This window comes from Lysobacterales bacterium (genome assembly GCA_014946745.1).
GTDB lineage: Bacteria > Pseudomonadota > Gammaproteobacteria > Xanthomonadales > Xanthomonadaceae > Aquimonas.
On the sequence record JADCRD010000001.1, the window covers coordinates 1,318,969 to 1,376,639 of the forward strand.

The 57,671-nt window shown below is 66.7% G+C and carries 43 protein-coding genes, 1 tRNA gene and 1 pseudogene (1 of these 45 running past the window's edge); 25 read left to right on the forward strand and 20 right to left on the reverse strand.

From position 1 onward, the window contains the following. Window positions 1-117: 117 nt before the first annotated feature. The 6 genes and pseudogenes from H4O13_05295 to H4O13_05320 form a co-directional block, all read right to left on the reverse strand. Window positions 118-2,787, reverse strand: coding sequence for a TonB-dependent receptor (locus tag H4O13_05295; GenBank protein ID MBE5314803.1), 2,670 nt, complete (start codon window positions 2,785-2,787; stop codon window positions 118-120). Between the two features lie 156 nt (window positions 2,788-2,943). Then, on the reverse strand, window positions 2,944-5,283 hold the full coding sequence (locus H4O13_05300) for an exo 1,3/1,4-beta-D-glucan glucohydrolase (GenBank protein ID MBE5314804.1): 2,340 nt from the start codon (window positions 5,281-5,283) through the stop codon (window positions 2,944-2,946). Between the two features lie 485 nt (window positions 5,284-5,768). Beyond that, window positions 5,769-6,539, reverse strand: coding sequence for a TatD family hydrolase (locus H4O13_05305; GenBank protein ID MBE5314805.1), 771 nt, complete (start codon window positions 6,537-6,539; stop codon window positions 5,769-5,771). 98 nt (window positions 6,540-6,637) lie between these two features. Beyond that, window positions 6,638-6,829, reverse strand: a pseudogene (locus H4O13_05310) (hypothetical protein). Window positions 6,830-7,050: 221 nt separating this feature from the next. Beyond that, window positions 7,051-8,385, reverse strand: a complete 1,335-nt coding sequence (locus H4O13_05315) for a DEAD/DEAH box helicase (protein ID MBE5314806.1) — start codon at window positions 8,383-8,385, stop codon at window positions 7,051-7,053. Between the two features lie 291 nt (window positions 8,386-8,676). Next, window positions 8,677-9,189: a C40 family peptidase gene (locus tag H4O13_05320; protein ID MBE5314807.1), complete on the reverse strand. Its 513-nt coding sequence runs from the start codon at window positions 9,187-9,189 to the stop codon at window positions 8,677-8,679. 62 nt (window positions 9,190-9,251) lie between these two features. On the opposite strand from H4O13_05320, the gene H4O13_05325 reads away from it, so the two are divergent. Continuing rightward, the gene (locus H4O13_05325; GenBank protein ID MBE5314808.1) at window positions 9,252-9,731 is read left to right on the forward strand and encodes a peptidylprolyl isomerase; all 480 of its coding nucleotides are present in this window, start codon (window positions 9,252-9,254) and stop codon (window positions 9,729-9,731) included. A 158-nt stretch (window positions 9,732-9,889) separates the two neighbouring features. Here the strand turns inward: H4O13_05325 and H4O13_05330 are convergent. Further along, a tRNA-Leu gene (locus H4O13_05330) sits at window positions 9,890-9,974 on the reverse strand. 120 nt (window positions 9,975-10,094) lie between these two features. Here H4O13_05330 and rnr point away from each other — a divergent pair. After that, the gene (gene rnr, locus H4O13_05335; GenBank protein MBE5314809.1) at window positions 10,095-12,503 is read left to right on the forward strand and encodes a ribonuclease R; all 2,409 of its coding nucleotides are present in this window, start codon (window positions 10,095-10,097) and stop codon (window positions 12,501-12,503) included. After that, the gene (gene rlmB / locus H4O13_05340; protein ID MBE5314810.1) at window positions 12,500-13,228 is read left to right on the forward strand and encodes a 23S rRNA (guanosine(2251)-2'-O)-methyltransferase RlmB; all 729 of its coding nucleotides are present in this window, start codon (window positions 12,500-12,502) and stop codon (window positions 13,226-13,228) included. The genes rnr and rlmB overlap by 4 nt, the downstream gene beginning before the upstream one ends. Window positions 13,229-13,442: 214 nt before the next feature. Here the strand turns inward: rlmB and acnA are convergent, their stop codons facing one another. Beyond that, window positions 13,443-16,184, reverse strand: a complete 2,742-nt coding sequence (gene acnA / locus H4O13_05345) for an aconitate hydratase AcnA (protein MBE5314811.1) — start codon at window positions 16,182-16,184, stop codon at window positions 13,443-13,445. Between the two features lie 523 nt (window positions 16,185-16,707). Further along, window positions 16,708-17,271 (reverse strand): Smr/MutS family protein, encoded by a 564-nt coding sequence (locus H4O13_05350; protein ID MBE5314812.1) that lies wholly within the window; start codon window positions 17,269-17,271, stop codon window positions 16,708-16,710. Window positions 17,272-17,357: 86 nt separating this feature from the next. Here H4O13_05350 and surE point away from each other — a divergent pair, with 86 nt between their 5' ends. The 3 genes from surE to H4O13_05365 are packed head-to-tail and all read left to right on the forward strand — an operon-like array spanning window position 17,358 to window position 19,874. Continuing rightward, window positions 17,358-18,134 (forward strand): 5'/3'-nucleotidase SurE, encoded by a 777-nt coding sequence (gene surE / locus H4O13_05355; GenBank protein ID MBE5314813.1) that lies wholly within the window; start codon window positions 17,358-17,360, stop codon window positions 18,132-18,134. Window positions 18,135-18,162: 28 nt separating this feature from the next. Continuing rightward, complete coding sequence (locus H4O13_05360) at window positions 18,163-18,840, forward strand: protein-L-isoaspartate(D-aspartate) O-methyltransferase (GenBank protein ID MBE5314814.1); 678 nt, start codon at window positions 18,163-18,165, stop codon at window positions 18,838-18,840. Then, window positions 18,837-19,874 (forward strand): peptidoglycan DD-metalloendopeptidase family protein, encoded by a 1,038-nt coding sequence (locus tag H4O13_05365; protein MBE5314815.1) that lies wholly within the window; start codon window positions 18,837-18,839, stop codon window positions 19,872-19,874. Before H4O13_05360 ends, H4O13_05365 begins: the two co-directional genes overlap by 4 nt. Before the next feature lie 414 nt (window positions 19,875-20,288). Here H4O13_05365 and H4O13_05370 read toward each other — a convergent pair whose 3' ends face one another. Beyond that, on the reverse strand, window positions 20,289-20,672 hold the full coding sequence (locus H4O13_05370) for a response regulator (GenBank protein ID MBE5314816.1): 384 nt from the start codon (window positions 20,670-20,672) through the stop codon (window positions 20,289-20,291). Window positions 20,673-20,771: 99 nt separating this feature from the next. Then, window positions 20,772-21,890, reverse strand: a complete 1,119-nt coding sequence (locus H4O13_05375) for an oxidoreductase (GenBank protein MBE5314817.1) — start codon at window positions 21,888-21,890, stop codon at window positions 20,772-20,774. A 259-nt stretch (window positions 21,891-22,149) separates the two neighbouring features. Here H4O13_05375 and H4O13_05380 point away from each other — a divergent pair, with 259 nt between their 5' ends. Then, the gene (locus H4O13_05380; protein ID MBE5314818.1) at window positions 22,150-22,464 is read left to right on the forward strand and encodes a hypothetical protein; all 315 of its coding nucleotides are present in this window, start codon (window positions 22,150-22,152) and stop codon (window positions 22,462-22,464) included. A 179-nt stretch (window positions 22,465-22,643) separates the two neighbouring features. Further along, window positions 22,644-23,758, forward strand: a protein-coding gene (locus tag H4O13_05385; GenBank protein MBE5314819.1) for an IS3 family transposase whose coding sequence is annotated in 2 segments (ribosomal slippage) — window positions 22,644-22,896 and window positions 22,896-23,758 — 1,116 coding nt in all. Because the reading frame shifts where the segments join, the coding sequence is not laid out codon by codon here. Here H4O13_05385 and H4O13_05390 read toward each other — a convergent pair. Beyond that, window positions 23,659-25,842: an RHS repeat protein gene (locus tag H4O13_05390; protein ID MBE5314820.1), complete on the reverse strand. Its 2,184-nt coding sequence runs from the start codon at window positions 25,840-25,842 to the stop codon at window positions 23,659-23,661. The genes H4O13_05385 and H4O13_05390 overlap by 100 nt on opposite strands. Before the next feature lie 214 nt (window positions 25,843-26,056). On the opposite strand from H4O13_05390, the gene H4O13_05395 reads away from it, so the two are divergent. Continuing rightward, complete coding sequence (locus H4O13_05395) at window positions 26,057-26,827, forward strand: hypothetical protein (GenBank protein MBE5314821.1); 771 nt, start codon at window positions 26,057-26,059, stop codon at window positions 26,825-26,827. A gap of 565 nt (window positions 26,828-27,392) precedes the next feature. On the opposite strand, the gene H4O13_05400 is transcribed toward H4O13_05395, so the two are convergent. The 8 genes from H4O13_05400 to H4O13_05435 form a co-directional block, all read right to left on the reverse strand. Further along, window positions 27,393-27,920, reverse strand: coding sequence for a hypothetical protein (locus tag H4O13_05400; protein MBE5314822.1), 528 nt, complete (start codon window positions 27,918-27,920; stop codon window positions 27,393-27,395). Further along, complete coding sequence (locus H4O13_05405; GenBank protein MBE5314823.1) at window positions 27,917-32,617, reverse strand: RHS domain-containing protein; 4,701 nt, start codon at window positions 32,615-32,617, stop codon at window positions 27,917-27,919. The genes H4O13_05400 and H4O13_05405 overlap by 4 nt, the downstream gene beginning before the upstream one ends. Then, window positions 32,602-33,837 (reverse strand): hypothetical protein, encoded by a 1,236-nt coding sequence (locus tag H4O13_05410; GenBank protein ID MBE5314824.1) that lies wholly within the window; start codon window positions 33,835-33,837, stop codon window positions 32,602-32,604. The genes H4O13_05405 and H4O13_05410 overlap by 16 nt, the downstream gene beginning before the upstream one ends. After that, entirely contained in the window at window positions 33,830-34,879 is a 1,050-nt protein-coding gene (locus tag H4O13_05415) for a DUF2169 domain-containing protein (protein MBE5314825.1), read from the reverse strand. The genes H4O13_05410 and H4O13_05415 overlap by 8 nt, the downstream gene beginning before the upstream one ends. Window positions 34,880-34,889: 10 nt before the next feature. Then, window positions 34,890-37,121: a type VI secretion system tip protein VgrG gene (tssI, locus tag H4O13_05420; GenBank protein MBE5314826.1), complete on the reverse strand. Its 2,232-nt coding sequence runs from the start codon at window positions 37,119-37,121 to the stop codon at window positions 34,890-34,892. Between the two features lie 562 nt (window positions 37,122-37,683). Continuing rightward, on the reverse strand, window positions 37,684-38,883 hold the full coding sequence (locus tag H4O13_05425) for an acetyl-CoA C-acyltransferase (GenBank protein MBE5314827.1): 1,200 nt from the start codon (window positions 38,881-38,883) through the stop codon (window positions 37,684-37,686). A gap of 304 nt (window positions 38,884-39,187) precedes the next feature. After that, window positions 39,188-41,548, reverse strand: a complete 2,361-nt coding sequence (locus H4O13_05430; GenBank protein MBE5314828.1) for a 3-hydroxyacyl-CoA dehydrogenase/enoyl-CoA hydratase family protein — start codon at window positions 41,546-41,548, stop codon at window positions 39,188-39,190. 34 nt (window positions 41,549-41,582) lie between these two features. Next, window positions 41,583-42,212, reverse strand: coding sequence for a TetR family transcriptional regulator (locus tag H4O13_05435; protein ID MBE5314829.1), 630 nt, complete (start codon window positions 42,210-42,212; stop codon window positions 41,583-41,585). A gap of 291 nt (window positions 42,213-42,503) precedes the next feature. On the opposite strand from H4O13_05435, the gene ndk reads away from it, so the two are divergent. The 16 genes from ndk to guaA form a co-directional block, all read left to right on the forward strand. After that, a complete protein-coding gene (ndk, locus tag H4O13_05440; protein MBE5314830.1) occupies window positions 42,504-42,929 on the forward strand; it encodes a nucleoside-diphosphate kinase in 426 nt (141 codons plus the stop codon). Between the two features lie 28 nt (window positions 42,930-42,957). Then, the gene (gene rlmN, locus H4O13_05445; GenBank protein ID MBE5314831.1) at window positions 42,958-44,160 is read left to right on the forward strand and encodes a 23S rRNA (adenine(2503)-C(2))-methyltransferase RlmN; all 1,203 of its coding nucleotides are present in this window, start codon (window positions 42,958-42,960) and stop codon (window positions 44,158-44,160) included. Then, window positions 44,147-44,914, forward strand: a complete 768-nt coding sequence (gene pilW, locus H4O13_05450) for a type IV pilus biogenesis/stability protein PilW (protein ID MBE5314832.1) — start codon at window positions 44,147-44,149, stop codon at window positions 44,912-44,914. The genes rlmN and pilW overlap by 14 nt, the downstream gene beginning before the upstream one ends. A gap of 8 nt (window positions 44,915-44,922) precedes the next feature. Continuing rightward, window positions 44,923-45,846, forward strand: coding sequence for a helix-turn-helix domain-containing protein (locus tag H4O13_05455; protein MBE5314833.1), 924 nt, complete (start codon window positions 44,923-44,925; stop codon window positions 45,844-45,846). A gap of 56 nt (window positions 45,847-45,902) precedes the next feature. Then, window positions 45,903-46,550, forward strand: a complete 648-nt coding sequence (locus tag H4O13_05460) for a tetratricopeptide repeat protein (protein ID MBE5314834.1) — start codon at window positions 45,903-45,905, stop codon at window positions 46,548-46,550. 2 nt (window positions 46,551-46,552) lie between these two features. After that, a complete protein-coding gene (gene bamB / locus H4O13_05465; GenBank protein MBE5314835.1) occupies window positions 46,553-47,713 on the forward strand; it encodes an outer membrane protein assembly factor BamB in 1,161 nt (386 codons plus the stop codon). Between the two features lie 135 nt (window positions 47,714-47,848). Next, window positions 47,849-49,258, forward strand: coding sequence for a ribosome biogenesis GTPase Der (der, locus tag H4O13_05470; GenBank protein MBE5314836.1), 1,410 nt, complete (start codon window positions 47,849-47,851; stop codon window positions 49,256-49,258). A gap of 13 nt (window positions 49,259-49,271) precedes the next feature. Beyond that, a complete protein-coding gene (locus tag H4O13_05475) occupies window positions 49,272-49,898 on the forward strand; it encodes a hypothetical protein (protein MBE5314837.1) in 627 nt (208 codons plus the stop codon). Continuing rightward, window positions 49,880-51,013, forward strand: a complete 1,134-nt coding sequence (gene moeB, locus H4O13_05480) for a molybdopterin-synthase adenylyltransferase MoeB (protein ID MBE5314838.1) — start codon at window positions 49,880-49,882, stop codon at window positions 51,011-51,013. The genes H4O13_05475 and moeB overlap by 19 nt, the downstream gene beginning before the upstream one ends. Before the next feature lie 159 nt (window positions 51,014-51,172). Continuing rightward, window positions 51,173-52,042 carry a bifunctional methylenetetrahydrofolate dehydrogenase/methenyltetrahydrofolate cyclohydrolase FolD gene (folD, locus tag H4O13_05485; protein MBE5314839.1) on the forward strand — a complete coding sequence of 290 codons (870 nt, stop codon included), beginning with the start codon at window positions 51,173-51,175 and terminating at the stop codon, window positions 52,040-52,042. A 69-nt stretch (window positions 52,043-52,111) separates the two neighbouring features. Continuing rightward, on the forward strand, window positions 52,112-52,987 hold the full coding sequence (locus H4O13_05490) for a hypothetical protein (GenBank protein MBE5314840.1): 876 nt from the start codon (window positions 52,112-52,114) through the stop codon (window positions 52,985-52,987). A gap of 13 nt (window positions 52,988-53,000) precedes the next feature. After that, the gene (gene dctP, locus H4O13_05495; GenBank protein MBE5314841.1) at window positions 53,001-53,981 is read left to right on the forward strand and encodes a TRAP transporter substrate-binding protein DctP; all 981 of its coding nucleotides are present in this window, start codon (window positions 53,001-53,003) and stop codon (window positions 53,979-53,981) included. 10 nt (window positions 53,982-53,991) lie between these two features. Further along, on the forward strand, window positions 53,992-54,486 hold the full coding sequence (locus H4O13_05500; GenBank protein MBE5314842.1) for a TRAP transporter small permease: 495 nt from the start codon (window positions 53,992-53,994) through the stop codon (window positions 54,484-54,486). Continuing rightward, window positions 54,483-55,757 (forward strand): TRAP transporter large permease subunit, encoded by a 1,275-nt coding sequence (locus H4O13_05505; protein ID MBE5314843.1) that lies wholly within the window; start codon window positions 54,483-54,485, stop codon window positions 55,755-55,757. Before H4O13_05500 ends, H4O13_05505 begins: the two co-directional genes overlap by 4 nt. A 162-nt stretch (window positions 55,758-55,919) precedes the next feature. Further along, the gene (guaB, locus tag H4O13_05510) at window positions 55,920-57,374 is read left to right on the forward strand and encodes an IMP dehydrogenase (protein ID MBE5314844.1); all 1,455 of its coding nucleotides are present in this window, start codon (window positions 55,920-55,922) and stop codon (window positions 57,372-57,374) included. Between the two features lie 177 nt (window positions 57,375-57,551). Continuing rightward, a protein-coding gene (gene guaA / locus H4O13_05515) for a glutamine-hydrolyzing GMP synthase (protein ID MBE5314845.1) crosses the window boundary here: on the forward strand, window positions 57,552-57,671 show its 5' portion. 1,467 nt of this gene lie beyond the right edge of the window; 120 of the gene's 1,587 nt are visible here — the first part of the coding sequence; its start codon is at window positions 57,552-57,554; the stop codon falls past the right edge of the window.

Consider the following 57,671-nt stretch of genomic DNA (forward strand, 5'->3'; position numbering starts at 1 on the left):
AACGCGAAGGGCCGCGCGGCGGCGGCTTGCCAGAACCGGCGCGCGGCGGCAGGAACGCCGCGCGCCGCTAGTCGCATCAAAGCGACGCGACCAGACTCGGAGCCTGCAAGCAGGCGCTTAGAACTGGTAGCGCACGCGCAGGCCGTAGGTGCGCGGATCGTTCAGGAAGCGGATGTTCAGCTGCGAACCGACCAGCGCTTTCTGCGAGACGTCATCGCCCAGCAGGTTCGAGCCCCACAGCTCGAAGCGCCAGCTGCTGCCGCCCGGGCTGAAACCCAGGCCCGCATTGATGGTCGTGTAGGCGCTCTGTCGATCCGGGAAGCCGGCTGCCGCCGCGGTTTCGGTGCGGGCAATGGCACCAGAGGTGTTCGACACGAATCGGACGTCGCGGTTGTTGAACTGGGTCAGGTAGTAGGCCGAGCGATAGCTGGCGAGAATCTGCCAGTCGAACAGGCCGTTGCCCAGCTCGAACACATGCTGCAGTCGAGCGTTCAAGGTCAGCTTCGAGGACAGCGGCAGCTCGTTGCCGGAGAGATCGATCTCGGAGGTGATGCCGCCCAGGCCGAAGTCGATGCTGCGTACGTCGGCCACGACGCCGCTCTTGATCTCGGTGTCGAGCAGCAGGGCGTTCAGGCTGAGGGTCCAGTCCTGCGAAAGACTGAGAATGCTCTCGGCTTCAAGTCCCATGATCTCGGACTTGCCGACGTTGCGGTTGGCCAGTGCGAAGCCCGTGGCCTCTCCGGTTTCGGGGTTGAAGGCGATGGCGGTCAGATCCTGGAAGACCTGGTCGCGGTAGTCGTAGTAGAAGCCGGCCAGGTTGAAGGTCGAGCGCCGTCCGAGGAAATCGAAGCTCTGCTTGGAGCCCAGCTCGAACGCGGTGATCTTCTCGGGCTTGTAGGTTTCCGGGATGACGTTGATGTCGAAGCTGTCGTTGAAACCGCCGGACTTGTGGCCGGTGCTGATCGTGCCGTATAGCAGGTGATCGTCCGAGAGGTCCTTCTCGAAGCCGATGCGCCAGTCGTTGAAGTTGAACTCGCTGCTGCCCTCCTGCTGCGCAGGGATGCCGAGCGCGATCCACGGGTGCGAGCCGTTCGGTGTGCAGCTGAGGTTGGTGCCGCCGGTGTCGGGCCGGTCAACGCAGCCGCCGTTGGGGTTGGTGCCGTTCGCGATCGGGCCGATCTGCTGGAAGATCGTGTCGTTTCGGCCCGCTGCCAGAATGCCCTGCAGCAGGAAGCGCGCGCGATCCGCGTTGGTCGTGATGTTGCGAACATCGAAGTTGGGCCGACGGGTCAAGGCCGGCAGGAAGCCCGGCGTGCCGAGTCGCACCGAGAAGCAGCAGCCGTCCGCGGCACCAAGGCCGATCGTCCAGTTGCCGCCGATGCCATAGCGGTACTTGGACTCGTCGGTGTAGCGCAGGCCGCCCTTCAGGCGGAAGGTGTCGGTGACGTCGAAGGTGCCATCGCCGAACACGGCCCAGGATTTGCCGTTGACGTCCGGCATCGTGAATTCGGTGCCGGAGTAGAACACTCCCTTGTCAGCCAGCGAGAACAGGCCGACTTTCTGGTCTTCGTTGAAGTAGAAGCCGCCGGCAGTCCAGCGGAAGCGCGCGGAGTCCGGCGAGAACACCAGCAGCTCATGGGTCTGCGACTTCGACAGGGTCTCCCAGTAGTTGGTCGAGAACAGGTCGTAGTCCGGACGCGAGCCGTCGCTGCTGCCGGGCGGGCGCTGGGTCAGGTTGCGGCCCGGCCAGTTGACGCCCGCGCTGTTGGCGTTCGTCTGGGTGTAGTCCACGTCGCGGTACGACGTGTTGTACTCCACCCGCAGGCCACCGAAGTCGTAGCCGATGCTCGCCATCACGCCCTTGTTGGTCGAGTCCAGCGTGCCCTGGTTGCCGAAGTACACAACCTCGCGCAGGTCGATGTCGTCAGGGTTGAAGCCTTGCAGCGCGGCGCCGTAGATGTTCGCGCCGGGGTAGCCGGTGCCGCCTTCCTGTCCGTAGTCACCCATCACGAAAACACGCAGCGCCTCATTCGGCTCCCACAGGAAGGACACGCGCGCGGCGTCCTCGTTCTGATAGCCGGCGGGCTTCAGCGAACGGTCGCCCACGTTCGTGTACGAGGTTTCCTTCTCGACGTGATAGCCGGAAACGCGCAACGCAGCCGTCTGCCCGAGCGGCAGGTTCAAGCCGAACTCGCCGCCGACGTGGTCGCGGCTGCCGAACTCGCCCAGTGCATAGCCACTGGTCTCGCCCAGCTGCGGCTTGACGGTGACGATGTTGAGGGTGCCGCCGAGCGCATTGCGGCCGCGCACGGTGCCCTGCGGACCCTTGTTCACCTCAACGCGCTCGACGTCGAAGAACATCGCGCCGAGGCCGCGCGGGCGCGCGATGTAGGCGCCGTTGATATGCGGCGCTGCACCCGGGTCGCCCAGCTCGGTGTTGTTCGATGAGCCGACGCCGCGAATGAAGATTTCGACGTTGCCTTCCTGGTTCGCGATGCTGAGGCCAGGAACGGCGACCTGCACATTGCGCAGCTCGTTGTTGATGCCGAGCGCCTTCAGTTCCTCACCGCTGAAGGCCTGGGCGGTGCCCGCGTACTTCTGCAGGTCCTGCTCGCGCCGGTCTACCGTAACGGTAATCGTGTCTAGCTCCTTGGCGCGATCCTCTTCGGTGGGCTCCTGCGCAAGTACAGGTGCGGCAAGCACCACGGCGGTGAGTGCCACGGCTGTCGCGACGGCCAGACGGTGACGGCGCGGCGTCGGCCGGCCCAGGTTGTTGGTGCTGCGCATTGTCGAACCCCTCCCGGCGCCTGCGGCTGTCTACGCCCGTACGCCCGTTGTCTTTACCAATCTCACCCGACGCGGCGCGGCGGGCGTTCTCAACGCATCGGCTTGCGACGCCGATGCGGTGCTGCTACCGCAACCTCGATAACCCCTCTCAGGGGGTTATCGGGTGGCGGGACACTCCACGACTGCGTCCGCGTCGGTGCCCAGTTCGACGCCGGCGATGCGCACATCGGTCCCCTTGTCTGCAGACAGCCGCAGAACGGTGTCTACCCGCTGCGTGGCCAACCCCGCGTTGCGCAGACATTTCAGGGGCAAAGCAAGCCTCTGCCACTCTCCGAGGCGCGCGCCCAGCGCTGCACCCACGTCCAATGTCGCGCCGCAGTCTTGACCGCAGCCCATGCCAAGCTTCACGCCCTGTTCGCCGAGTGTGTCAACCCGCAGACGCACCACCAGACGCACGTCGCCGTTGGTTTCGCGTTCGATGTCCACGGCATCCGCGAGGCTGAGGCGAAGTTCTGCCGGGCCGGACCACTGCAGCCGCCGCGCGTCCTCCTGAGCCTGATGGTCGACGGCTCGAATCGCGAGCTGGTCCGAGCGGCTGCGGGCCGGCCCGTTGCCCTCGACCTGCTGCACGCCACCGGCATCGACCAGTTCGAAACGTGCGCCCGGCGCCAGGCTTCCGCGTGCGAACCACTGGCCTGCACGCGTGGTGCTTGCCAGTTGGATCTCCTCGGGCAGCGCCGCCACTTCGCCTGCCTCGCCGTAGCGCAGACCGTGGCCGAACGCGAACAGCGGCGCGTAACCTTCATCGCCGACGTTCAGCCGGTACTGGTCGGGGCGGGCGGGCCAGGAGAAGGGCAGCTTGCCGTGGAAGTCGTGCTGAACCGAGCCGTCGCCAGCGCGCAGCAGGACGTCCGCGACGCCGCCGCCTTCGCTGCCCGGCAGCCAGGCCGCGACAAAGGCGTTCGACGCATTGATCTCACGGTTGACCCATAGCGGACGGCCGGACAGGAAGACCGCGACCACGGGAATGTTCTCGCTGCGCAGACGCCGCAGCAGCTGCAGGTCGCGCTCGTCGTCGGGCCGGTACACCAGGGTGTCGATATCGCCCTGGAACTCGGCGTAAGGGTCTTCACCGAACACCACGACCGCGACGTCGGGGCGCGTTGCAAAGCGGCCATCCAGCGCCAGTTCCGCTGTGCCACCGGCGGCTTCGATCTGCGTGCTCAAGCCCTTCCAGATCGAGGTGGCGCCCGGAAAGTCGGAGGGCTGGGTGCCGGTGCCTTGCCAGGTCAAGGTCCAGCCGCCGCTTTGCTTGGCGACGCTGTCGGCGCCATCGCCGGCTACGCCGATGCGAGCACGCGGGTTCAAAGGCAGCAGTTGCGCTTCGTTCTTCAGCAGCACCAGCGAGCGCCGCACGGCGTCACGGGCGACGGCGCGATGGGCGTCGGCGCCGATCAGCTCGAAGCGGCCGCCAAGCGCGCGCTCTGAAGGCTTGGGCGCTTCCATCAGGCCTGCAGCAAGCTTGACGCGCAGGATTCGCGACACCGCTTCGTCCAGCCGCTCGGGGCTGAGCCGCTTGGCGCGAGCGGCAACGAGTGTGTTGTCGTATAGGCCGCGCCAGCTGTCGGGCGCCATGAACATGTCGACGCCGGCCTCGATCGACGCCGGGCAGTCCGTCGGCGTGCAGCCGGGGATCTGGCCGTGGCCGTTCCAGTCGCCGACCACGAAACCGTCGAACCCCATGCGTCCGCGCAGCACATCGGTCAGCAGGCCGCGGTGACCGTGCAGCTTGATCCCGTTCCAGCTGGAGAAGCTGGCCATGACGCTCTGCAGACCCGCTGCGATGGCAGGCGGATAGCCGGGCGCGTGAATGTCGCGCAGCTCCGCTTCACTGACCCGCGTGTCACCCTGGTCGCGTCCATCCATGGTGCCGCCGTCGCCGACAAAGTGCTTGGCCGACGAGAGGACCTTGTCCTCGCCAAGGAAGCCTGGCGTGCCCGGCACGCCCTGCAAACCGTGCACGACGGCGGCGGCATAGCTGGCGACAACGGCGGGGTCTTCCGAGAACCCTTCGTAGGTGCGCCCCCAGCGGTCATCCCGCGGCACGGTCAGGGTGGGTGCGAAGGTCCATTCGGCGCCGGTGACGCGCAGCTCGCGCGCTGTGATTTCAGCGATGCGCTGCACCAGCGCGGGGTCGCGTACTGCACCCAAACCGATGTTGTGCGGGAACAGGGTCGCGCCAACGACGTTGTTGTGGCCGTGCACGGCATCGATGCCGAACAGCAGGGGAATCGCGGTGCCGCCGCGGCTGGCGTTGGCAGCATGAAACGCATCGGCCAGAGCCAGCCATTCCGGCGCGGTGGCAAAGGCTTTGCCACCCGGCGCTGAGTTCCCGCCGGCAAGGATCGAACCGAGCGGGTAGCGGCGCAGATCATCGGGCTGGATGCTGGCGATGTCGGCCTGGATGATCTGGCCGACCTTTTCTTCAAGCGTCATCCGCTCCAGCAGCTCGCGGACGCGGGCTTCAATCGCATCTTCGCGCTTCACGCTGGATTGGCCTTGCGGCCATTGCTGGGGGTCGACGACTGAAGACAAGGCGGCGGACTCCGTCGCCGCAGCGCTTGCGCCCAGCGCGAGCGAGACGGCGACCGTAACGTAGCGCAGCGTGTGCGCCCCAAACCTCTTTTGCGGAGCCGCAGTTGCTCGCGACGCGGGCTGATCGAGGCAGCCGGCCGTATTGAGTGAACTCACGTTGTCCCTCCCACCGCTTGGATTGCGCTCGCATCGCGCGAGCCTCGGGCGTCTTTATGCGCCGTGGACGCTAACTTTGCGCAATTTGACATCGCTGTCAATCACTTTCGGAGCGCGATTGCGAATTGTCCATTGCCTGCCCGGACGTGCGCGCCCGCGGAAGCCGTGGGCTCACTTTCGATGCTGCATCGCGCTATCGGGAGAGGCGGGGGCAGACGTGAGCGATGGGGTCAGTGCGGCAGCGCGAAGAGACTTCTCGCGTTGGCGCTGGACTGTTCTGCCACCTCCTCAACCGACGCGCCGCGGAGGCTGGCGATGCAGGCAGCAACTTCGACCACACGCGAGGGCAGATTGCGCTGTCCTCGATACGGCATCAGCGGCTGGTCGGGCGCGTCGGACTCGAGCAAAAGGAACTCGATCGGCATGCGTGCCACCAGATCGCGCAGGCGCTGGGCGCGCGGGTAGGTCACCGGCCCGCCGACGCCGAGCGAGAAGCCAAGCTCGAACAGCTGCCGCGCCTGCTCGCTGCTGCCGGCATAGCTGTGCACCACGCCGCGAAGATGGCCGCGGTAGCGCCTCAGGGCGATCAGCGTGGCCTCCACCGCGCGGCGCGCGTGCAGGATCACCGGCAGGCCAGCTTCGGCAGCGATTGCCAACTGCGCCTCGAAGTAGTGATGTTGTTCGGCCGGTTCCAGCGATTCGACGAAGAAATCGAGGCCGAACTCGCCCACCGCGACCGGCCGCTCGCGCTGAACCCATTGGTGGAGCAGGTCGAGATGCTCGCGTCGATGCTCTGCAAGGAACATCGGGTGCAGGCCGTAGGCGGGAAACAGGTCGGGCTCGCGTGCACAGAGCGCACGAAGCCCCCGCCAGCTTGCGGCAGTGACCGCGGGAATCACTTGCGCGACAACCCCGGCCGCGCGTGCCTGGGCCAGCACCGCGTCGCGGTCGGCGTCGAACTCGGGCGCGTCGAGATGGCAGTGGCTGTCGATCAGCGGCATGCCGGAATCGACCTTCAGGGCCTGTCGACGCGCCGCGCTTCGCCCTCGATGGGCGGGCGCTGCGGCGACTGTGCGGCCCCGTCCTGGCCTGCATCGCGACGCTGCTTCCAGCTGGCCAGCAGCAGGCCGCCGGCGAGCAGCAGCAGCTCATCGACGAAGGGCAGGGGGTCCGGCACCAACAGAGTGACCAGGAACAAGGCGCCGGTGACCAGCGCCAGCTGCGGAAACCGCAGGCGCTGCAGGTGACGGCGCAGAAAGTTCGGCAGCAGGGCGAGCAGGAAGCGCGGCATTGGGAACCCGGGAGTGGGGAGGGTGGATTCGTGATTCGCAGGGCGGGCTGACGCGAGCGGTGAGTCTGCGCCGGTGCCTTGGCCGAGGTTAGCGCGTGTTGAGCGTTCGCGCGTTCACACGTGCTGATCCCTGCGGCGAGCGCACACGGTGTTTCCGGGCCCGAAAACGTGACAGGCCCGCGCGTGGCGGGCCTGTCTTGTGTCCAGCGATGTGGCAGCGCTTAGCGACTGCGCTCGCCGCCCTGGGCGCGACGCGGCTGGCCCGAAGGCTGGCCCTGCGGCTTGGGCGTGGCGTTGCCGCCGCCTGCACCCTGAGCGCCGGAGCGACCGCCGCCGCCGCTGCGACGTGCGCCGCCGCCGCGCCGCGCCTGCGGCTTCGGCGCGCCGCTCGGACGCGGAGCCGGGCGGTTCACCTGCAGTGGCTGCGTGGGCTCGAAGCCCGGCACCACTTCCTGCGGAATCTCGCGGCCGATCAGCTTGTGGATGTCGCGCAGCTGGCCGACTTCCTCGTGGCAGACCAGCGAAATCGCATGACCCGTGCTGCCGTTGCGGCCGGTGCGGCCGATGCGGTGCACGTAGTCCTCGGCCACCATCGGCAGGTCGAAGTTGATCACGGCGGGGAGCTGGTCGATATCGATGCCGCGCGCGGCGATGTCGGTGGCCACCAGGGTGCTGATGCGGCCGGACTTGAAGTCGCCCAGCGCCTTGGTGCGCGCGCCCTGGCTCTTGTTGCCATGGATCGCCGCCGCGCGAAGGCCGGCGGCTTCCAGCTGGCGGACCAGACGGTCCGCGCCGTGCTTGGTGCGACTGAAGACCAGCGTCTGCCGACGGCTGTCCTGGCTCAGCACGTGCAGCAGCAGGTCGCGCTTCTTGGCGGTGTCGACCGGATAGACCACGTGCTCGATCATCGCCACCGTGCTGTTGCGCGGGGTGACCTGCACTTCCGACGGGTTCTTCAGGAACTGCTGGGCCAGCTCGCGGATCGGGTCAGCGAAAGTGGCCGAGAACAGCAGGGTCTGGCGGGTGTGCGGAACGCGGGCGACGATGCGCTTGATCGCCGGCAGGAAGCCCATGTCGAGCATGCGGTCGGCTTCGTCCAGCACCAGCACCTCGATGTGCGACAGATCGATAGTGCCCTGGCCCATGTGGTCGATCAGGCGGCCGGGCGTGGCGACGAGGATGTCGACGCCGCGGCGCAGCGCGTCGATCTGCGGGCTCATGCCCACGCCGCCGAACACGGTGGTCGAGCGGATGCGCAGCTGCTTGCCGTAGTCGCGGATGCTTTCCTGCACCTGGGCGGCCAGCTCGCGGGTGGGCGTCAGCACGAGTGCACGCGGGCGTTTGCCCTGGGCCGGCTGGCCACCGGCGAGGCGCTGCAGCAGCGGCAGCGCGAAGGCGGCGGTCTTGCCGGTACCGGTCTGGGCGCCGGCCAATACGTCGCGACCTTCCAGCACCAGCGGAATGGCCTGCTGCTGGATTTCAGTGGGCTGCGTGTAGCCGAGATCGGACAATGCGCGCAGCAGCGGGCTCGCAAGCCCGAGGGATTCAAACGACATTGGGAGTTCCGTGAAGGTCCCGAGCGCTCCCTGCAACCGCGCTCAAGGGATACATCGACTGGCGAGGATTCGCCTGCGACCGTCGACGCGAACACCGCGTCGAGGACAGCTCCGAGAATGGGAAAGGGCGGCGGCTGGACCCGGCGGTTTCCGTGCGGCCTGCGGCCGGTCATGGAAACTTGAGGCCCTGGGGAGAGCGCACGGCACCTCGGGGCAGCGCGGAGACTACAGCACGCGGCGCTCGCGGTCACTTCAATTCGTGTGAACTCAGCGTATTGCGAACGCTGGCGTTCACAGAATGCGTTTGGCGCCGAGGTAGTGATCGCGCCAGTAGTGCCCGTCCAGCGCGTCCAGGCGCACGGTGCCGCCGCTGCTCGGCGCATGCACGAAGCGGCCTTCGCCGACGTAGATGCCGGCATGGTTGACCCGGCCTTGCGCGCCGAAAAACACCAGATCCCCCGAGGCGAGGTCCGGGCGTCGCACTTCGCGGCCGCGCAGGGCCTGCAGCTCGCGCGTGGTCCGCGGCAGGCTGAGCGCTGCGGCCTGGCGGAACACGTAGCCGATCAACCCACTGCAGTCGAAGCCGCCCTCGGGCGTGTTGCCGCCGAAGCGATACGGCGTGCCGACCAGCGAGATGGCCAGAAACAGCACATCCTGCGCGACATGGCCGATGACGCCTGCGCGGCCGTGATCGGCAGTCGGTGCAGGCTGCGAAGGCGCTTGCGGACGCTTGGGCGCGGAGCCGCAGGCCGCCAGCGCGAGCAGGCTGAGCCCGAGGGCCCATCGTGGCGCGCCGTGACGCAGACGCGGGCGCCCGCTATCCTTGCGCGTTTCGTCCAAACCGTTCACCAGCGAAGACCCCCAGCATGAAAGTCGAAGAAAACCGCGTCGTCCGTTTCCATTACACCGTGTCCGAAGGCGGCCGCGAAGTCGAGAGCTCGCGCGGCGTCGGTGAACCCTTGGCCGTGTTGTTCGGTAAGGGCGGACTGATCCCCGGCGTCGAGAAGGCGCTTGCAGGCCGCGATTCCGGCGACACGGTCCAGGCCGAAGTGAGCCCGGAAGAAGGCTACGGCCCCTACCGCCCGGAGCTGACTCAGCGTGTGCCGAAGAAGCACTTCAAGAACATGCCGCTGGCGGTGGGCCAGACCGTGGTGATGCAGACACAGCAGGGCCCGCGTCCGATCACCATCAAGAAGGTCGGCATGAGCGTGGTCGACATCGACCTGAACCATCCCATGGCCGGCAAGCAGCTCAGCTTCGACATCGAGATCGTGGAAGTGCGTGAAGCCACGCCCGAAGAGATCGAGCACGGCCACGTCCACGGCGAGGGCGGCGTGCAGCATTGATCCGGCGCGCGTAGGGCGTCGGGGCATACAGCCCGGCGCCTTGCGCGGGCTCCGCCGACACCGCCTTGGCGCGCGGCGATTCGCCCATCAAGTCGCGCGCGTCAGGCCCCTTAAAGGCAGAAGGCCCGCTCTTCCGAGCGGGCCTTCTGGCGTTTGTCTGGTGCCCAAGAGAGGACTCGAACCTCCACGGGTTGCCCCGCTAGTACCTGAAACTAGTGCGTCTACCAATTCCGCCACCTGGGCAGGTGTCTTGCGGTGCGCGTCTTGCGTTGCAGCCCCGAAGAGCCGCGCACTTTACGGATCGAGACTTCGACTGTCAACGGGCAGGCGAGGAATATTTTGGTCGGGGTGTACCATGCGCAAATGAGCAAACGCCCAAGCAAACCCGGTCCGCGTCGCGCGACCGGCACCAAGTCCTCCGGCGGTACGTCCGCCTCCTCTTCCAGGCCGCGCGGCAAGGCCTCCAAGCCGGCGCCCTGGCTGCCCGATCTGCCTCCCGCGCCCCTGCCGCCGCCACCTTCGCGCACCGCCTCGCCTGACGACGTGCTGCCCCGACCCCGTGGTCGCCTGCCGAAGCCGGCGGTGATCGACCCCTATGCCGAGCGCGAGGCCAGCAAGTACGAGAACCCCATTCCGAGCCGCGAGGCCATCCTCAGCCACCTGGAGTCCAAGGGCGAGCCGGTGACCGCCGAGGAACTCGCTGCGGACCTGCAGCTGACGGCACCGGAGCGCTTCGATGCGCTCGGCAATCGCCTGCGCGCAATGCTGCGCGACGGGCAACTGCTGGTGAATCGGCGCGGCGGCTACGCGCCAGCCAAGAAACTCGATCTGATTGCCGGCGTGGTGCTGGCGAACGCCGACGGCTTCGGGTTCCTGCGCCGCGATGCGGGCGGCGACGACGTGTTCCTGCCGCCCATGCAGATGCGCCAGGTGCTGCACGGCGATCGCGTGCTGGTCAGCATCACCGGGCTGGATCGGCGCGGTCGCCCTGAAGGTGCAATCGTCGAAGTCCTGGAACGACGCACGCAGCGTGTGGTCGGCCGCTTCCAGGAAGCCGACGGCATCGCCAGCGTGGTGCCCGACGATCGCCGCATCCATCAGGAAATCCTGATTCCGCTGAACGCGCGCGGTGAGGCGCGCAGCGGCCAGATCGTCGTCTGCGAGATCACCCAGGCGCCGTCCTCGCACCGCCTGCCGATCGGCCGCATTCTGACCACGCTCGGTGAGGCGCTGACGGCCTCGCTGGCGGTCGAGATGGCGATCCACGGTCACAACATTCCGAACGTCTGGCCCCAGACCGTGCTGGAGCAGGCGGCTGGCGTCAGCCTGGAGGTCGGCGCACACGAGATCGGCGAGCGCGTGGACCTGCGCGATCTGCCGCTGGTCACCATCGACGGCGAGACCGCGCGTGATTTCGATGACGCCGTGTATTGCGAAACCACCCGCAACGGCTATCGCCTGATCGTCGCCATCGCCGATGTCTCGCACTACGTGCGTCCGGGCACGTCACTGGACGACGAAGCGCAAAAGCGCGCGACCTCGGTCTATTTCCCCGGCTACGTCGTGCCCATGCTGCCGGAGACGCTGTCCAACGGCATCTGCTCGCTGAATCCGAAAGTGGACCGCATGTGCTTCGTCTGCGATATGCGCATCAATGCGGACGGCGAGGTCACCAAGGCGAGCTTCTACGAAGCGGTGATGCGTTCGCATGCGCGTCTGACCTACACCCAGGTGTGGGCCGCCGTTGGCGAACAGGACGAGGGCGCGCGCGCGCAGCTGGGCGCGGTGCTGCCCCATGTCGAGAACCTGTACGCGCTCTACCACGTGCTGGCCGCGCAGCGGCAGCGCCGCGGCGCGATCGAGTTCGAAAGCACCGAGGTCGATTTCCGTCTCGGCCCGGCGGGTGAAGTCATCCAGGCCGCGCCGCAGCCGCGCAACGACGCGCACAAGCTCATTGAGGAATGCATGATCGCGGCCAACGTGCAGGCCGCGCTGTACCTCCTGAAGAAAAAGATCCCCGCGCCGTACCGTGTGCACGATCGGCCGCCCGAATCGAAGTACGGTGAGCTGCTGGAGTTCCTGAAGGGCTTCGGTTTGAAGCTTCCGGAGTGGTCGAAAGTGGTGCCGGCCGACTACACCGCTCTGCTGCGCAAAATCCGCAAGCGCGAGGACTGCGAACTGCTGGAGACGGTGCTGCTGCGCTCGCAGGCCTTGGCGGTCTACCAGCCCGAGAACATCGGCCACTTCGGCCTCGCGCTGGAGGCCTACGCGCATTTCACCAGCCCGATCCGCCGCTACCCCGACCTGCTTGTGCACCGCGCGATCAAGCACGCACTGAGCGGCGGTCGCGCCACCAGCTACCTCTACGCCGCGCACGACATGGCCGCGCTCAGCCTGCAGTGCAGCGAGCGCAGCCGGCGCGCGGAGGAGGCCGAGCGCGAGGTCGACGAGCGCTACCGCTGCGCCTTCATGGAGCGCCACGTCGGCGCCGAGTTCGACGGCACCATCGCCGGCGTCACCAGCTTTGGACTGTTCGTCGAACTGGATGAGTCGAAGATCAGCGGCCTGGTGCACGTCACCCAGCTGCCCAATGACTACTACCACTTCGATCCGGCTCAGCGCCTGCTGCGCGGCGAGCGTCAGGGCCGCGTGCACCAGCTCGGCGACAAAGTGCGGGTGCTGGTGCTTCGCGCTTCGATCGAGGATCGCAAGATCGACTTCCGTCTGGTCGAGGGCGGCAAGAAGTCGAAGAAGGCCGGAGTCAGCCGATGAGCGACTGGATCGCCGGCATCAATGCCGTATCAGCCGCGCTGGAAGCCGGTCAGGACCTCGCCGAGGTGCTGATCGACGGCAAGGCCAAGAACCCACGTCTGGCCGAGATCGGCAGCACCGCCAAGGCCGCGGGCATCGCCCTGCGCTTCGTGCCCTTGGATCAGATCGAACGCCAGGCCGCTGGCGCGCGGCATCAGGGCGTGATCGCGCGCGTGCAGTCGACCCGGATCTACGACGAGCGCGACCTCGAAGGCCTGATTGAAGCGGCGGCGAAGCCTCTGCTGCTGATCCTGGATGGCGTGCAGGACCCGCACAACCTTGGCGCCTGCCTGCGTTCTGCCGCCGCTGCCGGAGCGACTGCAGTCATCGTGCCCAAGGACCGAGCGGCCACGCTCACGCCTACCGCGCGCAAGGTCGCCGCCGGTGGCGCCGAGCGCGTACCGCTGGTGCGGGTGACCAACCTCGCGCGCTGCATGAAGGATCTGAAGGACGCCGGCATCTGGATCGTCGGCTTGGCCGGTGAGGCCGAGTCCAGTCTGTACGGCGTCGATTTGAAGGGCCCGATGGCGATCGCGATGGGCGGCGAGGGCGAGGGTCTGCGTCGCCTGACTCGCGAGCACTGCGACTACCTCGCGAAGATTCCGATGGCCTCAGGCATGGAAAGCCTCAATGTGTCGGTCGCGGCCGGCATCAGCCTGTTCGAGGCCCTGCGTCAGCGCGGTTGATCGCAGCCCCGCCGGAGCGTTCCAGCGGGGGCTGTGCGACTCGCGCACTGGCGATGCACCGAGGTGTCGAGTCTTGGCCGCGTCGACGTGCCGCAAGCCTCGACGGGGGCGCGGACACGGCAACGCCTCCATGCATCTCGGCGTTCCGCGCCGCGCGTCGCAACTCAGCCAGCGCGCGGCAAGCGGGCCTCGCTGACGGTCGCACCTCAGCCGCTCAGGCCCGTCGCGCCAGCTGCCGCAGCACGTAGTGGAGCAGGCCGCCGTGTCGGTAGTACTCGACCTCCTTCGGCGTCAGCAGCAGCACCTGTGCGCTGAACTCGGTGCGCGTGCCGTCGGCGCGGCTCGCACGCACCCGGGCAGTGCGCGCGCGGCCGTCGTCGAGACCCTGCACGTCGAACACCTCATCGCCGCGTAGACCGTGGCTGGCAGCGCTCTCTCCGGGCTGGAACTGCAGCGGCAGCACGCCCATACCGACCAGGTTGCTGCGGTGAATCCGCTCGAAGCTCTCCGCGATCACCGCGCGCACGCCCAGCAGATACGTGCCCTTGGCCGCCCAGTCGCGCGAGGAGCCGGTGCCGTACTCCTTGCCGGCAATCACCACCAGCGGCACACCCTCGGCCTTGTATCGCATCGCCGCATCGAAGATCGATAGCTTTTCTCCGGACGGTTGATGCAGGGTGTTGCCGCCTTCCTCCCCGCCCAGCATGAGGTTCTTGATGCGGATGTTGGCGAAGGTGCCGCGCAGCATCACCTCGTCGTTGCCGCGGCGACTGCCGTAGCTGTTGAAGTCGGCGGGCTGCACGCCGCGCGCCTGCAGATAGCGGCCCGCCGGTGAGCTGGCCTTGATGTTGCCGGCCGGGCTGATATGGTCGGTGGTGATGCTGTCGCCGAACAGGCCCAGCAGGCGCGCGCCGTGGATGTCCTCGATGCCGCCGACCTCCATCGTCATGCCCTCGAAGTAGGGCGGGCTCTTGATGTAGGTGCTGGCCGCGTCCCAGGCGTAGATCTGACCGTCGGGTACCTCGATGCGGTTCCAGCGGCTGTCGCCTTGGAAGACGTCGGCGTAGTTGTGGCGGAACAGCTCGGGTCCGACGGTGCTCGCAATCAGATCGCCGATCTCCTTGTTGCTGGGCCAGAGATCGCGCAGGTACACCGGTGTGCCGTCGCTGCCCGTGCCCAGCGGCTCGCGGCTGAGATCGATGTCGGCGCTGCCGGCCAGCGCGTAGGCCACCACCAGCGGCGGCGAGGCCAGGTAGTTCATGCGCACTTCGGCGTGCACGCGGCCTTCGAAGTTGCGGTTGCCCGACAGCACCGAGACCACGTTGAGGTCGCCGCGGGCGATGCCCGCGCTCACTTCCGGCGGCAGCGGGCCGGAGTTGCCGATGCAGGTGGTGCAGCCGTAGCCGACCACGTGGAAGCCAAGCGCTTCGAGGTCGTCCATCAGTCCGGCTTTCTTCAGGTAGTCGGTGACCACCAGCGAGCCCGGGCCCAGCGAGGTCTTGACCCAGGGCTGCACCTTCAGGCCGCGCTTCGCCGCATTGCGCGCCAACAGGCCGGCACCCAGCATCACTGCAGGGTTGCTGGTGTTGGTGCAGGAGGTGATGGCGGCGATCACGACCGCGCCGTCCTTGAGCTGCACCTTCTGGCCCTTGAGTTCGATCTCGACGCTGCCGCTCTGCAGCACCTCGCGATTGCCGATCGCTGCACCGCCGCCCTCGGCGATCATCGCGTTGGATTCAGCGGAGCGCTTGCTGCGGGCAGCCGCGAACGCGGCGACGTTGTCGCGGTAGTTCTGCTTGACGTCTTCCAGCAGCACCCGGTCCTGCGGACGCTTCGGTCCAGCCAGCGAGGGCTTGACCTCGCCGAGGTCCAGGCTCAGCACGCTGCTGTATTCGGCTTCGATGGCCGGATCGCGCCACAGGCCCTGATGCTTGGCATAGGCCTCTACCAGATGGATCTGCGCTCCGCTGCGGCCGGACAGGCGCAGGTAGTTCAGGGCTTCGCCGTCGATCGGAAAGATGCCGCAGGTGGCTCCGTACTCGGGCGCCATGTTGGCGATGGTGGCGCGGTCGGCCAAGGGCAGTTGATCCAGGCCCGGGCCGAAGAACTCCACGAACTTGCCGACCACGCCGTGCTTGCGCAGCATCTGGGTCACGGTCAGCACCAGATCGGTCGCAGTGGCGCCTTCGGGCAGCCTGCCGCTCAAGCGGAAGCCCACCACCTGCGGAATCAGCATCGAGCTCGGCTGGCCCAGCATCGCGGCCTCGGCCTCGATGCCGCCCACGCCCCAGCCGAGCACGCCGATGCCGTTGATCATCGTGGTGTGGCTGTCGGTGCCGAAGACGGTGTCGGGATAGGCTTCGATAACACCGTCGACCTCCCGGGTCATCACCACCCGCGCGAGGTATTCCAGGTTCACCTGATGGACGATGCCGGTGTTGGGCGGCACCACCTTGAAGTTGTCGAAGGCGCTCTGGCCCCAGCGCAGGAAGGCATAGCGCTCGCGGTTGCGCTCGAACTCGATCTTGCCGTTGAGATCCAGCGCCTCGGGCGTGCCGAACACATCGACCTGCACGCTGTGGTCGATGACGAGCTCTGAGGGGATCAGCGGGTTGATCTGCTCGGGCCGGCCGCCCAGCTTGACCACAGCATCGCGCATCGCGGCCAGATCGACCACGCAGGGCACACCGGTGAAGTCCTGCAGCACGACGCGCGCCGGCATGAAGGCGATCTCGGTGTCGGGCTCGACCTGCGGCTGCCAGTCGATCAAAGCCTCGATATGCGTCGGCGTGACGCTGACACCGTCCTCGCAGCGCAGCAGGTTCTCCAGCAGGATTTTCAGCGAGAAGGGCAGTCGCTTCAGAGCGTGCTTGGCGCCAAGTCGGGCGAGGCTGTGGATGCGATAGTCGCGCCCATCGAGGCTCAATGTGTCGAGGGTATCGAAGCTGTTGCGCATGGCCGGCTCCTCGCGAAGGTCAGACCCTGCACCATAGCGGACAGGACATTCACACTGGGTGTTCGCGACGCGCCCGTGCCAGCCATTCGGCATTCTCTCCTCAGCCCTTGTGGGAGAGGGGCTCTGCGGGACCCGTCGAGCAGGCCGTGCCGGCCAAGCGACGAACACTCCAAGCGACGAACACTCTCTGTGCGTTTCGCGCGTGTGGAGAGACGCTTGCAGCTTTGTGCGTGCGGGGCTTTCTCCCCCTCTCCCCTTGTGGGAGAGGGGGCTGAACGCCCGCGCAGGATTTCCTTCCCCTCTCCCCAACCTGCCTTCGCTTCGCTCGGGCTCCCGAGAGCGTCGGCTGCCACCGGCAGCCGACAAGCCCTCTCTTCCGCTTCCCTACAAGGGGAGAGGGGCTATGCGGGACCCGTCGAGCTCGCGGTGCCGGCAAGCCCAGCTAAGGCAGGCAGCAAGCCGCGAGCGACGACCCTCACTCCTCACTCCTCACTCCTCGCTCCTCGCTCCCCAATCCCCGCTCTCAGCGCTTCAACAGCACCACCACCGCGCCCGTCCCGCCCTCCGAGGGCTTGGCCGAGGCATAGGCCAGCACGTCGCTGCGGAAGCGCAGCACCTTGTCGGTGAGCAGCTTGAGCACGGGCGTGGAATCCTTCGAGCGCAGGCCTTTGCCGTGGATGATGCGCACGCAGCGGTAGCCGTGTTCACGCGCTTCAGCGAGGAAGATGCGGATAGCTTCGTCGGCCAGCTCCGCGTGCATGCGATGCAGGTCGAGCTCGTCCTGCACGGCGTAGCGGCCTCGCTTCAAGTCGCGCATCAGCTTGGGCGAGTGGCCGTTGGCGAGGTACTCCAAAGTGTCGCCGAGGGTGTCGGCGGCGAACTCGAACGGCCGCAGCCGAAAGTCCTTGCCCGCCTGGATCTCGTCGGCCTCGCGCGAGCGCGGGCGCGGCGCGGGCTTGGGTGCCTCGACCGCCGGCGCTTCCACTTCGATGCGCCGCACGGGGCCAATCGCCTCGTGAAACAGGGCGAGGTCGTCCGCGCTGGCGCGTGCGGGAGGGGCGGCGGGCTGGACGGGGCGGCGCGACATGATTCGCAACATAGCGGCGCGCGCGTGAAGGGGGAAGCCGGGCAGCTTCGGCCTGTATGATTGCGGGCTTTGCAGTGAGGCCCCTCATGCGCTTTCTGGTCAGCAACGACGATGGTGTGGACGCTCCGGGCATCAAGGTGCTGGCGGACGGGCTGCGCGCCCTTGGCCCGGTCACCGTGGTGGCGCCCGACCGCGATCGCAGCGGCGCCTCCAACTCGCTCACCCTTGACCAGCCGATCCGCGTCTCCAAGGTCGACGAGCACACCTATCGATGCGCCGGCACGCCCACCGACTGCGTGCATCTGGCCCTCTGCGGCATGCTCGACTTCGACCCTGATATCGTCGTCTCCGGCATCAACAACGCGGCCAATCTGGGCGATGACGTCATCTATTCGGGCACCGTGGCGGCGGCGATGGAAGGCCGCTTTCTCGGCCATCCGGCGGTGGCGATGTCGCTGGTGACCCGCGAGGGCAGTGGGCGCCACTTCGAGTCGGCGGCGCGCGCGGCCCAACTGATCGTGCAGCGCCTCCAGACCGATCCGCTGCCGGCCGACACCATCCTCAACGTCAACGTGCCGGACCTGCCCTGGGACGAGATCCGCGGCTTCGAAGTCACGCGTCTCGGCCATCGCCACCGCGCTGAGGCCTGCCTCCCGCAGCAGGACCCGCGCGGCCGCCCGATCTGGTGGATCGGCCCGGCCGGCCCTGAGCAGGACGCCGGCCCCGGCACCGACTTCCACGCCGTGCGCATGGGCTTCATTTCGATCACGCCGATCCACGTCGACCTCACCCGCTACCAGGCGTTGGAGAAGGTCTCGGGATGGGTGAGCGCCCTGAGTGACGGCCTGCCGGGCCGCGCATGAGGGCGGGGCCGTGCATGGAGCCTTGGCGATGAGCCCCGGTCTGCGCCTGCCGCGCGAAGCCCTAGGCCTGGGCATGACCTCGCAGCGCGCGCGCGACCGCATGGTCGAGCGCCTGCGCGAGCAGGGCATCCGCGACCCGCGCGTACTTGAGGTGATGCGTACGCTGCCGCGTCATCTGTTCTGCGACGAGGCGCTTGCCTCGCGCGCCTACGAGGACACTGCCCTGCCCATCGGCCGTGCGCAGACGCTTTCTCAACCTTGGGTGGTGGCGCGCATGACCGAGGCTCTGATCGAGTTCGGGCTGCCGGGATCAGTGCTCGAACTCGGCACCGGCTCGGGCTACCAGGCCGCCGTGCTCGCCATGCTGGTCGACCAGGTCAGCAGCGTGGAGCGCATTGAGGAGCTCTCGCGAAGCGCACGTAAGCGCCTGCGCAAGCTCGGTTTCGGCAACGTGCGTGCGCGCTTCGACGACGGCCGCCTGGGCTGGCCCGAGCACGCGCCTTTCGACGCGATCATCGTCACCGCCGCGGCCGATTCGGTGGATCCGCAGCTGATCGCTCAGCTCAAGCCCGGCGGCGTCTTCGTCGCCCCGGTTGGCGGCCCTGACGGCCAGCGCCTGATCCGCCTGCGCTGGGTCGAGGAGCGCTGGCAGCAGGATGACCTGGGCCCAGTGATGTTTGTGCCGCTGCTCGGAGGCATGGCATGAGCCGGTCACTTCGCTGCACAACGCCGCCTGCATCGCTGGCTGCGCGCGAGACCCGCAGCCTCGCTTCGACGTCGGCTTCCATCGATCCGGTTGCGACCGTTTGCGGTTCGTCCGCGCTGCCGCTGGGCCTGCGCCTCGCGGCACTCTCGCTTCTGGCTCTGCTGTCCGCCTGCGGCGTTGCCCCGCGCGCGGTGGTGGTCGATCGACCCGGTCAGGAGCGCGGCCCAAGCCGAGGCAGCGCGCCGCCGCAGGACAGCGGGCGCGTGCACATCGTGCAGCGCGGCGACACCCTCTACAGCATCGCCTTCCGCCACCGCCTGGAGTACCGTCAGATCGCAGCCTGGAACGGTATCGGCGAGCCGTACACGATCTATCCCGGCCAGCGACTGCGGCTGTCTCCGCCGGGTCAGGCCGTGGCGCAGACCGGATCGCGTCCCGCGCCGAACGCCAGCGCAGGCGGCATTGTGCAGGGCAGTGCGAGACCCGCTCCGCCTTCGACACCGGCAACGGGCGGCGCCGCGAGCAGGCCGGCAAGTCCCGCCACGACTTCGCCCGTGGCATCCACCCCGACACCGCCGCCGACGACACCCGGAGCGTCGACTGCGCCTGCACCGGTCAACGCCCCTCCGGCTCCCAGACCCTCGCCATCGGCACCCAGCGGCCCGGTGCGCTGGCAGTGGCCGACATCGGGGCAGATCGTTGGGCGCTTCGTTTCCGGCGATCCGACGCGTCAGGGTTTGAGTATCGCCGGTAGCGCTGGACAGCCCGTGCGCGCGGCCGGCGCAGGCGTCGTTGTCTATTCCGGGTCAGGCCTGATCGGCTACGGCGAGCTGGTGATCATCAAGCACAACGACGAATTCCTGTCCGCCTACGGCCACAACCGAAAGCGTCTGGTGGCCGAGGGCGAGCAGGTGCGTGCCGGCCAGCAGATCGCCGAAATGGGGCGCTCGGGCGCGGCACGCGACATGCTGCACTTCGAGATCCGGCGCAGTGGGCGGCCGGTCGACCCCTTGGCACACCTGCCCGCGCGCTGAGCGCGGCGGGCAAGACAGCTGCTCGCCGCGGGCGGCACCGGCGTCCTGCAGAGTGACAGCTCGGCACGACTGCAGCAGGTGTGGGCCTCACCTGGCGCGACCTGGGGAAGCACGGATCACGTCCCATCCTCAACTTGATCGGTGCTTGCGAGCCCGGCGCAGATCCGGACTCGCGTCCGCTGGATCAAGCGCCGACGTGCTCGACCCGCGAGCGCGCCGGCCGTGGCGGGCAGCAAAGCTGAATTCTTCAGCGCTGCCTTGGCTGGGGTAGGGCGGCTGGCCGCGAGCGCCTCGCGATGTGCTGGCGGCACCGTGCAGCTTCATTTGCACGCGCTGGGACTTGACCCTCGAACCCAGAATGCAGAAGGCCCGCAGCTGCGGGCCTTCCTGAACTTCGATTGCTGCTGAGTTCGCTCAGCTCTGCTCCGGCGTGATGCCGGCGAGCAGGTCGCGCACCAAGCTGATCAGTGCGGCCTCGTTGACCGGCTTGGTCAAGTAAGCCTTGGCGCCCTGACGCAGGCCCCAGACCTTGTCGGTGACCTGGTCCTTGGTCGTGACCAGCACGATCGGGATGTGCGCCGTGGCGGGTTCCTTCGAGATCGAGCGGGTGGCCTGGAAGCCGTTCAAGTTCGGCATGACCACGTCCATCAGGATCAGGTCGGGCAGCTCGCGCTTTGCCACCTCCACGCCCTGGGCGCCGTCTTCCGCGCTGATCACCTCGTGGCCCAGCTTCTCCATGATCTTCTTCATGCCCATCAGCTGGGAGGGGGAGTCGTCGACGATCAGCACGCGTGCCATGCAGGGCCTCTTTCAGGTGTGGGGTCGGGCGTGGTGTCACGGCCCGGTTGACCCGGCGATTCTAGCCGCTTCGGCGCGGCGCACAAACCGGGCCCGGGTTCAATCCGTGATGCAGACCAAGGAGCGGCCGAAGGATCCGCCTTCCAGCATGGTGTCGAACACCGGCGCCAACTCGTCCAGGACGACGGTGCGCGTGCAGATCGCGTCCAGGTGCGCGGGCTTCCAGTCGCCCGCCAGCCGCTCCCAGATCGCCTCGCGGATCGGCCGCGCCGTGCCGGCCGAGGCGATGCCCAGCAGCGATACGCCACGGATGATGAAGGGCATCACCGTGGTCGCCAGCGCATGACCACCGGCCAGACCGCAGCTGGCGATGTTGCCGTAGGGCTGGATCACACGGGTCAACCCGGCCAGCATTTCGTCGCCGACGTTGTCGATGGCGCCAGCCCAGATCGCATTTTCCAGCGGCTTCTGGCCCCAGTGCAGGTTCTCGCGGGAGATCACCTGGCGGGCGCCGAGTCGGCTCAGAAAGTCGAGATGCCGCAGCTTGCCGGTGATCGCATGCGCCTCGTAGCCGGCGCGGGTGAGGATGTCGATGGCCAGCATCCCCACGCCGCCGGTCGCGCCGGTGACCACGATGGGCCCCATCGACGGCGTCTGCCCGTTCTGCTCCATGCGGTAGAGCGACAGCGCCGCGGTGAAGCCCGCCGTGCCAAGGATCATCGCCTCGCGCAGGTCGAGCCCGGCCGGCAGCGGGATCGTCCACTGCGAGTCCAGGCGCAGGTACTCGCTATAGCCGCCGTCGCGCGTCTCCGACAGGCCGCTGCCGGTGCACAGCACGGCGTCACCTTCCTTGAAGCGCGGATCGGTGGAGGCCACCACATGCCCCGCCGCATCGATACCACCGACCAGTGGAAACTTGCGCAGGATGCGCCCCTTGCCGGTTCCGGCCAGCGCGTCCTTGTAGTTGATCGAAGAGAACGCGACCCTCACCACCACCTCGCCGGGGCTCAGATCCTCCAGCCCGATCGACTCGATACCGGCACGATGCTTGCCGCTGTCGGCGTGGATACGGAAAGCGCGGAACCGGGCGGGAACGCTCACGGCGATCTCCTGGGCAGTCAAGTGGCCGCGGAGGATAGCAGGGGTGGCGGGTGGGGCAGGGCGACAGTGGACATGCTCGCAGCCCCGCGCAGTGCATCCGATCTGGACGCCGAACATGTTCGCGTCCTTTGCAGGGCACTGTGACAAACAGTTCGCTCAGCTTGCGGCTGCGACTGCCCGATGCGACGATCCCACGGCGTCAACGCGAGGCCGGAAAAGGCTGCCAGATTAGGCGGACGTGATGGGCGGAATGTCTGGCATAAGCGATTGATGCTGAAGATGTTGTTCCGAGGTCCGTCCGCAGGGCTCATGAATTATGCGGCGGTGTTGTCAGGACAGTTCCCGTCAAATGCTGGTTTGCACTTAAGGCGAAATGATGTCTCATATCCAAGAAGCGAAGCTACTTCACAAGTTGCAGCGCCAAATCGAAGCGCAGCCTTCCTTCCAATTTAGTGGGGTTCTGATCAGCGTTGTTCTTTGGTTGGCATTGGCTGTCTACTTCTTTTTGCTTCTGCGCCTCGATGGCGGATTCATGCTGTTCGTTGTAGCGGCTGCTTCAATTCTTTTCGGCATAGTCATTGCTACCGCCGCCTTCCGTGGCTTGGCGGCCAAACAATGGTCCTTCATAAAGCCGCACATAAACCAGGAGACAGTTGCATCACGCTTGCGCGAACTTGAGAGCCAATGCTAAAGGATGGATCGCGCGCAGCTGCGATCTGACCCGCTACTTGAACAAGGCCGGTGGCGGTCTTCGACCTTTTTTGTTGAAAGAATTTTTCAGGCGCTGGCCGGTGCGGCGTAAGCTCCCCGGTACTGCGGACACAGGTTTCTAGAACTTTCTGGCAAGGTTTCCCCAGCCAGGAGGTTCAGATGCGCAAGTCAAAGTTCACCGAGACGCAGATCGTCTCGATCCTCAAGCAGGCCGATGCGGGTATGCCGGTCAAGGACGTTTGCCGGCAGGCCGGGATCAGTGTGGCGACGTACTACCAGTGGAAGTCGAAGTTCGGTGGCATGGAGGCCTCGGAGCTCAAGCGCGTGCGCGAGCTCGAGGAGGAAAACAGCCGCCTCAAGCGCCTGTACGCCGACCTCGCGCTGGAGAACTCGGCGATGAAGGACCTGATCGCAAAAAAGTTGTAGCGCCGGCGCAGAAGCGCGAGGCGGTGCGTTTCCTCTCGGAAGCCCATCGCCTGCCGCTGCGTCGGTCCTGCGCCTGCATCGGGTTGTCGCGCTCGGCCTGGTACGCCCCGCCACTGGACTGGACGGTGCGCGATGCCGAACTGATCGCAGCGCTTTCAGAGGCTGTGCGCGAGCGGCCGAGCCGAGGTTTCTGGAAGTGCTCGGACCTGCTGCGGCGCTGCCGTCCCGACTGGAATCCCAAGCGCATCTATCGCGTGTACAAGGCCATGAAGCTCAACCTGCGCCGCCCCGCCAAGCGCCGTCTGCCCAAACGCGAGCGCGTGCCGCTGTACGTGCCGCAACTGCCCGACAGCGTGTGGTCGGCGGACTTCATGAGCGACGCGCTCACCTGCGGGCGACGCTTCCGCACCTTCAACGTGATCGACGACTTCAACCGCGAGGCCTTGCACATCGAGGTCGACACCTCGATCAACGCGCAGCGCCTGATCCGCGTCTTCGAGCGCCTGCAGCGCGAGCGTGGGCTGCCGCAGGTGCTGCGCACCGACAACGGCCCTGAGTTTCTCGGCGAAGCATTCGTGGCTTGGGCGAAGTCCCAAGGTATGGCCATCCAGTACATCCAGCCCGGCAAGCCCAATCAAAACGCCTACATCGAGCGCTTCAACCGGACATTCCGCGAGGAGGTCCTGGACCAGCACCTGTTCTCTCGCTTGGACGACGTCCGCGAGGCGGCGTGGTGGTGGATGCTCGACTACAACGAGGAACGACCCCATGACGCCCTCGACGGGATGACACCCGCCGAGCGCAAAGCCCAAGCAGCCGAAGGTTCTAGGAATTCCTTGTCCGCTTGACGGGAGAGCTTACGGTGGGTGTCGCCTTTCTGTTCGGCGAGCAGGCGGTTGCCGTCCCAGCAGAAGAGGGTGGGGACGTTGTGGGTTGGCCTGTTTTCTTGGGCGTTGCGGGTGGTCGAGAGCGGTGGGTCAAGACCCACCCTATGGGGGCTTGAGGGCGGTGTTGGGGTGGGGCGATCAGGCGTGTCGCCCTGCGCGTGGCGGGTGGTCGAGAGCGGTGGGTCGAGACCCACCCTATGGGGGCGCGGGGCTTTGAGCGCTTCGGCGAGTGCGGTTTCGTCGCCGTGTTCGATCCACGCGTTCGCTGCGGCTTCGCTGATCGGGTACTTGGCGATGCGGCGGCCGAAGGGGTCGTAGTCGTAGGCCCAGTGTTCGCGGGAGGTCGAGTCGCTGGCGGGAGCGAAAGGGGCGACTCCGCTGCGGCGCGCTTCCAGTGCAGTGAGACTCGTGCCGCCTGAGCCTGAGCCTGCAGTGCTTGCAACGCTGCGCAGGCTTTGCGCTTGCGCTTGCGCTTGCGCCTGCGAGCCCGCGGACGCAGACCCCGTCGCCTCGTTGGCCGCCCTATTGATGCCTTCACCGCGCTCGACACAGAGCACCCGCAGCTGATGCTCGGCGTCCCAGTGCAGGCGCATGCGCTGATGACCGCCGCTGCGCTTCTCGACGGTGTTGCCCCAAGTGTCGTAGCGGTAGCGATGCTCGCCGTAGACGGTGAGGCGGTTGGGTTTGGCCTCGCCCCATTGGCTGGGGTCGCTGGCACGCTGCTCGGGCGTCAGCAGCGGGTTGAAGTTCCGGTCGTGAATGTTCTCGCGGACATACTCGGCCCACTCGGCTTCGGTCCAGGTCTTCTGGCTGCCGGGTGTCTGGCCCTGCAGCTGGTTCGGGTCGAGCAGGTTGCTGGCGGGGTCGAAGGCGAAGCGCTCGACACCCAGCGGGCCTTGCGCGGCCAGCAGGCGGCCGGTGGCGTCGTAGCGGTAGAGGCTGCGGCCGGTGCGCTGGTCGTCGATGCCCAGCAGCTGGCCGCTGCGGTCGTAGTGGTAGTGGCGGGCGATCCTGGGTTCGGGCGTCGGCGCATTCGCGTCGGTGGGACGCACGAACTGGCGGATCAGCCGGCCGGCTGCGTCGCGCTCGAAGAAGCTGCGCAGCGCACCCTGCGTGCGCACGGTCTCGCGGTGCAGGGCATCGCGCTCGAACTCGGTGATGACCTCGCCATCGAGCTTGAGCTTGGACACGTGGCCCGAGCCGTACAGCTCGGGCTTGAGCACGCGGCCGTCGGGCAGCACGGTCTCGACCCGATCGCCGAGGCCGTCGTAGCGGTGGGTGATGCGGAACTCGCGGCCGTCGCGGGTGTGGGTGGTTTCGTGCGCGAGTCGGCCGGTGGGCGTGTAGGCCAGCTCGACGCGGGCCTGGGCGTTGCGCGCCTGCACCAGCAGGCCGTTGCGGCTGTAGGCGTAGCGGGCGCGGGTGGTGCGAACGGCGGGCGCGGTCGCGGCGGTGATGGCTGATGCGCCGGCAGCCGCCGCAGCACCTGCGCCCGCACGCGAGCTCGCGTTCGTGCCGATGGGCTCTGCCGCGCGCACCGCGACCTTCTCCATCAGCCGGCCCATGGCATCGCGCTGGTAGTGGCTGCGCAGCACGCCGGGCGCGCGCGGCGCCATCCACTCGGCCCCGACGGGCACGCCGTCGGCGGATTCGATCAGCTCACCCGCGCGGTTGTAACGGTAGTCAATGCGTCGTGCATCGAAGCCCTGTTCGCTGATCAGCCGGTCGGCGGCGTCCCAGCCGAAGCGGTACAGCGCGCCGTTCTCGTTGGTCAGCGTGGCCAGCCGACCGTGGCGGTAGTACTGGTAGGCCAGGCGATGGCCGAGGGCGTTCTCACGCGCCATCGGGCGGCCGGCCGGGTCGAGCAGGTAGCGGGTCGCGTGGCCCTGCGGATCGTGGTGGGCGATGAGGCGGCCCAGCGGGTCGTAGGCAAAGCGCTCGACCGCGCCGTCGGGATGCGTCATCGCCACCACGCGGTCGGGGCGGTTGAGGCGCTGGTACTGGTAGTGGGTGATGCCCCCGAGCGCGTCGACGAGGCGCAGCAAGTTGCCGCGCGGGAGATTCAGTCAGTTGTCAAAGAGCTATTCCGCCTACGAATGTGGAGTCAATGATGGCTGAAGCCAACCGCCCTCAACACAAAGCGCAGCTTCTGGAACTCCTGCTCGAATACAAGATTCTTCGGTACAAGATTTGGCCCTGGATCTTGTACAGCGTGAGGCTGCGGGGCATACTCAGTCGAGTTGCCAATCGGAGTACGCCATGGCTATGTCCGAGGATGAATTCACTCTTGGCGCAATCGAACTGCTCCATAGGTTTGGTGTTCGGGTTGCTCGAGTGCCAATAGAAGCCGATGCAAAAACTCCCGATCTTCGTGGGGCCGGAGGCCCCGACCTGTATGCGATTGAACTCAAGCAGCGAGACAGTGACCGTGTTCTGAATGCTCTTCCTGAGGTCGAACCAGCTGCTCTTCAGCAGCTTGCCCCATTCGGATTGACGAGAGACCGAGCTGTTCAATCCTTGATTCGGGTCGGCGCTCATCAGCTGCGACGCGAGCTGGAGACAACCCTTCGGCTCATTTGGGTGCACTGTGAAGGCTTCGACTCGGAGTCCGATCAAGTTCAAGTTCAGAACTCCCTTCTTGGTTCTGAGTATCTGCTTGATCGGGGCGAAGGAGGGCGAGTATACCTTTGCCACTTCTTCGGTGAGAGCGACTTCTGGCGATATCGAGCCGAGCTCGACGGCGCGATTGTCTCGCGACAGGTCGACAAGCACAACGTCAACTTCTCTTTTCTCCTCAATCCGCATTCCCCACGGCTCGATCGTTTGGTGGCATCCACTATTGCCACATCGATTGGAGCCAAAGCTTTGGTAAATGTGAGAGAGGAAGAAGCGGCTGGCGCGTGCCTGATTGCTGACTGCGAGATTGCCCGGGGCGACAGTGACGCTGTCCTGGCTTATGTTCGAAACAAGTACGGCCTAGACCTAGTTCGCGTTCCGATTCATAGGTATGGCGGAGTGATGCAATGGTGAGCGTTTCGCGCAGTAGCCTAACGTTAAAGGATGGATCGCGCGCAGCCGCGATCTAATCCGGTGGTTGAACAAGCCCGGTGGCGGTTTTCGGAGTTCTTACAGAAACAGCTTTCAGGCTCCTGCCGGTGCAATGCCGGTGCTGATGCGGAAGCGGTGAATTCACCGTCCTCACGCCCGATATCTGCGCGTTCAGCGATGTTTGTCAGCGGCAACTCGCCTATTCTGAAGTTTGCCCCGCGCATTCGGTGCGAGCGGTCTAGACGCGCGTCATCACGCGGTTTCGCTGCCTGCATCGGCGGGCGGTCTACACCCTGCCGTGAGCCTCTGCAGGCGTGGGCGTTTGGAAGCTTTCGATGCAAGACTATGGCGGGGCAGCAGGCCGTATCCGCATCGGTTGCCCGCAGTGTCGACACAGCAATTGTGTTCGCGTTCTGGGCTCGGCGGGCGGCAGGGCGACACGAAGCACTAGCTGTACACGTTGCAGCAGGGGCGTGATGATCCGGCAACTGACATTTAGAGCTACCCTTGCAGCGTGTTGCGATTGGCAGTTGGATTGGCCCGACAGCTAGCCATAAAAGTATTCCATCCAGCCTTCATGGTTGACTTCAGGAAAATCGAGGAGGGCGTGTTCTATGCCGCGCGATGACCCGTCATCCTGTCGAACCCGCTCCATTCCTAAACGCCCTCGCGTCTCCGCGCAGACTCGTAAACACCTCAGGAACTCGGTCAGCGATCTTCCGAATGACACTAAGGGGCCTCCGGCGAGTCCGCCCAGCACCTTGCCGTTTCCGGCCTGTAGCACTGCGATAGGGTTGAAGTCTTGTTGCACCACGAATACGACCGCATCTGCGTTCGCGAGCTCGGGGATATCATCAAAATAGGTCTGCCAGCGGTCGATCTCCCCTTTTCCAAGGAAGTGGCACACGTTTCCGCCAATGTCAAAGTCCAGGCCCGTTTCTGGCAGTGATTCTAAAAGATCCTGCAGGTGCGTTCGTTGGTCGGAGTGTTGCGAGTTGGTTTGAGTTTCTTTCGCTCTCCGTTCAACTGAGGCTGCGATCAGTGTGAAGTCTGCGGAGTATTCATGACTGTTCATGGGCAGCCTCTTCGTGCTGTGTCGATCATTGCTTGTCTATCGATTAGCCTTCCCCTTGAAACGTTTCGGGTGCTGCCCCGATGGCCTTGAGGTGAGTGGAAGTGCTCGTTGTAGGCGTTCGGCATATTTGTGCTATTTGGGTGGTTTGGGTTCTCCAGAAAGACGATGTTTCTGGGGTCGCCTTGCCATTTTGATCCTAGGCTTCCATTGTTTTTCACGCTGTTTATGTGGTGTCCTGTATATCCGAGATTTGTCATTACGCTCGACAGCTCTCCTGGTCTGTGGCCAACGGGTGCGTTCAGAATTGCTTGAATTTCGGACGGACTCCAGTTTCTCGTCCCTGAGCCGGTTAAGGAAATCAACTCTTTCTCGAGCGCCCATGCTCTATCGATGGCATCCTGACGACTGCCAGCCTGTGCAGTAAGTTCGTCCCGTGGTTTGTAGCGGATGAGACCTGGAACGCAGGTTAGGCCAAGTGGGTCGGCCCAGTTAACTGGGTTGCTTGCGAAGATGTATAGATTCCATCCACCCGAGAGACCGATAGGATCGTGACTTTGGAATCGGCCGACCTCAGGCTCGTAATACCGAAACCGGTTGTAATGCAGCCCCGATTCCGCATCCGCGTACTGCCCTTGGAAGCGCAGATTGCATTCCAGCGGTTCGACTTGCTCCTCGATGACCTCCGCGACGGTGTTGCCCTGGCGGGTGAGGATACGCCGGGGTGGGTTTGAGGTGATCGCCTTGCCCCAGGCGGCGTAGTTGGCGGTCCAGACGAGGTGGCCGTCGGTGTCGGTGATCTCGCGCGGGGTGCCGAGGTGGTCGACGTGGACGTGGTAGACCTCGGGCTTGGGCGGGGTGGGGGCCTCAGGTTCGGGGGATTGGCCGAGCTGACGGGCGAGCTTGCGGCGTTGGGCTTCGAGCTTGGCCCATTGTTCGGGGTGGCGGTCTTTGAGGCTGAGCAGTTCGGGTGGGAGCAGTGGGCTGCGGTCAGTGTCGTTCGCGTTGGCTGTGCTTTGCGTGGCCGCGTTCGCGCTGGGCTTCGGGCCCTTGGTCGCGCGCGTGCCTGCGGTGGTGCCAGATGCGTCAGCCGTGTCCGCGTTCGCCACCGTCCAGCGCACGATCGCCAGCGGCACGAAACTGTCGGGCTCGTAGAGGTAAAGCTGGTGGGTGTCGCCTTTCTGTTCGGCGAGGAGGCGGTTGCCGTCCCAGCAGAAGAGGGTGGGGACGTTGGGGTTTGGCCCGCGGTGTTGTGCGTGGCGGGTGGATGAGAGCGGTGGGTCAAGACCCACCCTATGGGGGCTTGAGGGTGGTGTTGGGGTGGGGCGATCCGGCGTGTCGCCCTGCGTGTGGCGGGTGGTTGAGCGCGGTGGGTCGAGACCCACCCTATGGGGGCGCGGGGCTTTGAGCGCTTTGGCGAGTGCGGTTTCGTCGCCGTGTTCGATCCACGCGTTCGCTGCGGCTTCGCTGATCGGGTACTTGGCGATGCGGCGGCCGAAGGGGTCGTAGTCGTAGGCCCAGTGTTCGCGGGTGGTCGAGTCGCTGGCGGGAGCGAGAGGGGCGGCTCCGCTGCGGCGCGCTTCCAGTGCAGTGAGACTCGTGCCCCCTGCGCCTGCGCTCGAGGTGGTTGCAACGCTGCGCGCGCGAGTTGCTGGGGTCTGTGGGCCCGCGGACGCAGACCGCGTCGCCTCGTTCGCCGCACGATTGATGCCCTCACCGCGCTCGACGCAGATCACCCGCAGCTGATGCTCGGCGTCCCAGTGCAGGCGCATGCGCTGATGGCCGCCGCTGCGCTTCTCGACGGTGTTGCCCCAGGTGTCATACCGGTAGCGGTGTTCGCCGTAGACGGTGAGGCGGTTGGGTTTGGCCTCGCCCCACTGGCTGGGGTCGGACGCGCGCTGCTCGGGCGTCAGCAGCGGGTTGAAGTTCCGGTCGTGAATGTTCTCGCGGACATACTCGGCCCACTCGGCTTCGGTCCAGGTCTTCTTGCTGCCGGAGGCTTGATCCTGCGGCTGGTTCGGATCGAGGAGGTTGCTGGCGGGGTCGAACGCGAAGCGCTCCACGCCCAGCGGGCCTTGCGCGGCCAGCAGTCGGCCGGTGGCGTCGTAGCGGTAGAGGCTGCGGCCGGTGCGCTGGTCGTCGATGCCCAGCAGCTGGCCGCTGCGGTCGTAGTGGTAGTGGCGGGCGATCTTGGGTTCAGGCGTCGGCGCATTCGCGTCGGTCGGGCGCACGAACTGGCGGATCAGCCGGCCGGCTGCGTCGCGCTCGAAGAAGCTGCGCAGCGCACCCTGCGTGCGCACGGTCTCGCGGTGCAGGGCATCGCGCTCGAACTCGGTGATGACCTCGCCGTCGAGCTTGAGCTTGGACACGTGGCCCGAGCCGTACAGCTCGGGCTTGAGCACGCGGCCGTCGGGCAGCACGGTCTCGACGCGATTGCCGAGGCCGTCGTAGCGGTGGCTGATGCGGAACTCGCGGCCGTCGCGGGTGTGGGTGGTCTCGTGCGCGAGTCGGCCGGTGGGCGTGTAGGCCAGCTCGACGCGGGCCTGGGCGTTGCGCGCCTGCACCAGCAGGCCGGTGCGGCTGTAGGCGTAGCGGGCGCGGGTGCTGCGAACGGCGGGCGCGGTCGAGGTGGTGATGGCTGATGCGCCGGCAGCCGCCGCAGCACCTGCGCCCGCCCGCGAGCTCGCGTGCGTGCCGGTGGGCTCTGCCGCGCGCACCGCGACCTTCTCCATCAGCCGGCCCATCGCATCGCGCTGGTAGTGGCTGCGCAGCACGCCGGGCGCGCGCGGGGCCATCCACTCGGCGCCATAGGGCACGCCGTCGGCGGATTCGATCAGCTCACCCGCGGCGTTGTAACGGTAGTCGATGCGTCGCGCATCGAAGCCCTGCTCACTGATCAGCCGGTCGGCGGCGTCCCAGCCGAAGCGGTACAGCGCACCGTTCTCGTTGGTGAGCGTGGAAAGGCGCCCGTGGCGGTCGTACTGGTAGGCCAGGCGATGGCCGAGCGCGTTCTCGCGCGCAAGCGGGCGGCCGGCCGGGTCGAGCAGGTAGCGGGTCGCGTGGCCCTGCGGATCGTGGTGGGCGATCAGGCGGCCCAGCGGGTTGTAGGCAAAGCGCTCGACCGCGCCATCGGGATGCGTCATCGCCACCACGCGGTCGCGGCGATTGAGGCGCTGGTACTGGTAGTGGGTGATGCCGCCGAGGGCATCGGTGACGCGCAGCAGGTTGCCGCGGCGGTCGTACTCGAAGCGCGTGGTCGAGCCCACGCAGTCGCGGTGCGCGATCAGGCGGCCGGCGGCGTCGTACTGCAGGATCGACTCGCCGCCTCGGGCATCCAGCACATGCACCGGCCGGCCCAGGGCATCGAGCGTGTAGCGGGTGATCGCGCCATCGGCCGTCTGCGACTGGATCAGATTGCCGCGGGCATCGAACTCGAAGAGGGTGCGCTGGCCCAGCGGATCGGTGATCTGCACCGGCTTGCGGTGCTGCGGGTGGTAGCGCAGGTTCCAGTCGGCGCCGTCAGGCTGCTCGACGCGGATCAGGTTGCCGCGGCCGTCGTAGCTGTGGCGCGTCACCCGACCCAGCGGGTCGGTGACGCTGAGCAGATTGCCGTGGATGTCGCGCTGGTACTGCGTCTGCGTGCCGTCGGGCGCGGTCAGCGCGATGAGGTGCTGTTGCTCGTCGTAGCGGTGGAGGCTGACGCGGCCCTCGGCGTCGCTGACCCGCGTCTCGCGGGTCAGCGCGTCGTAGGCAAAGCGCTGCACTTCGCCGAGCGAGCTGCGGGCGCAGAGCACGCGGCCCTTGGGCGAGAGCTGGTCCCAGTCGTACTGCACCGACACGCCGCCGGGCTCGCCCTGCTCGACCATCTGGCCGGCGGCGTAGCGGAAGCTGCGCACCACCTGGCCCTGATCATCGACGACCTCGCTGAGATCGCCCTCGGTGCTGTAGCGGTATTCGACCAGGCGCGTGGATGAAGCAAAGCGCCCTGCGGCATCGGGCGCGCCGATCAGCTCCAGCACCTCGACCAGACGGGTCTGCTGGCCGGCGATGTCGTGGCGGAAGTTCAGGCCCACGTGTTGGCCGTCGCTGGTCTCGATGACCTGGGGCAGACCGTCGGGCGTGTAGTGCAGGCGCAGCCAGTGGCCGTTGGGGTCGATCAAGCCGATCAGCACCAGGGTGTCGGCCTGCGGCGGGCGCTGGTCGGCGCCGGCGTCGGACAAGGCCGCGGGGTCGATGCCCTGCTGCTGCGCAAGGCGCGCGACGGCGGCTTGGAAGGCCTCGGCTTCGCGCGCCTCGGCGGCGTCGCGCTCGCTGAGCTTGGCGATGTCGGCAGGGCCCAGCGCAAAAATGAGACGCAGGCCGTCGGGGCTCAGCAGCTCCAGCAGATTGCGCTGCGGGCGCGAGAGGGTGGTGTGCTCGTAGGGCGAGAAGAAGGCGTCGCCGATGGCGAGCTGCGGGAACCGCGTGCGCCGGCCGAAGGCGTCGATGAAGACGTAGGCGCCGGGCTCGATCTCGACACGGAACGACAGTGGCAGGGTCCAGCCCCGACCCAGCCAGCCGGAATCTGGATTGTTCGAGGTGTAGCTGCGCTGCCAGGCAAGCGGCAGCGGCGCGTCAATGACGAAGTCGAGCTCGGCGTCGCTGGACAGCACGAGGCTGCCCGCAGCGCGGTTGACGTGGCCGTTCAGCATATGGGGCATGCAGTGTTGGCTCGGCCATTGGCGTCCTCTTCTACAGCGTCCTTGTCATGCGGACGCTGTGTGCGGGAGGCGGCGGGCGGAGTCTGGCGGACAGGAGGGGTCTGGGGTGTCGCAGCCGGCGCGTCTGGACTGGGCCGCTGCGTGCCGGCTCTACGTGCGTTTATTCGGTCGAAGATCTTGTCCGAGAGGTTGTCCATCCGGCCGCCGGTAAGGCGGATCACGGTGCCGAGACGCGATGCCGCCGAGGCGGCGCCCTTTGTGACCAGCACGTCCGCAGCCAGGGCGGCGCCTACCTGGGCGGCTGTGACCGCGACTTCGGCCTTGGCGGTGCCGTGCATCTCGCCCAGCTTCTCCGACATGGGGCGGGGATCAAGCAGCAGCTCGCGCAGCACCCCGACCAGGCTGCAGGCGAGCTCGCCCAGCATCTCCATCAGCCATTCCTTGCAGGCGTCGATGACGTCCTGCGGGTTGACGTCGCGAACAAATTCGTAGAGCGCCTGCGCCCCCTCGGCCGCGCTGATGGCGCCGTTCTTGATGTCGGTCAGGATCTCGCCGCTGGTGGTGTAGTTCCAGGCGGCTCCTGCTTTGTCCACCACCCAGCTACCGGCGGCAGAGGCATCGCTCAAGATTTCCCCGCTGGCCACGTAGTTCCAGCTGCTGCTGGCTGCGCCCTTGGTCCAGTCCCAGGCCCGTGACAGGAAGCCTCCCGCTTGTTCCGCGTATTGGCCCAAGCGTGCGCGAGTCGCTGCGTCCGAGGCCTGGTTGAACCGCACCAGAAAGCCCAGCGGGTCAGCCATGAACTCGCGCGCCATCTGCTCGGCCAGCGCGTTGATGAGGCCGGCAAACTGGGCGCTGCAGTCGGCGTTGGGGCCGGCGAGCACTCCCGCATTGATGGCGCCGGGCGTTGGCGGCATGCCTGGGCCGCTGATCGTGCCCATGTGGCCATGCGCGGTCGCAAAGCTGCCCTCGACCGGATTGTTGCGAAGGCTCTCGGCCGGCACGAAGGTCTTGCCGGTGATCGGATCGATGGCCTTCGAGCGCAGCAGGAACAGCGGCGCGCTGTTGCCATTCGTCCGCAGGGCTGGCATCACCGCGAACTCAAGACTCACCGCCGGTACGCTGGGGACCTGACGGCTACCGAAGGGTGTCATCGCCAGACTAGGCGACACGACCGTCGCGAAGTGACCGCGGATGGCTTCCGCTTTTTTCGGATCACCCATGGGCCACCTCGCCCGACAGCGTGTGGTGGGGCGCGCAGTGGACATCGATGCGATCGATGCGCTCGTCCCAGGCGATGATCCGGTGATAGCGCAGCGACACCTGGTTCCGGTCGAGATCGATCAGCACGGTGTCGAGGCGCAGCTGCGCCGCTTCTGCGTGGCCGTCCTCGAAGTGCGCCACCGTCATTGCGGTAAAGGGCGGCATTGCGAGCGTGAGCCGCGGCGCTTGGGCAAGACCGAGCAGTGTGACTTCATCGCCTTCGCGGAGGTAGCCATCGGCCTGCTGGTCGGGCGGCGCGGCGTTCCAGTAGCGCAGGTCCATGTCCAGCGGGATGTTTGGCTTGTGCTGGTCTTCCCACGCCTTGTCATAGGTGCCCATGTAGCGGGCGCGCGAGGGAAAGAAGCCAGGCACCGGCCCCAGACCACCGACGGGGACGTCTTTGCCGAAGCGGCTGATGGCGCCATCCCAGGCTTCAATCTGAGCCGCGCGGTACTCGCGGTTCGTGTCGGCTCGGGCGCGTCCGATGTAGCCGCAACCAAAGGGATTGTCGGCGTAGAACTCCCCTTCGGCGAATTGATCCTTGCTCTCGTCGCTGACGCCGCCGTAGGCGTTCTCGTACAGCAACTCCACGCCCGACGTAGGCACCGGCGGGCTCAGTGTCCAGCCGGACAGCAGGCTGTGACGCCACGCACGCGGGCCGAACAGGCGAAGGCGCTTCTCGCGCTTTCCGATCACGAGGCCTGCGTCCCACTGTGCAACGGGCCTGCCGCCCGGCGGGCGAGCCGTGCCAAGTACGAGCACGTCGGTGTTCGGCTTGAAGGGGATCAGGTCGCCCGGATTCAAGAGGCTGGAGCGCATCGGCCGATCGCGCCAGACTTCGTCGAGCGCGAAGCCGGGCGCACGAAGTAGGCCGCTGAGCCGACCGTTCTCGTCAAAGGCGAGAGTGACCTTGGCGGAAACCGCGTGATAGCGATTGCCGTGCCAGAAGCGGCGTTCCACCGCCTGCACGGGGTACAGGGACTGGTTGACGATGACGGTCATGTCGGCGCCGTCAGTTCAGGTCGATCTTCTTGCCGTCGATATCGACCAGGGTCTCGCCCTTGATGCCGATCTTGACGCCCTCCAAGGTGATCGTGCCGTCGGACTGCAGCACCAGCTTCGCTTTGCCGACCTCGAGCATCACCGTGTCCTTGTCCATCACCAGCACGGAGCCACCGCCGACGCTGAAGGTCAGGGTGTCGCCGACCGTCGAGGTGTGGTTCTTGCCGATGGTGTCGGTGCGCGAGAGCCCGACCACGCTGGCCAGCATGGCGCCGACATTGCGGCTGTAGCCCAGGCCCACATTGGTCATCTTGGCCAGCCCGACGTTCTGCATCGAAGCCATGCCAATCGTCTCGGTCTTCATCTTGCCAACCTTGATCGACCAGTTCTTGCCGATCTTGTCGCTCTCGTTCTTGCCGACCTTCTTGCTGCGGTTCTTGCCGACCGTCACCGACTCGTTGTCGCCCACGGTACGCGTGCGGTTCTTGCCGACGCGGTGGGTCTGGTTGTCGCCGATCGAGACTGACTCGTTCTTGCCGACGTCTTCGGATCGGTTGTCGCCGATGCTGATCGTCTCGTTGTGGTCGACCCGTTCCTTGCGGTCGTTGTGGACGGTAATCGTCTCGTTGTTGTCGACCGTCTCCGTGCGGTCGCGCTTGATGTGGCTGGTCTCGTCGCGGTCAATCGTCTTGCTGCGGTCGCGGCCGACCCAGTGGGTCTCGTCGTTCTCGACCTCGATGTCCTGGTTGCGTTCGGCATGCAGCCAGACCTGCTCCTCGCCGCGCTTGTCCTCGAAGCGCAGCGCATTCGCGGTCTCGTGGTTGCCGCCGAGCGTCGAGCGGGTGAGAAAGCCCGACTGCGTGGCCGCGGCCGGCAGGCCCCAGGGGTGCGGCTGCATCGAGTTGTAGACGCGGCCGACGATCAAGGGCTGATCCGGATCGCCGTTCAAGTAATCGACGATCACCTCTTGCCCGATGCGCGGGATGTGCACGCCGCCGAAGCCGGAGCCGGCCCACGGGTGACTCACGCGAATCCAGCAGGACGAGGTCTCGTCCTTCTTTCCGTAGCGGTCCCAGTGGAACTGCACCTTGACCCGGCCGTATTCGTCGGTGTGGATCTCCTGCCCGGCCGGGCCCGTCACCACCGCGCTGTCGGGCCCGCTGGTCAGCGGCTTGGGCGTGCGCCGCGCGGGGCGATAGGGCTGGTCGGTGGGATGCACCTCGGCGCTGATATGCACTTCGACCGCGCTGGCTCCGCTTGAGCCGTCGTAGTCGTTGTCGGCGAACTGGTAGTCGCAGGCCAGCACGAGGTACTCGCGGTTGTAGCGGCCGACGGCGTGCTTGCTGAGCGAGAACAGGCGCCCTGGCGCGACACCGCGCGCGCGGCCCTCGCAGGCCGCGCGCAGGTGGCCGGCGTGGAGTTCTTCCATGCGCACCTTCGCAAACGGCAGGCCCTCGCCGAAGTTCTCGTACTCACCCGGGAAATCGAAGATCTCGTAGTTCGCGTGCGGGTGCGAACCCGGCAGCAGATCGTCGGTGGTGAGATCGCTCGCCGGCATGATGAAGTTGTAGTCGCGCGCAACATACTTGCCGGATGTCACCTGACCGGCATCGGCCCAGAAGCTCAGGTGATCCTTGTCCGGCACGCTGACGTCGTGCGGATAGAACTCGATGCTCTCGTAGTTCGGAAACGGCGAGGCCAGACCGATGTGGTCGGTGATGACCAGCGTGTGCTCACCGGCGGCGTGCTCGAACCAGAACCACAGGCCCTCCTGTTCGAGCAGGCGCATGACGAAGTTGGCGTCGGTCTCGCGGTACTGGACGCAGTAGTTCCAGGGCGAGTAGCTGCCGGCGGTGAGCCACTTGACGGCAAACGGATACGCGCCGAGCACGTCCTTGACGATGTCGACGACGGACAGCTTCTGGAAGATGCGGTAGTCGGTGCGGCGGGTGGCGTACCAGAGGCCCGGGCGTAGAGTCGCCCGATACAGGTGCTTGCGACCCGAGCGGCCGACCGAGCGGAAGGCCACGCACTGCGCGTTCAGGAAGCGCTTGCCGCCGCCTTCGACTTCGAACTCGACGGTGAAGGGCTGGCCGAGGGCTGCGGTGGGGGCCAAGCCGCGCTCTTCAGACGAGGCTGTCAGCTCGAACTCGAACAGCTCGGAGACGGCCTCGCGACCGGTGAGGCGCTCGAAGCGCAGGGCGTCGCCGAAGGGGCTGGTCAGGTTGAATAGGCGGTTCATGGAACTGCTCAGGAGTGCACGCGGACAGGCTGAGAACTACAGCACCTGAGACAGTTTTTGACAATAGGAGTTTTCTTATCCCAGGCTCCGAATGGGCTGGCCCGAGGATTGGGCAGCGCGTTGGGCCTGCACAAGGGTGACAGGCCTGGGGTTCTCTTGGGGGCGGGGACTCAGCCGGCGGTGGGCGGCTTGGCGGAAGCAATGGCTTGCGTCGACGGCTCTCGCCGGGCCCTGCTTTCGCGGGAGGAGGCTGAGGCCAAGCAGCTGACTGGCTTCGGATTCCCTTGACGACCGGGCGTCGTGCAGCACATCCCTGAGTGTTGGAGAGAGCGCTCCGAACAGACGCTCATCCTGCGCTGCGCGTCGCCCTCTCCCGTGGGGAGAAGGGCAGGGCATTCGTGGCCTTGGGCTTTGGAAGGGATGAATGTCGTGCCGTTTCGCTTGAACTCGTGGGCGATCGGTCCGCACGGCGCCTCAACCGACGCTGCGCATCCCCTTCTCCGGTGGGGACAAGGGGTGCGCAGACGGCTGGCCGGGAATCGCCCGACCAGCCGTGTTCGGTTCAGACGGCTTCGAAGATGCCCGCAGCACCCATGCCGGTGCCGATGCACATCGTGACCATGCCGTACTTCTGCTGGCGGCGCTTGAGGCCGTGCACCAGGGTGGCCGTGCGGATCGCGCCGGTGGCTCCCAGCGGATGACCAAGCGCGATGGCGCCGCCCAGCGGGTTGATCTTGTCGGGGTTCAGGCCGAGGTCCTTGATGACTGCCAGGGCCTGCGCGGCGAATGCCTCGTTGAGCTCGATCCAGTCCAGCTGATCGGCGGTGAGGCCAGCCTGGCGCAGCACCTTCGGAATCGCTTCCTTGGGGCCGATGCCCATCACGTCAGGCTTCACGCCGGCGACGGCGAAGCCGACGAAGCGCGCCAGCGGGGTCAGACCGTACTGCTTGATGGCCTTTTCGGACGCCAGCATCACCGCGCCGGCGCCGTCTGACATCTGCGAGCTGTTGCCGGCGGTCACCGAGCCGCCGGCGCGGAACACCGGACGCAGCTTGCCGAGCACTTCCACCGTGGTGTCCGCACGCGGACCCTCATCGTTCTCGACCAGCAGCTTCTTCAGGCGCACGGTGTTGCCGGCCAGGTCGGGCAGGCGCGAGGTGACTTCGTAGGGGCTGATCTCGGCCTTGAACTCGCCGGCCGCGATCGCCGCCATCGCTTTCTGGTGCGAGGCGTAGGCGAAGGCGTCCTGCTCGTCGCGGCTGACCTGCCACTGGCTGGCGACGTTCTCGGCGGTGATGCCCATGCCGTAGGCGATGGCGATGTTCTCGTCCTTGAAGATCGCCGGGTTCATGGCGACCTTGTGGCCCATCATCGGCACCATGCTCATGGTTTCGGTGCCAGCGCCGATCATCAGATCGGCCTCGCCCAGGCGGATGCGGTCGGCGGCTAGGGCCACAGCCTGCAGGCCGGAGGAGCAGAAGCGGTTGATGGTCTGGGCGGAGACGCCGACCGGGAGCCCGGCCAGCAGGGCGGCGATGCGGCCCACGTTCATGCCCTGCTCGGCCTCGGGCATGGCGCAGCCGACGACGACGTCGTCGATCTGGTTGCGGTCGATCGAGGGGGTCTGGGCCACGAGGTGGCGAAGCGCGTGGGCGAGCAGGTCATCGGGACGGGTGTTGCGGAAGACGCCCTTCGGGGCCTTGCCGACCGGCGTGCGGGTGGCGGCGACGATGTAGGCGTCCTGGATCTGGCGGTTTGACATGGTCTGGATCCTTGGGTAATGGGTCGCGGTGGAAGGCGGGGATTGGGGATTCGGGATTGAGGGCGGGAGGCTTGGGGACTGAGGCGGGCTGTTCCCCCTCTCCCCAACCCCTCTCCCACCAGGGGAGAGGGGCTCTAGGAGCGGCCGTTCGAGGGCTTCCTTATCCCGAGGTCTTGGGGATCGGGGTCATGCAGGGCGGGGATGCTCTGAGCCCGGTTGCCGCAAGCTCGATGCTTGCCGGCCGTTGCTCTAGCGAATCCCCAATCCCTAATCCCCAATCCCGGCTCTTAAATCCCGGCTCCAATCAATTCCTCAGCGGCTTTCCGGTGGTGAGGGTGTGGCCGATGCGGGCCTGGGTTTTTTCCATCTGCGCCAGCGCGAAGAAGTGCTCGCGCTCCAGCTTGAGCAGCCAGTTCTCGTCGACCACGCTGCCGCGGTCGACTTCGCCGCCGCACAGCACGGTCGCGATACGGGTCGAGACTTCGAGATCGTGCTCGCTGATGAAGCGGCCGGACAGCATGTTGACCAGGTTCGCCTTGAAGGTGGCGACGCCGATGTCGCCGGCCACCGGCACCTTGGCGGGCAGGGCAGGGCGGTAGCCGCTCTCGGACAGCGCGGTCACCTGGGCCTTGGCCACGTGCAGCAACTCGAAGGCGTTGAACACGACGATGTCGTCCTGGCGCAGCAGGCCCATGGCCTTGGCTTCCAGCGCCGAGGTTGAGGTCTTGCCCATGGCGGTGATCTCGAAGGCCTTCTTCAGGTTGTCGAAGACGTCGCCACCGGCCTGGCCGGCGCGAACCGCCAGTTCCTTGAGACCGCCGCCCGCGGGCAGCAGGCCGACGCCGGCCTCGACCAGACCGATATAGCTCTCAAGCGCTGCCACGGTGCGTGCGGTATGCATCTGGAACTCGCAGCCGCCGCCCAGCGCCATGCCGCGTACAGCAGCCACCACCGGCACCAGCGCGTACTTGATGCGCATGCTGGTCGCCTGGAAGTTAGCGATCATCGACTCCAGCGCGTTGATGTTGCCGGCCTGAACGAAACCGGCCATGCCCTTGAGATCAGCGCCGTAGGAGAAGGGCTCGCTGTACTGCCAGATCACCAGGCCCTTGTGCTCGCGCTCGGCTCGGGCAATGGCTTCCTGCACCCCGGCCAGCACGGCGTCGCTCACCGTGTTGCCCTTGGTCAGGAAGCTGAGCACGGCGATGTCGTCGCCGCCGTCCCACAGGCGCACGGCGCCGTTCTCGAGGATCGTCTTGCCCGGCTTGGCGGTCTCGCCGAGCAGCGGGTCCGGGAACGCCTGGCGCGCGTAGACCGGATGCTTGGAGCGCGGGCTGATGCTGTTGGCGGAGGCCGAGTAGGAACCCTCGTTGCCGTGCACGCCGTCGCGGCCGTCGAAGACCCAGGCCGGCAGCGGCGCATTGCTCATGGTCTTGCCGGCGGCGATGTCCTCGCGGATCCACTCGGCGACCTGCTTCCAGCCGGCGGCCTGCCAGGTTTCGAACGGACCCTGCTTCCAGCCGTAGCCCCAGCGCATTGCGAAATCGACCTCGCGGGCGCTGTTGGAAATGTCGGCCAGGTGGTAGGCGCTGTAGTGGAACAGATCACACAGGATCGACCACACGAACTGCGCCTGCGGATCGTCGCTGGCGCGCAGCGCCCCCAGCTTCTCGCCCGGGTTCTTGATGGCGAGGATGGCCTGCACGGCATCGGATGGCTTCTCGCCGCTCGGGCGGTAGTCGCCTTTGGCGATGTCGAGCACAAGAATGTCCTTGCCCTGCTTGCGGTAGAAGCCCGCGCCGGACTTCTGGCCGAGCGCGCCGGCTTCGACCAGCTTGGCCAGCGGTGCCGGCACGACGTAATGCGCGTGCCAGGGGTCGTCCTTGAGGCTTTCGGTCAAGGTTCGGACCACGTGGCCCAGGGTGTCCAGACCGACCACGTCCGCCAGCCGGTAGGTGCCGCTTTTCGGACGACCGATGCCGGGTCCGGTCAGCGTGTCGACCACATCCAGACCGAGGCCCAGGCGCGCGGTGTGATAGAAGGTGGAAATCATCGCCATGGTGCCGACGCGGTTGGCGATGAAATTCGGGGTGTCTTTGGCGAACACCACGCCCTTGCCCAGCGTCGTGGTCAGGAAGCCTTCGAGGCCATCCAGCACGGACTGGTCGGTATGCGCGCTCGGGATCAGTTCGGCCAGATGCATGTAGCGCGGCGGATTGAAGAAATGCACGCCGCAGAAGCGGTGGCGCAGCTGCTCGGGCAGCACTTCCGACAGCGCGTTCACCGACAGGCCCGAGGTGTTGGTGGCGAAGATCGCGTGCGCGGCCACGTGCGGGGCGACCTTGGCGTAGAGGTCCTTCTTCCAGTCGATACGTTCGGCGATCGCCTCGATGATCAGATCGCAGTCGGCCAGCAGCGGCAGGTGCTGATCGTAATTGGCGGGTACCAGCGCGCCGGCCAGCTGCGGCAGCGCCAGCGGAGCCGGGGAGAGCTTGCCGAGGTTGGCGATGGCCTTGTTAGCGATGGCGCTGGGGTCACCCTCCTTCGAGGGCAGGTCGAACAGCAGGGTTTCGACCTGGGCGTTGACGAGGTGGGCGGCGATCTGCGCGCCCATGACGCCGGCGCCGAGCACGGCCACCTTGCGGATGCGGAGGGGTTGCGACATGGAAGAACCTCGTGGGGCGGGGGTGGTGAAGGAATCAGCCGAGCGCGGGCGGAGCCCGCAATCCGGCGACGGCGAAACGCAGCAGGTTGTCGGCCGCCAGCGCGCAGTGTTCCTGCTCGCTGACGCCCGGCTGGCGACGGATCAGGCCGAAGTCGGCCATGGCGTAGGTGAGTGCGCCGGCGATGTAGTCGAGGCGCCAGTACAGGTCCTGCTTCGGCAGGGCGGGCAGACAGTGCTGGATGGCGCGCGCGAACTCGCGCAGCACGTGGCCGTAGTGGTCGGAGAGAAACTGACGCAGGCGCTCGTTCTTCTCGGCGTAGGCGCGTGCGACCACGCGCACGAAGGCAGCGCCTTCGCCCTCCATGCCGATCTGCATCGCCGGCACGATGAAGGCGGCGAGAATGGCTTCGAGGTCCTGCGGGTCGCGCGCAATGGCTTCGTGCAGGAGCTTGAGCCGTCGCGCGCTCAGCTCGTCGAAGCGACGGCGGAACACCTCGGTGATCAGGTTCTCTTTGCTGCCGAAGTGATAGTTGACCGCAGCGATATTGACGTCGGCGCAGGCGGTGAGCTGTCGCAGCGAGGTGGCAGCGAAGCCGTGTTCGGCAAACAGCTGCTCGGCCGCGCTCAGCAGGCGTTCCTTGGTGGAGAACTGGCTCAAGCTCACCTACGGCTCCAGCACTTGATTAAAACAAACGTTTGAGAGACTAGGCGGGCGTGCTAGCGAGGTCAACTTGCGCTGCGACAAGGAGCGGCTGTGCGTCGATGGCGTCACGTTTTTGACGCTCCGTGCCGATTCCCCTTGCAAAATGTGCGATTGTCCAAGCCTTCGGCTACACTACTTGACCATTTCGTCCTAAGCCCGCGTTTTCAGGCGGAAATCCCGCCTCGCGCGAGCCTCGCGCGGCCGCTGGGCCAGCGGATGTCGCCGATACATCAACCCTCAGGGAGTTTCACCATGGCGCTCGAGCGCACCATCTCCATCATCAAGCCCGACGCGGTCGCCAAGAACGTGATCGGCGAGATCTATGCCCGCTTCGAGAAGGCTGGGCTCAAGGTCGTCGCAGCCAAGATGAAGCACCTGTCGCGCAAGGAGGCCGAAGGCTTCTACGCGGTCCATCGCGAGCGTCCCTTCTTCAACGCACTGGTCGAGTTCATGATCTCCGGCCCGGTGATGATTCAAGTGCTGGAAGGCGAAGGTGCGGTTGCCAAGAACCGCGAGCTGATGGGCGCCACCAACCCGAAGGATGCGGCACCGGGCACCATTCGCGCTGACTTTGCGCAGAGCATCGATGCAAATGCCGTGCACGGTTCTGACAGTCTGGAGAATGCGGCGATCGAGATCGCCTACTTCTTCGCCGCCACCGAACTGTGCCCGCGCTGATTCGACCGAAACCCAGCGAGATCAGGCCATGAGCGAGATCCCCGTACGACTGGAAACCGCGACGCCCGCCGTCACGGCGCCCGTGTCGCCGGTGGAGCGCGTAAACCTGTTTGATCTGGACCGCGCAGGAATGGAGCGCTTCTTCGTCGAGGTTCTCGGCGAGAAGCGCTTCCGCGCCCACCAGATCATGAAGTGGATGTACCACCTGCACGTGACCGACATCGCCCAGATGACGGACGTCGGCAAGGCGCTGCGGGCCAAGCTGGAGCAGCACTGCGATATCCGCCCACCGGGCGTGGTGTTCGACAAGGCGTCCACCGACGGCACGCACAAGTGGCTGCTCGGCATGGACAGCGCCAACTCCATCGAGACCGTTTTTATTCCCGACAAGGGGCGCGGCACGCTCTGTGTGTCCAGCCAGGTCGGCTGCGGCCTCAACTGCCAGTTCTGCAGCACGGCAACGCAAGGCTTCAACCGCAACCTGTCCACGGCTGAAATCGTCGGCCAGGTGTGGACGGCCTCGAAGCACCTCGGCAACAAGGCCCATCAGAATCGCAAGCTCACCAATGTCGTGATGATGGGCATGGGCGAGCCGCTGCTGAATTTCGACAACGTTGTGCGAGCGATGTCGATCATGCGCGACGACCTGGGCTTCGGCCTTGCCAACAAGCGGGTCACGCTGTCCACCGCAGGCCTCGTGCCGATGATCGACCGGCTGGCCGAAGAGTCCGATGTGTCGCTGGCCGTTTCGCTGCACGCGCCCAACGATGCGCTGCGCACCGAGCTGGTGCCGCTCAACAAGAAATATCCGATTGCCGAGTTGATGGACGCCTGTGTGCGCTACGCCTTGCGCAAGAAGCGTGAGTCCATCACGTTCGAATACACGCTGATGCGTGGCGTCAATGACCGCCCCGAACATGCACGTGAGCTGGCGCGCCTGATGCGTCGCTTCGCCAACGTCGTGCAGTACGCGGACGCGGCCAAGGTCAACCTGATCCCCTTCAACCCCTTCCAAGGCACCCGCTTCGAGCGGAGCACCGAAGAAGACATCCGGGCGTTCCAGAAAATCCTCCTCGACCACCAGGTGCTGACGATGGTGCGTCGTACGCGCGGCGACGACATCGATGCGGCTTGCGGCCAGCTCAAGGGCCAGGTCGCTGATCGAACCCGCCGCCAGGCAGAGTTCCGACGCAAGCTCGAAACAGCTGGAGTGGGTGATGCCGCGGCTTGAAGCTTCATTGATCGCAGCGTGCGTGCTCGCACTCGCGGGTTGCGCGGCTGGCGGTGGTGCGCGCAAGGCGGAGGATTCACCCAACGCTATCGCCGCGGGCAACCAAGTGCAGATGGGGCGCGCCTACATGCAGCGCGGTCAGCTGCAGATCGCTCTCGAGCGGCTGACCAAGGCGCTTGAGCTGGACCCGCGTTCAACCGATGCGCACACGGTGATCGCCGTGCTGTACGAAGAGATTCGCAGGCCGGAGCGCGCCGAGACGCACTACCGGCGCGCGGTTGAGCTGAAGCCCGAAGACGGCTCGGTCAACAACAACTACGGCCAGTTCCTCTGCCGCTTGGGGCGCTTCGACGAGGCCGATGCGCGTTTCGCCAAAGCCATCGATGACCCCTTCTATCCTACGCCGGCGCTGGTGTTCACCAATGCGGGCGTCTGCCGGCTGAAGGCGGGCGATCTGCCCGCCGCAGACCGCTACCTGCGCAGCGCGCTTGAGATCGAGCCCAGCAACCCGGACGTCCTTCTGGACTTGGCTCGGCTGCAGGTCAAGACGGGCGATCTGCTGCGTGCGCGCGCATTCCTTCAGCGTCATGAGGCCGCGACCACTCCTGGGCCGGATGCCCTTGAGTTGGGCGTTGCCATCGAATCCGGACTGGGCAACACGGAGGCCGTCGAACGGTACCGTGAACGCCTGCGTTCGGAGTATCCCGACCACGAAACCGCACCGATGCTCCAGGGGGAGCCTTCGATCCAATGAGCGGACACATGCATGAGGGCGCCGGGGCGCCCGAACGCGCGGTAATCGGTGCCGAGACCGGGGCGACGTCCCTTGGCGCCCGGCTTCGCAAGCGACGCGAGGCCATGGGGCTTGACGTTACCGAGCTTGCCGCGCAGCTCAAGCTACGCGTGCAGATCATCGAGGCCATTGAGGCAGATCGTCTCGATTCGCTGGGCGCTGGCGTGTTCGCACGCGGCTACCTGAGCGCGTATGTGAAAGCGGTGGGGCTGCCGACGGTCGTTCTGGACTTGCTGCCGGTGGCCCGCACGACCGCTCCCAACCTGGTCACTCACGTCAAGCCGCGCTACGGCACCTTGCTGGGGCGCTATACCAGCCGCCTTGGGCACGTGTTTCTCACAGCGGCCATCGTGGTTCCCTTCATCTGGATGGCAACCTCGAACCAGCTGCCCTCGCAGCAGGCGACGCTGACATCGCTCGACGTGCCGGTTGACGCTCCGGAAACGGATTCGGCGGCGGCAGCGGCAGGGGCTTCGAGCGCGCACGAGCTTCCGGTGATGGCATCACTGGCACCGATGTTCCCGGCCAAACCCCCGGGGGCGGAGCTTGCCAATGCCGCTCTGCCCGCTGCTGTCCTTGAAGCGCCGACGGTGCCGCCGGCCTCGGACACGCCCGTTTCTGCCGAGACGCTGGTGCTCAATCTCAGCGCGGACAGTTGGGTCGAGGTCAGCACGGCCGACGGCGAGGTGCTTGAGTCCGCTCTGCTTCGCGCGGGTGCCGAGCGCTCTTTTCCCCTGAATGCCGGTTTGCGTGTCTCCCTGGGGAACGCAGGTGGCGTCGAACTGCGTCTGAACGGGGAGGCAATCGATGTTTCGCCGTTTCGACGCGCCAACGTCGCGCGCTTTAGACTCGCCGCCGATGGCACGCTGGCGCCCGCGATCCCGGCAGGTTGATCCTGGCGATCACCCCACGCTTTCCCGCTGCACGTTGACTCTCAACGGAAAACAGAATGTCGATTGAACAAATGGACGAACACGAGCGCGGCGAACGCGTTCGCCGCTGGCTCAGGGACAATGGCAATGCGCTGATCGGCGGCGTTGCCGTTGGCCTCTTCGCCTTCTTCGGCTGGGAGTGGTACCAGAACTCCCAGGTGCAGGCCCAGTACGACGCAGCCAACCAGTTCGAGTCGCTGCGCAAAGCCGTCGAGGCAGATCAGGCCGAGACCATTGCCGAAGTCGCCGGCGGTATCAGCAGCACCTTCAAGGATTCGCCCTACATCGCGCTGGCTGAGCTGCAAGTGGCCCAGACCAAGCTTGAAGCGGGCGATCTGGACGCAGCCTCTGCCGCACTCGACAAGGCGCGCGCTGCCGCAAAGGAGCCGCTGATCGCGCAGATTGCGACCTTGCGCCTCGCCCGCGTGCGGGTGGCCCAAGGCCAGTTGGATGAAGCGCTCACGCTGGCCGATACCGCGAAGTCGGATTTCCCGGGCCTTGCCGCAGAGCTGCGCGGGGACATTCTCAAGGCCCAGGGCAAGAACGAAGACGCCATCAGCGCCTACCAGGACGCACTGACGCACCTCGATGCCAACCAGCCCAGCCGCGGGCTGGTCGAGCTGAAGCTCGCTGACCTGGGCGCCAGCGCGCCACAGGAGTCTTGAGTATGCGTGGCGCTGGGCGCGCGCTCTGCCTTTCGCTGCTGGTGCTGGGTCTGGTGGCCTGCAGTGGCTCCCGCGTCAGCAAGCGCGAGAACATCCAGCCGCCGGCTGAACTCGTCGATTTCGACGCGACCGTTGAAGTGGAGCGCGTATGGTCGCGCTCGCTCGGTGAAGGCGAAGGGCGCATGGGTCTGCGCCAGCGTCCCGTGCTCGGCGACGGCAAGCTGTACTTCGGTACCGTGGAGGGCGAAGTCACCGCGATCGACGTGAAGACTGGCCAAGAAGTCTGGTCGCTGGAGTTTGAAGACCTTCGCTTTGCAGGAGCGCCCGGCTTCGGCGAAGGCACCCTGCTGATGACCACCTTGGACGGCGTGGTGCTGGCCCTGAACCCGGACACTGGCGCTGAGCGCTGGCGTGCGCCGGTCACGTCCGAAGTGATTGCCCAGCCGACGATTGGCCGTGGTCTGGCGGTGGTTCGCGCCAACGACGGCCGGCTGTTCGCGTTTTCGATCACCGATGGCACCCGTCGCTGGGTGTTCGACCGCGCTCTGCCAAGCCTGACGCTGCGCGGCAACAGCCCGCCGTTGATCGTCGACACCGCCCTCTTCGTCGGTTATGACGATGGCAGCCTGGTGGCGCTGCGCTTGGAGAACGGCTCGCCCGTGTGGGAGCAACCGGTCTCCATCGGCGAGGGTCGCACCGATCTGGATCGCATGAGCGACGTAGACGGCGAGATTGCTTTCCGCGAGGGCCTGCTTTTTGCCGGCAGCTACCGCGGCCAGGTGGTCGCTTTCGAGGCGGTCAATGCCCGCCCTCTGTGGAATCGTGAGATGTCGGTCTATGGCGGCGTCGTGCTCGCGGGCGACGCGGTGCTGGCGGCCGATGATCGCGGCAACCTGTGGTCGCTTGACCAGCGCACCGGGTCTGCGATCTGGAAGCAGGACGCATTGGCTCACCGCTGGCTGAGCACCCCCGCGTATCACGCCGGGTATGCGGCCGTAGGGGATGTCGAGGGCTATGTTCACTGGATGAGCATGGACGATGGACGTTTCGTTGCCCGTGCGCGCTTCGGCAAGAAGGCACTGCGCGGCAGTCCCATTGTCGTTGACGACCTGCTGATCGTGACCAGCACGGACGGTGAGATCGCGGCCTTCCGCGTCCGCTGACCGGCGGCTGCAGGTACGAGCGGAACGCGCCGTGGCAACACGGCGCGTTTTGCGTTTTCCGGAGTTGCGGCACACTTGCAGCCGCTATCCAAAGCGCGGACCCCTTGTCCGCGACTGTCATTGAAGGATTCACCCGTGCTGCCTCTCGTCGCCCTGGTCGGTCGCCCCAACGTGGGCAAGTCGACACTGTTCAACGTTCTCACCCGCTCGCGGGATGCGCTCGTCGCCGATCAGCCGGGGCTGACGCGCGATCGCCAGTACGGGGTCTGTCGCCTGGTCGATCGTCCCTTCATGGTGGTCGACACCGGTGGCATCGGCTCGCAAGAGGGCAGCCTCGGCGAGCGTGCGGAAGTCCAGAGCTGGGCGGCCGTCGATGAGGCCGATGTGCTGTTGTTCATCGTCGACGCACGTGCCGGCATCACCCCGGACGACAGCGAGATCCTGCGCCGTCTGCGTCGCCAGTCGAAGCCGGTGATCCTCGCGGTCAACAAGACCGATGGCCTCGACGAGAACACCGCGCTGGCCGAATTCTCCCGTCTCGGTATCGACGCCGTGCTGCCCTTGGCGGCCTCTCACGGTCGCGGTGTGCTGCCGCTGATCGACGTGCTGTTCGCCCGACTGCCGGCCCCGGCGGAAGGCGAGCTCGACCCTGCGCTTGAGGACCCCACCGAGAGGCTGAAGCTGGCCATCGTGGGGCGGCCCAACGTCGGCAAGTCCACCCTGGTGAACCGCATTTGCGGCGAGGAGCGCGTGCTCGCCTCCGAGGTCGCAGGCACCACGCGTGATTCCATCGCCGTCGATCTTGAGCGCGAGGGCCGCAAGTACCGGCTGATCGACACTGCCGGCATCCGCCGCAAGGCGCGCGTCGACGAGGCCATCGAAAAATTCAGCGTGCTGAAGGCCCTGCAGGCTATCGAGCACAGCGAGGTGGTGGTGTTCATGCTCGACGCCAGCGAGGGCGTCACCGAGCAGGACGCCACGGTGCTGGGCCACGTGCTGCAGGCACAGCGCGCGCTGGTGATTGCAGTCAACAAGTGGGACGGCCTGACCCAGTACCAGAAGGACCAGTGCAAGGCCGACCTCGAGCGCCGCCTGGCTTTCGTCAACTACGCCCAGATCGTGACCATCTCGGCCAAGCACGGCACCGGTCTTCGCGAGTTGTTCCGTGCAGTCCACCGTGCCAACGAATCCGCCACGCGCACGATCGGCACCTCCGAGATCAATCGCGCGCTGGAAGCCGCCTTCGAGGCCTTTCAGCCGCCCCTGGTGCGCGGTCACGTCGCCAAGCTGCGGTATGCGCACATGGCGGGGCACAACCCTCCGACCATCGTTGTCCACGGCACCCGGCTGAAGACGCTGCCCGACAGCTACAAGCGCTACCTGGAGAACTTCTTCCGCAAGCGCTTCAAGCTGGTGGGCACGCCAATCGCGCTGCTGTTCCGTGAGGGCGACAACCCCTACAAGGACAAGCCCAAGCCGGAGCTGAGCGATCGCCAGAAGGCCAAGCGCAAGCGCCTGATGCAGTTCGTCAAGCGCAAGTCCTGAGCGGAGCCGACACATGGACGTACTGCTGCAGGCTCTGATCGACTCCGTGCCGCAGCCGGCGCTGCGTACTGAAGCGGTGCCGGTGCCACGTGCGCTGGCGCGTGTCTATGCGGGTGTGGTCCGCGATGGTTTGAGGCCTGGAGACGCGCTCACGCCGCGTCAGATCGGCCTGCTTGCCGAAGCCGGCGATGCGCGCGTCGAGGTCTATCCGCGGCCCACTGTTGCGGTGTTCAGCTTTGGCGATGCACTGCTGCAAGCCGGCGACCCGTGCATCGAGGGTCGCACGCATGACGTCGCCAGCCCGATGCTGCAGGCCCTGCTGGCCGAGCAGCGCATCGAGTCGCTGGCCTGGCCGGCGCTGCCACAGCACGCGGAGCGCATCGACGCCGCGCTCGGCGATGCGCTCGACAGCTTCGATCTGGTCCTCTTGAGCGCCACGCCAGCCGCAGCGCCGGTGCTGCTTGAGCGGCTTCCGCGGCTCGGCGTCGCCATGCCTGTTGCGCAGGACGCGCCGCGGGCCTGGCGCAGTTCGCGAGCGCGCGTCCTCTGGCTCGCCGCCGAGCCGGAGCTGCTGCTTCGGCAGTTCGCTGGCTGGGTGGCGCCGACCGTCGCGGCGCTGCAATACCGGGCTCGCGCGTGATTCAGGAGCTGGAACCCGCCGCGGCACTCGCCCGGCAGCAGGCTGGCGCTGTCCTGATTGACGTGCGCGAAGACAGCGAGCGCGCAGCGGGGCTTCCGCAGGGGGCCATTGCGATTCCGCTGGCACGGCTTGCGACCGATATCGCCGGCTTAGCTGAGCCTCACAGCGAGCTGCTGCTGATCTGCGCGGCCGGCATGCGCTCGCTGCGCGCGGCCTCGCAGCTGCGCGGCCTTGGCTACACGCAGCTGGCTTCGGTTCGCGGCGGCTGCGGCGCCTGGCGCGCGCTGGGCCTGCCCTGGGCGGGTGCGCAGGACTCGCCGGACTTCCTGGAGCGCTTCGATCGCCATCTGCGTTTGCCGCAGGTGGGCATCGAAGGCCAGCGTCGGCTGCAGCGTGCGCGGGTGGCCATCGTCGGGGCCGGTGGCTTGGGCTCGCCGGTCGCCCTGTATCTGGCGGCGGCGGGGGTTGGCCATATCCGCCTCATCGACGACGACCGCGTGGATCGAAGCAACCTGCAGCGCCAGGTGCTGCACACCGATGCCGCAGTCGGGGAATACAAGGTCGACTCGGCGCGCGAACGTCTGCTGGCCCTGAATCCGCACCTCGATCTCGATACGCGCGCGCAGCGCCTGTCCGCCGACAACATCGAACGCATCTTCGATGGCGTTGAGCTGGTGATTGACGGCAGCGACAACTTTCCCACGCGCTATCTGGTGTCGGATGCCTGCGTGAACCTCGGGCTGCCGATGGTCTATGGCGCGGTGGAGCGCTTCACCGGTCAGGTGGGCGTGTTCGCGGCCGGCCCGCGCCGCGGTCAATCGCCGTGCTACCGCTGCCTGTTTCCGGAGCCACCGCTGGACGCCCCGAACTGCGCCGAGGCCGGCGTGTTGGGTGTGCTGCCGGGCTTGCTGGGCCTGCTGCAAGCGAATGAGGCGCTGAAGTACCTGCTGGGCATTGGCCGTGTTCTCGACGGCCGCGTGCTCAGCGTCGATGCCCTGCAGATGCGCTTTCGTGAGATCGGCGTGCCGCCGGATCCTGACTGCGCCGTGTGCGCGCCGGGACGACCGTTCCCGGGCTATGCGGATTACCAGCGGTTTTGCAGCGTTGTCGTGTAGGCGGGTTCGGGCCGCCGCGAGCGTGCAGGCCGGGGTGGATCAAGACCCACCCTCTGGCGGGCGTCGTAGCGGGCGGGAGCGCTGGGGGAGCCCGTGTGCCGTGCAGGCCCGGCTGCTGGCGTGTGCAATAATTCGCGGCTTTCCCGCCGGGTCCATTCCATGACCGCACGCCTGCTGGATGGCAAGCGTATTGCCGATGAACTGCTTGCCGACCTTGCCCGTCGCGTGCGTGATCGTGTCGCTCTTGGCCGCAAGCCACCTGGACTGGCCGTCGTGCTCGTGGGGGCAGATCCGGCGTCCTCTGTTTATGTGCGCAACAAGCGCCGCGCCTGCGAGCGCGTGGGCTATGCAAGCTTCGACTTCGACCTTCCGGCCGAGACGCCGCAGGCCGAGCTCGCGGGCCTGATCGATCGCCTGAACGGCGATCCCGCAGTGGACGGCATCCTGGTCCAGCTGCCGCTGCCCGCCCACATCGACGCGCAGGCGGTGCTCAATCGCATCGATCCGCGCAAGGATGTCGACGGTTTCCATCCCGAGAACGTCGGCCGCCTGGCCCTGCGCCAGCTTGGCCTGCGCCCCTGCACCCCGAAGGGCATCGTCCATCTGCTGAGCCACACCGATCGCCCCGTGCGCGGGCAGCAGGCGGTGATCGTCGGCGTGTCCAACCACGTCGGTCGGCCGATGGCGCTGGAGCTCTTGATCGCCGGCTGCACCACGGTCTGCTGCCACCGCTTCACCCCGCGCGAAACCCTGCGCCAGCACGTCGAGTCCGCCGATCTGGTGGTGGTCGCCGTGGGCAAGCCGGGGCTGGTGCCCGGCGAATGGATCAAGCGGGGCGCGGTGGTGATCGATGTCGGCATCAACCGCTTGCCCGATGGCTCGCTGACCGGCGACGTCGGCTTTGAAGCGGCCGTCGAACGCGCAAGCTGGATCACCCCGGTGCCCGGTGGCGTTGGCCCCATGACCGTAGCCACCCTGATGCAGAACACCTGGGAAGCCAGCCTGCTGCGCGAGATGGAGAGCGTCTGATGGGCGCTTTGCATGTCATGTTCGCGTCGTCTGCACCGTAGACACTGGTGACTGGCAGGGAGCCTCGCCGTGATCCGTATCGCTTCTTCGTTTCTACTCAAATCCGTGGCGCTAGGGATCAGCGTGTGCCTGCTTGCCGGCTGCGCCTCGGTGGTGAATCGCGCCAGCGAACGCTTTGCCGACAATCTTGGTCGCGGCATCCTCAACCAGGACGATCCCGCGACGGTGGCCGAGGGCCTGCCGGCGTACCTGCTGCTGCTGGATGGCTTGCTCGAAGGCGATCCCGAGAACGCCGGCACTCTGCGCGCGGCTGCGCGTCTGTATGGGGCCTATGCCGGCAACTTCGTCAGCGAGCCCGCACGCGCCGCACGTCTGTCGAAACGCGCGTTCGACTACGCCCAGCGCGCGACCTGCATCGACCAGGCGAGCCTCTGCGCCGCCATCGCGGCGCCCTTCGATGTCTGGGAGTCCGCGGTCGGCGCGGCCTCCGGTGAGGAGGCCGCCGCGCAGCTGTACGCACTCGGCAGCGCCTGGGCCGGCTACATCCAGACCCACAGCGACGACTACGCGGCGATCGCCGCGATCCCGCGCGTCAGCTTGTTGCTGGAGCGCGCGGTTGCGCTTGAGCCTGCCCTCGATCAAGGCATGCCGCACGTCTATCTCGGCGTGCTGAATTCGCTGCGGCCGGCGGCGGTTGGGGGGCGACCGGAGCAGGGCAGGGCGGCTTTCGAGCGCGCGATCGAGCTCTCGCAGGGCCGCAATCTGATGGCGCGCACCCTGCTCGCGCGGCACTACGCGCGGCTGGTGTTCGATCAGGAGCTGCACGACGAACAGCTGCAGCGCGTGCTCGACAGCGATCCGCGCGCGCCGGGTCTGACCCTGATGAACACCCTGGCGCAGGCGCAGGCACGCGCTCTGCTGGACGACTCGAAGAACTATTTCTGATCTGGAGCCCTTCATGCGCTTTCTGTTGATTGTGCTGTTCGCTCTGTGCGCGCCGCTGGCGCAGGCGCAGAGCTTCAAAATCGCCACGCTGGCCCCCGAAGGCTCCAGCTGGCTGCGCGAGATGCGCGCCGCCGCCGAAGAAGTCAAGCAGCGCACCGAGGGGCGCGTCGAGTTCCGCTACTACCCCGGCGGGGTCATGGGCGATGACGCCACGGTGATGCGCAAGATCCGCCTGGGGCAGCTGCAGGGCGGCGCCCTCACCGGCAGCGAGTTGTCCCTCATCTACCCGGACGCCGTGGTCTATGGCCTGCCTTTCCTGTTCGAGAACCACGGGCAGGTCGCCGCCGTGCGTCGTGAGGTCGACCCGCTGCTGAAAGACGGCGTCCGCGAAAAGGGCTTCGAGGTGCTGAGCATCTCGGGCGTCGGCTTCGCCTACATGATGAGCAGCAAGCCGCTGCAGAGCATCGAGCACCTGCGCGCGGGCAAGGTCTGGATTCCGAGCAATGACCTCATCAGCGAGCGCACCTTCAGCGCTGGCGGCGTCAGCCCGATCCCTCTGCCGCTGGCGGACGTGTTCACGAGCCTGCAGACCGGCATGATCGACATCGTCGGCAACACCCCGGCGGGCGCCATCGCCCTGCAGTGGCACACGCGGGTGAAGCATGTGTTCGATGCGCCCTTGGCCTATGTGGTCGGTTTTGTGGTGCTCGACAATCGCGCCTTCGCTCGCATCGACGAGGCGGATCGCGCGATTGTGCTCGACGCCTTCGGCAAGGCCTCGGAGCGGATCGACGCCGAGAACCAGCGCGCGGATGAGAGCGCGATCGCGGCCCTGCGCGGCGAAGGCATCGAGTTCTTCACCCCGGACGCCACCGAACTGGCGCGCTGGCGCGAAGTGGGCCTGTCGGTGCGGACCGGCATGGTGGAGCGCGATGAACTGAGTGCTTCGATGGTGGACGCCGTGGTCCGACGCGCCGGTGCGTCCTCGCCGTGAGCCGCAGCGCGTGAGTCGACTGCTGCGCGCGCTGCACCGTCTTGAAGACGGCGTGCTCGCCGGGCTGCTGCTTCTGCTGCTCGGGCTCGCGGTCGCTCAGATCGGGCTGCGTTGGTTTGCCGATACCGGTTGGACCTCGGGCGAGACCGCGCAGCGCACGCTCGTCCTGTGGATCGCCCTGCTGGGCGCTCTCGGAGCCGCGCGCGAGCGCCGGCACCTCGCGCTCGACCTGCTGCCGCGCCTGCTGCCGCCATTCGGCCAGCGCGTGCTGTGGGTGCTGGCGCAGCTGGTAGGCGCCGCGCTCTGTGGGCTGATGGCCTGGTACGGCTGGAGCCTGATCGAGCTCGAACGCGAGGCGCCGACGCCCCTGTTCGCTGGCCTGCCGAGCTGGGCCGGCATGCTGATCATTCCCTTCGGTTTCGCGGTGCTTGCGCTGCGGTTCGTTCTCGCCAGCGCGCTCGGTCCGCCGAGCGAGGCGCCGATTGGCGAGGGAAGCTCGACGTGAGTGGGCTCTGGCTGCTGCTGATCCTTGCGGCCTTGCTGGGCGCGCCGCTGTTCGTGCTGATTCTCGGCGCTGCGTTCATCGGATTCCATCAGGCCGGCTACGACCTCACGGTCGTAGCGGTCGAGTTCCATCGCCTGGCCGGCATGCCGGGGCTCACCGCGATTCCGCTGTTCACCGTCGCCGGCTACCTGCTGGCGGAGAGCCGCGCACCGCAGCGCCTGTTGAAGCTGTCCGATGCGCTGCTCGGCTGGCTGCCCGGCGGCATCGCCATCGTCGGGCTGGTGGCGTGTGCGCTGTTCACCGCGTTCACCGGCGCCTCGGGCGTGACCATCGTGGCGATGGGTGCCCTGCTGTATCCGGCGCTCAAGGCGGCCGGCTTCGACGAGCGATTCAATCTCGGCCTGGTCACCAGTGCCGGCAGCCTCGGACTGCTGTTTGCGCCTTCACTGCCGCTCATCCTCTACGGCTTCGTCGCCGGCCAGCTCGGCACGACGCCGTCGGTGACCATCGAAGATCTGTTCATCGCCGGCATCCTGCCCGGGCTGCTGATGATTGCCCTGTTGGGCGCCTATGCCGCCTTTCATGGCCGCGCGCTGCAGGCGCGCTCGCAGCCCTTCGCCTGGTCGCGCGTGCTCGAAGCAACGCGCGAAGCGGCCTGGGAGATTCCGCTGCCGCTGCTGGTGCTGGGGGCCATCTACTCGGGTGCACTGGCCGCCTCCGAGGCGGCTGCAATCACCGCGCTCTACGTGCTCGTCGTGACCGTGCTGGTGAGACGTGAGATCGCGTTCCATCGGCTGCCGGGCCTGCTGGCCGAGTCGATGCGCATGGTCGGCGCCATCCTCATCATTCTGGGCGCCGCGCTGGCGCTGTCGAACTGGCTGGTCGATGCCGAGGTGCCGACACGGCTGTTCGAGTGGATCCAGGGCGCCATCAGCAGCCCGCTCACCTTCCTGCTGGCCCTGAATCTGTTCCTGCTGGCGGTCGGCATGCTGCTCGACGTGTTCGCCGCGATCGTGATCCTGGTGCCCCTGCTGGTGCCGATCGCGATCGGCTATGGCATCCACCCGGTGCATCTGGGCGTGCTGATGCTGGCCAACCTGCAGCTCGGTTACTTCACCCCGCCGGTGGGCATGAACCTGTTCATCGCCAGCTACCGGTTCAAGGTGCCGATCGGCCGCCTGGTGCGCGCCTGCGTGCCCTTCTTCCTGATCCTGCTGGTGGCACTGGTGCTCATCACCTACGTGCCGTGGCTGTCGCTGGCTTTGCTTTGAGAGCCGGGATTGGGAATTCGGGATTCGGGATTCGCAGCCAGCGGAATCGAGCGTGAGGGGGGGGCGCATGCTCCGCCGGCCTCGGAGGACGCAAACCCGCGCTAACGCCGCGCCTCCGGCCCGTCCTATACTGTCGCGCTTCTTTCCTCCGGAGCCCGCCGCATGCGCATCCAGGTTGAAGCACTGACCTTCGACGACGTCTCCCTGATTCCCGCCCACTCGGTGGTGCTGCCCAAGGACGTCAGCCTGGCCACGCGGCTCACGCGCGGACTCAAACTCAACCTGCCGATCGTGTCCGCCGCCATGGACACCGTCACCGAAGCGCGCCTGGCCATCGCCATGGCCCAGCTCGGCGGCATCGGCATCCTGCACAAGAACATGAGCGTCGCCGAGCAGGTGGCGCACGTGCAGCAGGTCAAGAACTTCGAAGCCGGCGTGATCCGCGAGCCCTTCACGGTGGGCCCCAACACCACGATCGGCGAAGTCATCAAGCTCACCCGCAAGCGCAACATCTCGGGCGTGCCGGTGGTCGACGGCAACCAGCTGGTGGGCATCGTCACCAGCCGCGACATGCGCTTCGAGAAGCGGCTGGACGACCCGGTCAGCCACATCATGACCAAGAAGGATCGCCTGGTGACGGTGGGCGAAGGCGCCTCCGATGACGAAGTGCTCGACCTCATGCACAAGCACCGCATCGAGAAAGTGCTGGTGGTCGACGACCAGTTCGCCCTGCGCGGCCTGATCACCGTCAAGGACATCCAGAAGGCCCGCGACAACCCCAATGCCGCCAAGGACAGCGACGAGCAGCTGCTGGTCGGCGCCGCCGTCGGCGTTGGCGGCGATACCGAAGCACGCGTCAATGCCCTCGTGCAGGCCGGCGTCGATGTGATCGTGGTCGACACCGCGCACGGCCATTCGCAGGGCGTGCTGGATCGCGTTCGCTGGGTCAAGAAGACCTTCCCGAACGTGCAGGTGATCGGCGGCAACATCGTCACTGGCGAGGCCGCGCTGGCTCTGCTCGACCACGGCGCCGACGCGGTCAAGGTCGGCGTGGGCCCGGGCTCGATCTGCACCACGCGCATCGTGGCTGGCGTTGGCGTGCCGCAGATCACCGCGATCGACCTCGTCGCCACTGCGCTCAAGGACCAGATCCCGCTCATCGCCGACGGCGGCATCCGCTACTCCGGCGACATCGCCAAGGCGATTGCCGCCGGCGCTTCCACCGTGATGATCGGCGGACTGTTCGCCGGCACCGAAGAAAGCCCCGGTGAAACCGAACTCTTCCAAGGCCGCAGCTACAAGAGCTACCGCGGCATGGGCAGCTTGGGCGCGATGGAGCAAGGCAGCAAGGACCGCTACTTCCAGGACGCGTCCGACGCCGACAAGCTGGTGCCCGAGGGCATCGAAGGCCGCGTGCCCTACCGCGGCTCGGTGCGCAACATCGTCCACCAGCTGGCCGGCGGCCTGCGCGCCTCGATGGGCTATGTCGGCTGCGCCAGCATCGAAGACATGCGCAGCAAGCCCAGCTTCGTCCGCGTCACCAATGCCGGCGTCCGCGAGAGCCACGTCCACGACGTGCAGATCACCAAGGAGCCGCCGAACTACCGCGCAAGCTGACGCTTGCGCGGCGGGATTGGGGATTGGGGATTGGGGATTGCGTCTGCTGCGGTCGCTCAGACGATCGGTACCGCGTCACCGCTCTGGTTTGCACTCTCGCTACGCCCCTTGGGCTGTTCTTGGGCCTGATGTTTCGTGGGCCCGCTCTTCAATCCCCAATCCCGAATCCCCAATCCCATGCTCCAAGACATCCACAGCGACAAGATCCTGATCCTCGACTTCGGCGCGCAGTACACGCAGCTGATCGCCCGTCGCATCCGCGAGATCGGGGTGTACTGCGAGATCTGGGCCTGGGAT

Excerpts from the sequence above, each read along its gene's own strand:
- H4O13_05295 (MBE5314803.1), bottom strand. The coding sequence starts at position 2,787 with ATGCGCAGCACCAACAACCTGGGCCGGCCGACGCCGCGCCGTCACCGT.
- H4O13_05300 (MBE5314804.1), bottom strand. The coding sequence starts at position 5,283 with ATGACGCTTGAAGAAAAGGTCGGCCAGATCATCCAGGCCGACATCGCC.
- H4O13_05305 (MBE5314805.1), bottom strand. The coding sequence starts at position 6,539 with ATGCCGCTGATCGACAGCCACTGCCATCTCGACGCGCCCGAGTTCGAC.
- H4O13_05315 (MBE5314806.1), bottom strand. The coding sequence starts at position 8,385 with ATGTCGTTTGAATCCCTCGGGCTTGCGAGCCCGCTGCTGCGCGCATTG.
- H4O13_05325 (MBE5314808.1), top strand. The coding sequence starts at position 9,252 with ATGAAAGTCGAAGAAAACCGCGTCGTCCGTTTCCATTACACCGTGTCC.
- rnr (MBE5314809.1), top strand. The coding sequence starts at position 10,095 with ATGAGCAAACGCCCAAGCAAACCCGGTCCGCGTCGCGCGACCGGCACC.
- rlmB (MBE5314810.1), top strand. The coding sequence starts at position 12,500 with ATGAGCGACTGGATCGCCGGCATCAATGCCGTATCAGCCGCGCTGGAA.
- acnA (MBE5314811.1), bottom strand. The coding sequence starts at position 16,184 with ATGCGCAACAGCTTCGATACCCTCGACACATTGAGCCTCGATGGGCGC.
- H4O13_05350 (MBE5314812.1), bottom strand. The coding sequence starts at position 17,271 with ATGTCGCGCCGCCCCGTCCAGCCCGCCGCCCCTCCCGCACGCGCCAGC.
- surE (MBE5314813.1), top strand. The coding sequence starts at position 17,358 with ATGCGCTTTCTGGTCAGCAACGACGATGGTGTGGACGCTCCGGGCATC.
- H4O13_05360 (MBE5314814.1), top strand. The coding sequence starts at position 18,163 with ATGAGCCCCGGTCTGCGCCTGCCGCGCGAAGCCCTAGGCCTGGGCATG.
- H4O13_05365 (MBE5314815.1), top strand. The coding sequence starts at position 18,837 with ATGAGCCGGTCACTTCGCTGCACAACGCCGCCTGCATCGCTGGCTGCG.
- H4O13_05370 (MBE5314816.1), bottom strand. The coding sequence starts at position 20,672 with ATGGCACGCGTGCTGATCGTCGACGACTCCCCCTCCCAGCTGATGGGC.
- H4O13_05375 (MBE5314817.1), bottom strand. The coding sequence starts at position 21,890 with ATGTTCGGCGTCCAGATCGGATGCACTGCGCGGGGCTGCGAGCATGTC.
- H4O13_05380 (MBE5314818.1), top strand. The coding sequence starts at position 22,150 with ATGTCTCATATCCAAGAAGCGAAGCTACTTCACAAGTTGCAGCGCCAA.
- H4O13_05395 (MBE5314821.1), top strand. The coding sequence starts at position 26,057 with ATGGCTATGTCCGAGGATGAATTCACTCTTGGCGCAATCGAACTGCTC.
- H4O13_05400 (MBE5314822.1), bottom strand. The coding sequence starts at position 27,920 with ATGAACAGTCATGAATACTCCGCAGACTTCACACTGATCGCAGCCTCA.
- H4O13_05405 (MBE5314823.1), bottom strand. The coding sequence starts at position 32,617 with ATGCCCCATATGCTGAACGGCCACGTCAACCGCGCTGCGGGCAGCCTC.
- H4O13_05410 (MBE5314824.1), bottom strand. The coding sequence starts at position 33,837 with ATGGGTGATCCGAAAAAAGCGGAAGCCATCCGCGGTCACTTCGCGACG.
- H4O13_05415 (MBE5314825.1), bottom strand. The coding sequence starts at position 34,879 with ATGACCGTCATCGTCAACCAGTCCCTGTACCCCGTGCAGGCGGTGGAA.
- tssI (MBE5314826.1), bottom strand. The coding sequence starts at position 37,121 with ATGAACCGCCTATTCAACCTGACCAGCCCCTTCGGCGACGCCCTGCGC.
- H4O13_05425 (MBE5314827.1), bottom strand. The coding sequence starts at position 38,883 with ATGTCAAACCGCCAGATCCAGGACGCCTACATCGTCGCCGCCACCCGC.
- H4O13_05430 (MBE5314828.1), bottom strand. The coding sequence starts at position 41,548 with ATGTCGCAACCCCTCCGCATCCGCAAGGTGGCCGTGCTCGGCGCCGGC.
- ndk (MBE5314830.1), top strand. The coding sequence starts at position 42,504 with ATGGCGCTCGAGCGCACCATCTCCATCATCAAGCCCGACGCGGTCGCC.
- rlmN (MBE5314831.1), top strand. The coding sequence starts at position 42,958 with ATGAGCGAGATCCCCGTACGACTGGAAACCGCGACGCCCGCCGTCACG.
- pilW (MBE5314832.1), top strand. The coding sequence starts at position 44,147 with ATGCCGCGGCTTGAAGCTTCATTGATCGCAGCGTGCGTGCTCGCACTC.
- H4O13_05455 (MBE5314833.1), top strand. The coding sequence starts at position 44,923 with ATGCATGAGGGCGCCGGGGCGCCCGAACGCGCGGTAATCGGTGCCGAG.
- H4O13_05460 (MBE5314834.1), top strand. The coding sequence starts at position 45,903 with ATGTCGATTGAACAAATGGACGAACACGAGCGCGGCGAACGCGTTCGC.
- bamB (MBE5314835.1), top strand. The coding sequence starts at position 46,553 with ATGCGTGGCGCTGGGCGCGCGCTCTGCCTTTCGCTGCTGGTGCTGGGT.
- H4O13_05475 (MBE5314837.1), top strand. The coding sequence starts at position 49,272 with ATGGACGTACTGCTGCAGGCTCTGATCGACTCCGTGCCGCAGCCGGCG.
- folD (MBE5314839.1), top strand. The coding sequence starts at position 51,173 with ATGACCGCACGCCTGCTGGATGGCAAGCGTATTGCCGATGAACTGCTT.
- dctP (MBE5314841.1), top strand. The coding sequence starts at position 53,001 with ATGCGCTTTCTGTTGATTGTGCTGTTCGCTCTGTGCGCGCCGCTGGCG.
- guaB (MBE5314844.1), top strand. The coding sequence starts at position 55,920 with ATGCGCATCCAGGTTGAAGCACTGACCTTCGACGACGTCTCCCTGATT.